General features: G+C 60.2%; 56 protein-coding genes and 2 tRNA genes (1 of these 58 running past the window's edge). 33 read left to right on the top strand and 25 right to left on the bottom strand.

Features of this window, described 5'->3' with window-relative positions; all coding sequences use genetic code 11:
- A protein-coding gene (locus GOB85_RS11090) for an aldose 1-epimerase family protein (RefSeq protein WP_173577513.1) crosses the window boundary here: on the top strand, positions 1-374 show its 3' end. 505 nt of this gene lie to the left of the window's left edge; the window shows 374 of its 879 coding nt (coding positions 506-879); its start codon lies off the left edge, out of view; it ends in the stop codon at positions 372-374.
- Positions 375-381: 7 nt separating this feature from the next.
- The gene (gene mltG / locus GOB85_RS11085) at positions 382-1,461 is read left to right on the top strand and encodes an endolytic transglycosylase MltG (RefSeq protein WP_173577514.1); all 1,080 of its coding nucleotides are present in this window, start codon (positions 382-384) and stop codon (positions 1,459-1,461) included.
- Between the two features lie 83 nt (positions 1,462-1,544).
- Here the strand turns inward: mltG and GOB85_RS11080 are convergent, their stop codons facing one another.
- Positions 1,545-2,426 (bottom strand): lipid-binding SYLF domain-containing protein, encoded by an 882-nt coding sequence (locus tag GOB85_RS11080; protein WP_173577515.1) that lies wholly within the window; start codon positions 2,424-2,426, stop codon positions 1,545-1,547.
- On the opposite strand from GOB85_RS11080, the gene GOB85_RS11075 reads away from it, so the two are divergent.
- Positions 2,412-2,642, top strand: a complete 231-nt coding sequence (locus GOB85_RS11075) for a hypothetical protein (RefSeq protein WP_173577516.1) — start codon at positions 2,412-2,414, stop codon at positions 2,640-2,642. The two genes, GOB85_RS11080 and GOB85_RS11075, sit on opposite strands and share 15 nt — an antisense overlap.
- Here GOB85_RS11075 and GOB85_RS11070 read toward each other — a convergent pair.
- Positions 2,614-3,564, bottom strand: coding sequence for a hypothetical protein (locus tag GOB85_RS11070; RefSeq protein ID WP_242011453.1), 951 nt, complete (start codon positions 3,562-3,564; stop codon positions 2,614-2,616). The genes GOB85_RS11075 and GOB85_RS11070 overlap by 29 nt on opposite strands.
- A gap of 113 nt (positions 3,565-3,677) precedes the next feature.
- On the opposite strand from GOB85_RS11070, the gene GOB85_RS11065 reads away from it, so the two are divergent.
- Positions 3,678-4,655 (top strand): bile acid:sodium symporter family protein, encoded by a 978-nt coding sequence (locus tag GOB85_RS11065; RefSeq protein ID WP_173577517.1) that lies wholly within the window; start codon positions 3,678-3,680, stop codon positions 4,653-4,655.
- Here the strand turns inward: GOB85_RS11065 and GOB85_RS11060 are convergent.
- The 3 genes from GOB85_RS11060 to GOB85_RS11050 all read right to left on the bottom strand — a co-directional run bounded on the left by GOB85_RS11060 (position 4,643) and on the right by GOB85_RS11050 (position 8,043).
- Positions 4,643-5,365 (bottom strand): DsbA family oxidoreductase, encoded by a 723-nt coding sequence (locus tag GOB85_RS11060; protein WP_173577518.1) that lies wholly within the window; start codon positions 5,363-5,365, stop codon positions 4,643-4,645. The two genes, GOB85_RS11065 and GOB85_RS11060, sit on opposite strands and share 13 nt — an antisense overlap.
- A 123-nt stretch (positions 5,366-5,488) precedes the next feature.
- Positions 5,489-6,553 (bottom strand): alpha-E domain-containing protein, encoded by a 1,065-nt coding sequence (locus GOB85_RS11055; protein WP_173577519.1) that lies wholly within the window; start codon positions 6,551-6,553, stop codon positions 5,489-5,491.
- Positions 6,535-8,043 carry a circularly permuted type 2 ATP-grasp protein gene (locus tag GOB85_RS11050; protein WP_173577520.1) on the bottom strand — a complete coding sequence of 503 codons (1,509 nt, stop codon included), beginning with the start codon at positions 8,041-8,043 and terminating at the stop codon, positions 6,535-6,537. Before GOB85_RS11050 ends, GOB85_RS11055 begins: the two co-directional genes overlap by 19 nt.
- Positions 8,044-8,266: 223 nt before the next feature.
- Here GOB85_RS11050 and GOB85_RS11045 point away from each other — a divergent pair, with 223 nt between their 5' ends.
- Together GOB85_RS11045 and GOB85_RS11040 are read left to right on the top strand one after the other, a co-directional pair.
- A complete protein-coding gene (locus GOB85_RS11045) occupies positions 8,267-9,115 on the top strand; it encodes a DUF1217 domain-containing protein (protein ID WP_173577521.1) in 849 nt (282 codons plus the stop codon).
- Positions 9,116-9,222: 107 nt separating this feature from the next.
- Positions 9,223-10,710 (top strand): pyridoxal phosphate-dependent decarboxylase family protein, encoded by a 1,488-nt coding sequence (locus GOB85_RS11040; protein WP_408737063.1) that lies wholly within the window; start codon positions 9,223-9,225, stop codon positions 10,708-10,710.
- A gap of 242 nt (positions 10,711-10,952) precedes the next feature.
- Here the strand turns inward: GOB85_RS11040 and cobT are convergent, their stop codons facing one another.
- From cobT to GOB85_RS11025, 3 genes are all read right to left on the bottom strand, one after another.
- Positions 10,953-12,848 carry a cobaltochelatase subunit CobT gene (gene cobT / locus GOB85_RS11035; protein WP_173577523.1) on the bottom strand — a complete coding sequence of 632 codons (1,896 nt, stop codon included), beginning with the start codon at positions 12,846-12,848 and terminating at the stop codon, positions 10,953-10,955.
- A 122-nt stretch (positions 12,849-12,970) separates the two neighbouring features.
- Positions 12,971-13,969, bottom strand: coding sequence for a cobaltochelatase subunit CobS (gene cobS, locus GOB85_RS11030; protein ID WP_173577524.1), 999 nt, complete (start codon positions 13,967-13,969; stop codon positions 12,971-12,973).
- A gap of 41 nt (positions 13,970-14,010) precedes the next feature.
- Complete coding sequence (locus GOB85_RS11025) at positions 14,011-14,616, bottom strand: J domain-containing protein (protein WP_173577525.1); 606 nt, start codon at positions 14,614-14,616, stop codon at positions 14,011-14,013.
- Between the two features lie 84 nt (positions 14,617-14,700).
- Here GOB85_RS11025 and GOB85_RS11020 point away from each other — a divergent pair, with 84 nt between their 5' ends.
- Together GOB85_RS11020 and GOB85_RS11015 are read left to right on the top strand one after the other, a co-directional pair.
- Complete coding sequence (locus tag GOB85_RS11020) at positions 14,701-15,012, top strand: BolA family protein (protein WP_173577526.1); 312 nt, start codon at positions 14,701-14,703, stop codon at positions 15,010-15,012.
- A complete protein-coding gene (locus GOB85_RS11015; protein ID WP_173577527.1) occupies positions 15,009-15,575 on the top strand; it encodes a LolA family protein in 567 nt (188 codons plus the stop codon). Before GOB85_RS11020 ends, GOB85_RS11015 begins: the two co-directional genes overlap by 4 nt.
- 58 nt (positions 15,576-15,633) lie before the next feature.
- Here the strand turns inward: GOB85_RS11015 and GOB85_RS11010 are convergent, their stop codons facing one another.
- The 4 genes from GOB85_RS11010 to GOB85_RS10995 all read right to left on the bottom strand — a co-directional run bounded on the left by GOB85_RS11010 (position 15,634) and on the right by GOB85_RS10995 (position 17,564).
- Positions 15,634-16,677 (bottom strand): class I SAM-dependent methyltransferase, encoded by a 1,044-nt coding sequence (locus tag GOB85_RS11010; protein WP_173577528.1) that lies wholly within the window; start codon positions 16,675-16,677, stop codon positions 15,634-15,636.
- A gap of 294 nt (positions 16,678-16,971) precedes the next feature.
- Positions 16,972-17,048: transfer RNA gene (locus tag GOB85_RS11005), tRNA-Arg, on the bottom strand.
- 88 nt (positions 17,049-17,136) lie between these two features.
- Positions 17,137-17,448: an ETC complex I subunit gene (locus tag GOB85_RS11000; protein WP_173577529.1), complete on the bottom strand. Its 312-nt coding sequence runs from the start codon at positions 17,446-17,448 to the stop codon at positions 17,137-17,139.
- Between the two features lie 39 nt (positions 17,449-17,487).
- Positions 17,488-17,564: transfer RNA gene (locus GOB85_RS10995), tRNA-Pro, on the bottom strand.
- A 95-nt stretch (positions 17,565-17,659) separates the two neighbouring features.
- Between GOB85_RS10995 and GOB85_RS10990 the strand changes: the two genes are divergently transcribed.
- Positions 17,660-18,019: a hypothetical protein gene (locus GOB85_RS10990; RefSeq protein ID WP_173577530.1), complete on the top strand. Its 360-nt coding sequence runs from the start codon at positions 17,660-17,662 to the stop codon at positions 18,017-18,019.
- 407 nt (positions 18,020-18,426) lie between these two features.
- On the opposite strand, the gene gpt is transcribed toward GOB85_RS10990, so the two are convergent.
- Positions 18,427-18,915, bottom strand: coding sequence for a xanthine phosphoribosyltransferase (gene gpt / locus GOB85_RS10985; RefSeq protein ID WP_173577531.1), 489 nt, complete (start codon positions 18,913-18,915; stop codon positions 18,427-18,429).
- Positions 18,916-19,094: 179 nt separating this feature from the next.
- Between gpt and GOB85_RS10980 the strand changes: the two genes are divergently transcribed.
- The 4 genes from GOB85_RS10980 to GOB85_RS10965 are packed head-to-tail and all read left to right on the top strand — an operon-like array spanning position 19,095 to position 22,533.
- A complete protein-coding gene (locus GOB85_RS10980) occupies positions 19,095-20,330 on the top strand; it encodes an MFS transporter (protein WP_173577532.1) in 1,236 nt (411 codons plus the stop codon).
- 6 nt (positions 20,331-20,336) lie between these two features.
- Entirely contained in the window at positions 20,337-20,777 is a 441-nt protein-coding gene (locus tag GOB85_RS10975; protein ID WP_173577533.1) for an NUDIX domain-containing protein, read from the top strand.
- Complete coding sequence (locus GOB85_RS10970; protein WP_338421713.1) at positions 20,770-21,768, top strand: ABC transporter permease; 999 nt, start codon at positions 20,770-20,772, stop codon at positions 21,766-21,768. Before GOB85_RS10975 ends, GOB85_RS10970 begins: the two co-directional genes overlap by 8 nt.
- Before the next feature lie 6 nt (positions 21,769-21,774).
- The gene (locus GOB85_RS10965; protein ID WP_173577534.1) at positions 21,775-22,533 is read left to right on the top strand and encodes an ABC transporter ATP-binding protein; all 759 of its coding nucleotides are present in this window, start codon (positions 21,775-21,777) and stop codon (positions 22,531-22,533) included.
- 30 nt (positions 22,534-22,563) lie between these two features.
- Here the strand turns inward: GOB85_RS10965 and GOB85_RS10960 are convergent, their stop codons facing one another.
- The gene (locus GOB85_RS10960; protein ID WP_242011452.1) at positions 22,564-23,130 is read right to left on the bottom strand and encodes a hypothetical protein; all 567 of its coding nucleotides are present in this window, start codon (positions 23,128-23,130) and stop codon (positions 22,564-22,566) included.
- Here GOB85_RS10960 and prmC point away from each other — a divergent pair.
- Positions 23,129-24,031 (top strand): peptide chain release factor N(5)-glutamine methyltransferase, encoded by a 903-nt coding sequence (gene prmC / locus GOB85_RS10955; RefSeq protein WP_242011451.1) that lies wholly within the window; start codon positions 23,129-23,131, stop codon positions 24,029-24,031. The two genes, GOB85_RS10960 and prmC, sit on opposite strands and share 2 nt — an antisense overlap.
- A 306-nt stretch (positions 24,032-24,337) precedes the next feature.
- On the top strand, positions 24,338-24,769 hold the full coding sequence (locus GOB85_RS10950) for a DUF4167 domain-containing protein (protein WP_242011450.1): 432 nt from the start codon (positions 24,338-24,340) through the stop codon (positions 24,767-24,769).
- 78 nt (positions 24,770-24,847) lie between these two features.
- Here GOB85_RS10950 and GOB85_RS10945 read toward each other — a convergent pair whose 3' ends face one another.
- Positions 24,848-25,927, bottom strand: a complete 1,080-nt coding sequence (locus GOB85_RS10945) for an alkene reductase (RefSeq protein ID WP_173577536.1) — start codon at positions 25,925-25,927, stop codon at positions 24,848-24,850.
- Between the two features lie 169 nt (positions 25,928-26,096).
- Here GOB85_RS10945 and GOB85_RS10940 point away from each other — a divergent pair, with 169 nt between their 5' ends.
- The 5 genes from GOB85_RS10940 (at position 26,097) to GOB85_RS10920 (ending at position 30,982) form a co-directional block, all read left to right on the top strand.
- A complete protein-coding gene (locus GOB85_RS10940) occupies positions 26,097-26,426 on the top strand; it encodes an ArsR/SmtB family transcription factor (protein WP_173577537.1) in 330 nt (109 codons plus the stop codon).
- A gap of 190 nt (positions 26,427-26,616) precedes the next feature.
- Positions 26,617-27,234, top strand: a complete 618-nt coding sequence (gene rpsD / locus GOB85_RS10935) for a 30S ribosomal protein S4 (protein ID WP_173577538.1) — start codon at positions 26,617-26,619, stop codon at positions 27,232-27,234.
- A 144-nt stretch (positions 27,235-27,378) separates the two neighbouring features.
- Positions 27,379-28,950, top strand: coding sequence for a peptide chain release factor 3 (locus tag GOB85_RS10930; protein ID WP_173577539.1), 1,572 nt, complete (start codon positions 27,379-27,381; stop codon positions 28,948-28,950).
- A gap of 252 nt (positions 28,951-29,202) precedes the next feature.
- A complete protein-coding gene (locus GOB85_RS10925) occupies positions 29,203-30,006 on the top strand; it encodes an IclR family transcriptional regulator domain-containing protein (RefSeq protein ID WP_173577540.1) in 804 nt (267 codons plus the stop codon).
- Positions 30,007-30,049: 43 nt separating this feature from the next.
- Complete coding sequence (locus tag GOB85_RS10920; RefSeq protein WP_173577541.1) at positions 30,050-30,982, top strand: DUF3108 domain-containing protein; 933 nt, start codon at positions 30,050-30,052, stop codon at positions 30,980-30,982.
- 3 nt (positions 30,983-30,985) lie between these two features.
- On the opposite strand, the gene GOB85_RS10915 is transcribed toward GOB85_RS10920, so the two are convergent.
- Positions 30,986-31,654 (bottom strand): HAD-IA family hydrolase, encoded by a 669-nt coding sequence (locus GOB85_RS10915; protein WP_173577542.1) that lies wholly within the window; start codon positions 31,652-31,654, stop codon positions 30,986-30,988.
- Between the two features lie 115 nt (positions 31,655-31,769).
- Between GOB85_RS10915 and glmU the strand changes: the two genes are divergently transcribed.
- Together glmU and glmS are read left to right on the top strand one after the other, a co-directional pair.
- On the top strand, positions 31,770-33,131 hold the full coding sequence (gene glmU, locus GOB85_RS10910) for a bifunctional UDP-N-acetylglucosamine diphosphorylase/glucosamine-1-phosphate N-acetyltransferase GlmU (protein WP_173577543.1): 1,362 nt from the start codon (positions 31,770-31,772) through the stop codon (positions 33,129-33,131).
- Entirely contained in the window at positions 33,131-34,954 is a 1,824-nt protein-coding gene (gene glmS / locus GOB85_RS10905) for a glutamine--fructose-6-phosphate transaminase (isomerizing) (RefSeq protein WP_173577544.1), read from the top strand. Before glmU ends, glmS begins: the two co-directional genes overlap by 1 nt.
- 47 nt (positions 34,955-35,001) lie before the next feature.
- Here the strand turns inward: glmS and GOB85_RS10900 are convergent, their stop codons facing one another.
- The gene (locus tag GOB85_RS10900) at positions 35,002-35,802 is read right to left on the bottom strand and encodes an IclR family transcriptional regulator domain-containing protein (protein WP_173577545.1); all 801 of its coding nucleotides are present in this window, start codon (positions 35,800-35,802) and stop codon (positions 35,002-35,004) included.
- A 219-nt stretch (positions 35,803-36,021) separates the two neighbouring features.
- Here GOB85_RS10900 and GOB85_RS10895 point away from each other — a divergent pair, with 219 nt between their 5' ends.
- From GOB85_RS10895 to GOB85_RS10870, 6 genes are all read left to right on the top strand, one after another.
- Positions 36,022-36,729, top strand: a complete 708-nt coding sequence (locus GOB85_RS10895) for a 3-oxoacid CoA-transferase subunit A (RefSeq protein WP_173577546.1) — start codon at positions 36,022-36,024, stop codon at positions 36,727-36,729.
- A 35-nt stretch (positions 36,730-36,764) separates the two neighbouring features.
- Positions 36,765-37,394 carry a 3-oxoacid CoA-transferase subunit B gene (locus GOB85_RS10890; protein WP_173577568.1) on the top strand — a complete coding sequence of 210 codons (630 nt, stop codon included), beginning with the start codon at positions 36,765-36,767 and terminating at the stop codon, positions 37,392-37,394.
- The gene (gene pcaF / locus GOB85_RS10885) at positions 37,387-38,589 is read left to right on the top strand and encodes a 3-oxoadipyl-CoA thiolase (RefSeq protein ID WP_173577547.1); all 1,203 of its coding nucleotides are present in this window, start codon (positions 37,387-37,389) and stop codon (positions 38,587-38,589) included. The genes GOB85_RS10890 and pcaF overlap by 8 nt, the downstream gene beginning before the upstream one ends.
- Before the next feature lie 107 nt (positions 38,590-38,696).
- Entirely contained in the window at positions 38,697-39,530 is an 834-nt protein-coding gene (locus GOB85_RS10880) for a BKACE family enzyme (protein WP_173577548.1), read from the top strand.
- A gap of 67 nt (positions 39,531-39,597) precedes the next feature.
- Positions 39,598-40,968, top strand: coding sequence for a TIGR00366 family protein (locus GOB85_RS10875; protein ID WP_173577549.1), 1,371 nt, complete (start codon positions 39,598-39,600; stop codon positions 40,966-40,968).
- 13 nt (positions 40,969-40,981) lie between these two features.
- Positions 40,982-41,767, top strand: a complete 786-nt coding sequence (locus GOB85_RS10870) for a 3-hydroxybutyrate dehydrogenase (RefSeq protein WP_173577550.1) — start codon at positions 40,982-40,984, stop codon at positions 41,765-41,767.
- Between the two features lie 98 nt (positions 41,768-41,865).
- Here GOB85_RS10870 and GOB85_RS10865 read toward each other — a convergent pair whose 3' ends face one another.
- Complete coding sequence (locus GOB85_RS10865) at positions 41,866-42,561, bottom strand: YfdX family protein (RefSeq protein WP_173577551.1); 696 nt, start codon at positions 42,559-42,561, stop codon at positions 41,866-41,868.
- Between the two features lie 140 nt (positions 42,562-42,701).
- Positions 42,702-43,490, bottom strand: coding sequence for an inositol monophosphatase family protein (locus GOB85_RS10860; protein ID WP_173577552.1), 789 nt, complete (start codon positions 43,488-43,490; stop codon positions 42,702-42,704).
- Positions 43,491-43,749: 259 nt separating this feature from the next.
- On the opposite strand from GOB85_RS10860, the gene sucC reads away from it, so the two are divergent.
- Positions 43,750-45,003, top strand: coding sequence for an ADP-forming succinate--CoA ligase subunit beta (sucC, locus tag GOB85_RS10855; protein WP_277875912.1), 1,254 nt, complete (start codon positions 43,750-43,752; stop codon positions 45,001-45,003).
- The gene (gene sucD, locus GOB85_RS10850) at positions 45,003-45,878 is read left to right on the top strand and encodes a succinate--CoA ligase subunit alpha (protein WP_173577554.1); all 876 of its coding nucleotides are present in this window, start codon (positions 45,003-45,005) and stop codon (positions 45,876-45,878) included. The genes sucC and sucD overlap by 1 nt, the downstream gene beginning before the upstream one ends.
- Before the next feature lie 357 nt (positions 45,879-46,235).
- Here the strand turns inward: sucD and GOB85_RS10845 are convergent, their stop codons facing one another.
- A complete protein-coding gene (locus GOB85_RS10845) occupies positions 46,236-46,889 on the bottom strand; it encodes a CatB-related O-acetyltransferase (RefSeq protein ID WP_173577555.1) in 654 nt (217 codons plus the stop codon).
- Between the two features lie 164 nt (positions 46,890-47,053).
- Between GOB85_RS10845 and GOB85_RS10840 the strand changes: the two genes are divergently transcribed.
- On the top strand, positions 47,054-48,010 hold the full coding sequence (locus GOB85_RS10840; RefSeq protein ID WP_173577556.1) for an aldo/keto reductase: 957 nt from the start codon (positions 47,054-47,056) through the stop codon (positions 48,008-48,010).
- A 27-nt stretch (positions 48,011-48,037) separates the two neighbouring features.
- On the opposite strand, the gene GOB85_RS10835 is transcribed toward GOB85_RS10840, so the two are convergent.
- From GOB85_RS10835 to GOB85_RS10820, 4 genes are all read right to left on the bottom strand, one after another.
- Positions 48,038-48,412 carry a hypothetical protein gene (locus GOB85_RS10835; RefSeq protein ID WP_173577557.1) on the bottom strand — a complete coding sequence of 125 codons (375 nt, stop codon included), beginning with the start codon at positions 48,410-48,412 and terminating at the stop codon, positions 48,038-48,040.
- Entirely contained in the window at positions 48,409-49,491 is a 1,083-nt protein-coding gene (locus GOB85_RS10830) for a glycosyltransferase family 4 protein (protein ID WP_173577558.1), read from the bottom strand. Before GOB85_RS10830 ends, GOB85_RS10835 begins: the two co-directional genes overlap by 4 nt.
- Positions 49,491-51,719, bottom strand: coding sequence for a GumC family protein (locus tag GOB85_RS10825; RefSeq protein WP_173577559.1), 2,229 nt, complete (start codon positions 51,717-51,719; stop codon positions 49,491-49,493). Before GOB85_RS10825 ends, GOB85_RS10830 begins: the two co-directional genes overlap by 1 nt.
- Before the next feature lie 89 nt (positions 51,720-51,808).
- Complete coding sequence (locus GOB85_RS10820) at positions 51,809-52,597, bottom strand: sugar transferase (protein WP_277875910.1); 789 nt, start codon at positions 52,595-52,597, stop codon at positions 51,809-51,811.
- Between the two features lie 358 nt (positions 52,598-52,955).
- On the opposite strand from GOB85_RS10820, the gene GOB85_RS10815 reads away from it, so the two are divergent.
- Both GOB85_RS10815 and GOB85_RS10810 read left to right on the top strand, forming a co-directional pair.
- On the top strand, positions 52,956-54,305 hold the full coding sequence (locus GOB85_RS10815; protein WP_242011449.1) for an outer membrane beta-barrel protein: 1,350 nt from the start codon (positions 52,956-52,958) through the stop codon (positions 54,303-54,305).
- A gap of 136 nt (positions 54,306-54,441) precedes the next feature.
- On the top strand, positions 54,442-55,029 hold the full coding sequence (locus GOB85_RS10810; protein WP_173577560.1) for a polysaccharide biosynthesis/export family protein: 588 nt from the start codon (positions 54,442-54,444) through the stop codon (positions 55,027-55,029).
- A gap of 228 nt (positions 55,030-55,257) precedes the next feature.
- Here the strand turns inward: GOB85_RS10810 and GOB85_RS10805 are convergent, their stop codons facing one another.
- Positions 55,258-55,431, bottom strand: coding sequence for a hypothetical protein (locus GOB85_RS10805; RefSeq protein ID WP_173577561.1), 174 nt, complete (start codon positions 55,429-55,431; stop codon positions 55,258-55,260).
- Positions 55,432-55,565 lie beyond the last annotated feature (134 nt).

Raw genomic sequence — 55,565 nt, 5'->3', positions numbered from 1 at the left:
AGCCGGAGCCTGTTCGCAGGGTTTCAGGGGGACTGCTGGCGGCGGCGGCTTATCCAACGCCGGTGCGGGGGCGCGAGCTGTTGCTGGATGACTCTCTCTTTGTTGATGATGCGGTGATTTTTGACCGGATCAGAAGTCGTTCTGTCGTTTTCGGACGGCCTGGAGCGAGTGGATTGCGTGTGTCCTGGCAGGGATTTCCGGAACTGGGCGTGTGGACGAAACCGGGCGCGCCTTTCCTGTGCATTGAACCCTGGCATGGTCTTGCGACACCGCAGGGATTCAGCGGCGAGTTTCGTGACAAGCCGGGTCTGGTTCATCTTCAGTCCGGGCAGGAATGGGAAGCGCACTGGTCAGTGAAGGTGGTTGACGTCTGAGGCCCCGGTGAAGAAAAAATCGCGACCAGCGAAGCAGCAGCCGGCGAAACAACGACTGGCAGAGAAGCCACGGCGCAGGCTGTGGCGGACCGTTATCGCGGGTGTTCTGGGCTGTGGTGTCCTGGCGGGCGCGGGCGCAGGGGCCGGGTACTGGCGTTATACGACTCCGGGACCATTGCCTGCGACGACGCCTCTGGTCATTCCGCCAGGCGGATATGCCAGCACGATCGCGGCGTTGCAGCGGGGCGGGGTATTGCGGGACAATCCTGTCGATGTCGACGTGTTTCGTGCTGCTATTCTGCTGACGCGGCATGACGGGCAGCTTCATGCGGCGGAATTGCAGTTTCCGGCGTTTGCGTCGATGCGGGACATTCTGAATGTGCTGCGACACGGGCAGCCGGTGCGGCATCCCATGACCATTCCCGAGGGGCTGACGGCGAAGCAGATTCTGGCGCTGGTGAATGAAGCGCCGCTGCTGACCGGACATGCCGGGTTGCCGGGAGAGGGCGAAACGCTGCCGCAGACCTACTACTATCTGCGTGGCATGGCGCGGGCGGCGCTGGTCGGACGGATGAAACTGGCGATGCAGCGGGAGGTCGAGCGGGTCTGGGAGGGGCGTGATCCGTCGTTGCCGTTGCGCGATCCGGAACAGCTCGTGATTCTGGCGTCGATTGTGGAAAAAGAGACCGGGCTGCCAGAAGAACGGCCGCATGTTGCGCGTGTGTTTCTGAACAGGCTGCGCCTCGGGATGAAGTTGCAGGCTGATCCGACGACGATTTATGCGTTAACGGATGGTGCGGGGCGGCTGGGGCGGCCTCTGACGCATGCGGATATGGCCACGCAGAGCCCTTACAATACGTATGTGACGATCGGGCTGCCGCCTGCGCCGATCTGTTCGCCGGGACTGGCTTCTCTGGAAGCGGTGGCGCATCCGGCGCAGGGCGATGATCTGTATTTTGTGGCGTCCGGCGACGGGGCGCATCGGTTCACGGCGTCGCTTGACGAGCACAACCACAATGTCGAGGCGTTGCGGAAGGTGCGGGGGAGTGCCGCCGGGGCGGCTCCAGCGCCGGGTGGAGGGCCGTAGCGGAGGCCGGCCGGGACGTGAAGTATCCCGGCGGCTTTGGGCTGCCGGAGACGCTGTCGTTTCAGGCAGCCGGAATGACGGTTTTAGTAATGCTTGCCTGAGGTAACGGGGGGGAGTGACTGGGACTGGATGGCACCTGAACCGGACGAGGCGGATGGTGTGAGTGTGGTCGGTCCGTCGACAGCGTCGGTGGTTGTGCCGTTGCCCGTGCCAGCAGAGGTGGTTGCCGCTGTTGCGGCGGCTGACGTGGCTGTGGCGCTGTAACGGGTCAGGATTTCGCGGAGCGGATCGGCGCTGGTGTTGTTGACGCGCATTGAGATGACGATCTCTGTCGGGCCGACGATCTGGTTGTAATAGGCGCGGTTGGCATCGCTGTCGACGGTCAGCTTGGTTCCGCCGAGAGAGGCGCCGGCGAAGAGGCCTTCCGACTTCTGGATGGCCATGATGTCGGTGTTGCTGCGGCCTGCTGTGCCGCTTTCGATGCCGCCGCCCATGGTCGCGAAGGAGGCGTTGGCGTTGGCTCCGAACTGGAACTGGCTGTCCAGCAGGGCTTGCAGGCCACGGTCGCTCATGACGAAGAAGATCATCTCGGAGGACTGCACGCCGAGCTGGAAGCCGACAGATGCCGTACTGAGTTTGTAAAAAGCCGGATCTGACCAGGAGCCGCGCGCGTCTCTGGACATCAGGACACAGCCGCCACCTGAGCCGCCGATGCCGATCGACATGCGGAAGACGGATGGGCAGACCATGATGGCGCGGGCTTTTCCGAGATAGCGATAGACGCGATCGGTGGGTTGGGCACCGATAAAAATGTCCTGCACGGCGAGCGTGGCTTTATCGACGAGTGTCTGCTGCGTTTCGGCGGCGGCGTGGCTCTGTGCTGGCAGGCCGAACAGACCCAGTGCAGCGGCAGCGAGGCCGGTTGCGGTATAAAGGGAAAGCCGGGAAGAGTGGCGAGCCCGCATGCGAAGGTCTCCTGTCACGAAGGCGAGGGCAATCGAATCGCCCGGATTTGTGGCCGCAGCATGGCCGAGGTTGTGGCCTGCTGCAATTTTGCCGCGGATGGGCGTTTTGTAATGGCGCGGATTACGCTGACGGGGCGTCCCGGCGAGGACGCGGGGCCTGGAGCCATGTCCTCGCCGGGGTGCTCTCTTATTTCAGCGGGAGAGGGACGCCATTGACGGTGAGGACACCGCCCGCCCATGTCGTATCCCAGGCGTTACCATCACTGGTGCTGTGGCTGACCATGCGGGCGATGATGAGAGCGGCTGCCACTTTCATCTGATTTTCCTGACGGGCGTGATCGATCAGGGCACTGATGTCATGGATTTCGAGATGGCCGCCGGCGGATGTACTGCCGGTTTCCCCTGTGAGAGTGGCGTGACCGTTTCCGGAGAGTTCGATGGTGTCGCGCCGGGCGGTCAGTGAATGGATTGTCACGTGAACGGCGGGCAGGCTGGTCGCTTTTCCGGCAGTCGCGGCCATGAGCGAAGCGAGTTCGCTTTGTGGCAGGGTGAAGCTGGCGTTGGCGCTGGACGGCATGAGGGTGGGGGCGGTGACGCCGCTGACGGTGACACCACTGAAGGACAGGGTGGCATTGGCGTCCGGGCTGCCGTTTTTAAGGGCGAGGTGTGCGGTGTCGATGCCGATATGGAGAGATTTGTGCTGGATGCTGGCGCCGCTCCAGCTCATGTCCAGGCTGTGACCGGAAGCGAGCGCGGCCTGAGCGGCTTTACCTTCGGTTTCGAGCCAGGCGGAGCAGGCGGCATTGTGATAGCCCGTGAAAGCGGCCAGCAGCAGCACTGAGGCGGCATCGGCGAGGTCCAGGCTGGCATCGGGGGCCGCGCCTGCGAAGGTCTGGCGGGTTGCTTTGAGCACGCCCCCACCTGAGCCTGCGGTGACCGTGATATGCTCAAGGACGGTTTGTCCCTGAGCGCTGCTCTGGTCGCTATGGGCGATCCGTGCGCAGGCGGCGGGAGCCGGGGCCGCGTGCAGGATGGATGGCGCGAGAGGCCCGGCGGCGCAGAGACCGAGGGACGCTATGGCTGACAGGCGGTAACGGTGTCGCGACGGCCTGCGGGGATGAATGGCGAAGTGTTTCATTTAACGCTAAACGTGGCGCAAATAGCGGTGGTTCGCAATCGTGCTGAAGGGCGTGATGCGTGATGATGTGCCTGCCCTGATAAAATCAGTTCTGATGAATTTGGAAAAAAATTATGCCGTTCAAGCCGGACCCGTTTCTGCTCAGTCTGATTGCGACGCTGATCATTGCTTCGGTTCTGCCCTGTCACGGGGCGGCGGTGCCGGTTTTTCAGTGGCTTGCGGTCATTGTGATCGCGATCATGTTTTTTCTTCAGGGCGCGCGTCTGTCGCGGGCGGCGGTGCTGAACGGGCTGACGGCCTGGCGTCTGCATATGACGATCCTTGCCTGCACTTTCGTTTTGTTTCCGCTGCTTGGTCTGGCGCTGCATGCGCTGGCGCCGGGTCTGTTGCTTGATGATGTGTGGATGGGCGTTCTGTTTCTCTGCTGCCTGCCTTCGACGGTGCAGTCCTCGATCGCATTTACCTCGATCGGGCGAGGCAATGTGCCGGCGGCGGTGTGTTCGGCGACGGCGTCGAACATTGCCGGGATTTTCATCACGCCGGTTCTGGTCGGGCTTGTTCTGGCGAAGCACGGCGCTCAGTCCGGCGGGATGATGAACATTGTTCTGCAACTGCTGCTGCCGTTTGTGGCGGGGCAGTTGTTGCAGCCCTGGATCGGGGGCTGGGCGCACCGGAACAAGAAGCTGCTTTCGATGACCGATCGCGGGTCGGTTCTTATTGTGGTTTATACGGCGTTCAGCGAGGCGATTGTGCAGGGGCTGTGGCATCGGCTGCCGCTGGAGCAGCTTGGCGTGATTGCGCTTGTGGATACGCTTCTGCTTGTGATTGTTCTGACGGTGACGACGATTGGCAGCCGGATGCTCGGATTTTCACGTGAGGACGAGGTGGCGATCGTTTTTTGCGGATCGAAGAAAACACTGGCTTCGGGCGTGCCGATGGCGAACGTGCTGTTTCCGGCTGCGAGTGTCGGGTTCGTGGTGTTGCCGCTGATGCTTTATCATCAGATTCAGCTTTTCGTCTGTGCCTGGATGGCGCGGCGTTTTGCGCGGCAGGCCGAGACCTCAGAAGCGACCGAAAGTCAGACGGCCTGACACGACGAGACCTGATCGGGGCTGACGCTCCAGGTTTCGCCGGGGTCTGTGCCGGCTGGCAGAGCCGCTGTAAGAGCGGTGTCGAGAAGTCTGTTGAGCACCCGGGCATCGTGCACGCCGGTCATGGCCAGTCCGTCGATAATGAGGGACGGCACGCCGTTGATTCCGGCTTTCTGCGCGCTGAGCTGGTCGGATGTGACGGTTCCGATCATCGTTTTGCCGGCGAGGAAATCCAGGGCGAGGTCGGGATCGAAGCCGTGCTGTTCCGCGATATAGGCAAGTGTGACCGGGTTGCCGATATCGGCGCCGTTTCTGAAATAGGCATCGAAGATGCCGAGCACGAGGCTGGTGCAGTCTCCCCGCGATGAGGCCCAGGCGATAAGGCGGTGGGCATCCATTGTCGGGGGAACACGGGCGATACGATCGAAATGCAGGCTGCGGCCGAGGCTGCGTCCCTGAATTTCGATGAGGTGCATGAGGCGTTGCGCGCGGTCATCGCTGCCGTGTCTGCCACGCAGCCAGGTTGTGAGATCGGCGCCTCCGGGCGGCAGCCCCGGATTCAGGATGAAGGGCCGCCAGCGGAAGGTGACATCGACATCGGTTCTGCCACGGAAAGCGGAAACGGCGGTCTCGATTCCCAGGCAGCACCAGGGGCAGACGAAGTCGAAAACGACTTCGACGCCGATCCGGATGCGGACAGGGACGAGCATGTTCATGACATTATAATAGGAAAAGTGTGTGCGGGTTGCCCACCCGAATTGTCAGGCTTTTCGTTTATTTTGTCTGAACGTGATCAGGCCGTGATCTTTTCGGTGGGTCGCGGAGGGCTCTGCTCAGGATTGTGACTGGCTCTGGCTGCTGGCCGGAAAGAGTTCCGGCGTTTCGGGAGCGAGGACGGCTGCTCCGGGCGCGGGCCAGAATGCGTTTGCGATTTCTCTCTGGATGTCCTGCAACTCGTTTTGAATCCAGTCATTGAATTCATGGAGCCCCCTGACGATGATTTCCGTTGCTGTCTGCTGATCGAGGATATTGCGCAGGTGTTCGACGCGGCCGACGATGTGGGATGCGCCGCGAAGGTGATAATCCCGGCGCAGTTGCGTGATGTTGCTGTGCAGATGCCGCAGATTGGTTGAGAGGGAGCGTGGGAAGGCTTCGCTTTTGAGCAGAAAGCCGACGATGCTGGATGGACGGATATCGGCGCTCATGACGCGGCGATAGGCGTGATAGCCGGCGGCGGAGCGCAGCACGGCGGACCACTGGCTGATATCGACTTCGGAGCCGACGCCGGCCTCGGATGGCAGCAGCGTGTGATATTTGATGTCGATCAGGCGGGTGATCTGGTCGGCGCGTTCGAGGTGCCGGCCTGCATTGTAAAAGATACTGGCCTGATCACGGTAGAACGTGCCTTCGGTGATTCCGGTATGGGTCTGGCAATCCTGCTTGATGCGGGTGCAGAGCTGCGAGATTTCGCTTGGACGGATATCGTCCCTGCCCAGGCTGCGAACGAACTTTGTGAAGATGTTGAGCTGAGCCCACATTTCGGTGGAGATGACGGGGCGCAGCGAGCGGGCGTTTTCGCGCGCGGCATGGGCGAGGGAGACGATGGATGTCGGGTTTTCTGTATCGATCGTGTAGAACGTGATCACGCTTCGGGCTGTGGTTGCGTCATGCGTGGCGAAGAAGCGTTCTTCATCGGCATTGATCTGCACGATGGCGCGCCAGCCGTCGGAGGCGCCGGAACGGACGAAGGTTTCGGTGACGTCGATGATACGGGCGAGGTTTTCGATCCGCTCCATATAGCGCGCCAGCCACATGGTACATTCGGCATAGCGGGAGAGGAGCGGCATCGGGACGGTGGCGATCGGATCGACGGTCGTGGTCATTGCGCGAGTACCCATGTGTCCTTGGAGCCGCCGCCCTGCGACGAGTTGACGACGAGCGAGCCGCGGCGAAGGGCGACGCGCGACAGGCCTCCGGGGAGCACCCAGGTGGATTTTCCGGTGACGGCGAAGGGGCGCAGATCGACGTGCCGGGGTTCGAGTCCGTTTTCACAGAGCGTGGGGGAGACGGAGAGGTTGATGACGGGCTGGCTGATATAGTTTGCCGGGTCGGCTTCCAGCTTGGTTCTGAATTCCGCGAGTTCGTCCTGTGTTGCGTGCGGACCGATGATCAGGCCGTAGCCGCCGGATTCGCCGACGGGCTTGACGACGAGATTTTTGAGGTTGGCGAGGGTGTATGCCAGCCCTTCCGGTTCGGCGCAGATATGGGTTTCGACGTTGGAGAGGATGGGCTCTTCCGAGAGGTAGTAACGGATGATCCTGGGCATGTAGGCATAGACGGCTTTGTCATCAGCGACGCCGGTGCCGATGGCGTTGGCGATGGTGATGTTGCCTTTGCGGTAGGCCTGGACGAGGCCGGGGACGCCGAGCATGCTGGTGGGGTCGAAGGCTTCCGGGTCGAGGAAGTCATCATTGAGACGTCGATAGATGGAGTGGACGGGGCGGAGGCCCGCGGTGGTGCGCATGTAGACGCGGTCGTTTTCGGTGACGAGGTCGCGGCCTTCGACGAGGGGGACGCCCATTTCGCGGGCGAGGAAGACGTGTTCAAAATAGGCTGAGTTGTAGATGCCGGGAGACAGCAGCACGACCTGTGGGTTGTCGACGCCTTCGGGGGCGAGTTCGGCGAGGGCATTTTGCAGGCGCATGCCGTATTCATCGACGGGCATGAGGTCGATGCCGGCGGCGATGTCGGGCATGACGCGCAGCGTGGTGTGGCGGTTTTCGATGACGTAGGACACGCCTGAGGGTGTGCGGGCGTTGTCTTCGAGCACGAGAAAGCGCCCGGCATCGTCGCGCACCAGGTCGGTGCCGTTGATGTGGACATATGTTCCGCCGGGGACGTCGAGACCGATCATGGCGGGGCAGAAATTGGCGTTTCCGACCACGAGGTCGCGCGGAATGATGCCGTCACGCAGGACATTCTGGTCGTGATAGATGTCCCACAGGAACATGTTCAGCGCCTGGACGCGCTGTTTCACTCCGGCCTCGATATGCTGCCATTCTTTCCGGGCGAGAATGCGGGGCACGAGATCGAAGGGCAGGATGCGGTCGATGGCGTCACGTTCTGAGTAGACGGTGAAGGTGATGCCCAGATTGTAGAGTTCCTGCTCCGCCTGTTTTGCGCGTGAGCGGAGATCGTCGAGGGGCAGAGCGTTGAGACGGTCCCGGATCAGTTCGACCTGCGGATCTGTGTGACCGCCGCTGTTTGTCAGTTCGCAGAAGAAATGACTGTTTTGGTAATGCGAGAAGAGGCCCGTATCGGCCAGTGCTTCGGGAGCCCCGTGTGAGGATGGTTTCGGTCCCGGTTGCCCGTTGGTTTTATCGGCCATTCGTGCTCCTGCCCGTTTTCTCCGGAACGCTTGCTGTGCCGGCGAGTTCGTTACACTCAAGCAAGAAATCGGGGGGACGCCAAGACGGAAATGGAATGTCTCGGGTCGGTGCAGCGCATGGCGCGGGGCGAAAGGCCATTAACTCATTGTTAAGACAAATCTTCCACTGTTCCGGGACCTGTTCATTGAGGCCGCAAAATGTGGCCGATCCGGAGGGACGTCCATGTCTGGCAGCATTTCGGGGCTTTCGCCCGTAGCGACTTATCTCGCTGAGGAAAAAGATGAGGCGAAGTCTGCCGCGAACTATGCCAAAACAAACGCGACGGTGAGCAATGACGTTGCGTCTTTTGAAAAAGACGCGCCCACCATCACCTCGGCCACGGCACTGATGAAGAATTACAAAGCGCTGTCTGTCGTGCTTGGCGCGTACGGACTGGGCTCGATTCAGGGAGAGACGGCGCTGGTGAAGGATCTGCTGACGCAGGATCCGACCTCATCGACCTCTGTGGCGGCGAAATCCGGCAATGCAACATGGCTCGCCTTCGCCAAAGCGTTCTCGGCATGGAACGAAGCATCGTCGTCATCGACATCCACCACGTCGCCCTTCGCTGATCCGACCACACTCGAATCGGTTGTGACGCAGTATGAGCAGGGGCAGTACGAAACGTCTCTCAATAACTCCACTTCAACGCCGGGAGTGGGGAGTGCGCTGTATTTCACCCGCACCATGACGAGCAGCATGACGCTGAATGATATCATGGCCGATTCGAAACTTCTTACCGTTGTTGAGACGGTAAGCGGCTTTAATCCGACCCAGTTCGGTGCTCTGGATTTTGATGAGCAGCAGCGTCTGCTGTCGAAGACTGTCAATCTGTCGGATTTTTCCACGCCCGCGAAGATTCAGAAATATGCGGAGCAGTATCTGGCGACGCTGCAGATCAGCCCGCAGCCGGTGACTCAACCGGCATCGCTGCTGTCTCTTTATGGTTCGGATGGCAGCACGAATACGACACTGAGCCTGTTTGGTGTGACGTCGAGCGGCAGTTCGCTTGTTTCCTCGCTTTTCGGGTAAGCTGTAGCAGCCCCAGAGTGTCCGGCGCTGCTGTGTCTGTCCTTTCATGTCAGAAGCGGATTGCTTGTCTCAGAGCGGGCGCAAACTGTGGCATGGAACAGACCTGCATGGCTGAGCACGATTTTCCTTCTGAGTCACTTGATCCGTCCGGAGAAGGATGGGAGCAGCTACGTGCCGAAGGGCACCGGATGCTTGATGAGATGATTGATAATCTTGCCACCTTACGGGAACGGCCGGTCTGGCAGCCTGTTCCGGCTGAGGTTCGGGAGACATTTCGCAGGGCTGCGATGCCTGAGGAAAGCGGCGGGCTTCGGGACTTTTTCAGCGCTTTTTCACGGGATGTCCTGCCGTACTCAGTGGGGAACCGGCATCCGGGGTTTATGGGCTGGGTGCATGGTGGCGGAACACCGGTCGGGATGCTGGCGGAGATGCTGGCGGCGGGACTGAACGCCAATCTGGGTGGTCGGGATCATGCGCCTGTCGAGGTCGAGCGGATGGTCATTCGCTGGGCAGCGACGATGATGGGGATGCCTGAGACAGCATCCGGTCTGCTGGTGACAGGTTCGTCCATGGCGAATTTCATTGCAGTGATTGTCGCGTCACGCGCGCGGCCGGACGGCGTGGCGATGAGGACGACCGGGCTGCAGGGGCGGAAGCTGACCGGTTATGCGGCTCAGACCGTGCATGGTTGTGTGAGTCGGGCGTTCGATCTGGGGGGGCTGGGCACGGACGCGCTGCGGCTGGTGCCTGTGGATGCGGCGTTCCGGATGGATATGCCGGTGTTACGGCGGATGATTGCGGCGGATCGTGCGGCGGGTTTCGAGCCATTTCTGGTTGTTGGCACAGCGGGCACTGTGGATACGGGGGCGATTGATCCGCTGGACGAGATTGCGGCGATTGCGGAGGCGGAGGGGCTCTGGTTCCATGTCGATGGTGCATTCGGGGCGCTGGCGACGTTATCGGAACGGTTCCGGCCCGCCCTGGCGGCTATCGGCAAGGCAGATAGTCTGGCCTTTGATTTTCATAAATGGGCCCAGGTTCCGTATGATGCCGGGTGTGTGATCGTGCGTGATCCGGTGCGTCATGCGGCGGCTTTTGCGCAGACCTTGTCTTATCTCTCACGGGAGGATCGGGGGACAGCGGCGGGGGCGCCGTGGTTCTGCGATCTCGGGCCGGATCTGTCGCGTGGGTTTCGGGCGCTGAAAGTCTGGGCGACGCTGTCTGTTTACGGGACGCGGCGGCTGGGGCTGATGGTGGATCAGTGCTGTGATGTGGCGCGGTATCTCGCTGCGCGGGTGGAACGTGAGGCCGGGCTTGAGCTGATGGCGCCGGTGACGCTGAATATTGTCTGTTTCCGGGTACGGGCGACAGGTGAGGATGATGTCGCGCTGGATAATTTCAATGCCGAGCTGGTCAAGGATGTGCAGGAGAGCGGGATTGCCGTGCCTTCGACAACACGGATTGGGGGGCGGCTGGTGATCCGGGCGGCGATTGTGAATCACCGGACGGTGCGGGCGGATGTGGACCGGATGGTGGATGCTGTGCTGGAGGGCGCGGCGCGGCGGAGGGATTGCGGTGTGAGAGTGCCGGGATGATGCCTGTGTCCGGCGGCGGGGACTGCTCGGGTCCCTGAGTGGCGCTCTCATTCAGCAGTAAGGCTCATGAAACAGGCTCCCAGGCCCAGCCACACAAGACGCCCTCATAAAGAAGCCAGGGCTCTGCCCGGACCCGGAAGGGAGTGTGGCTCCCATCACCCTGGTCTGTTGACTGACAACCTGGATTGCAGAGGGCTATGCCTCCGGCAGGGTGCGGGATCTGGTCCCGGGATAACGCAGATTCAGGCCGCGCGCGGTCTGCTGTTTTCATCGAACAGTTCGGAAAGCTTCTTCATCATTGTTCCGCCGAGTTCTTCCGCATCGGTGATCGTGACGGCCCGGCGATAGTAGCGGGTGACGTCATGGCCGATGCCGATGGCGATGAGTTCGATTTCGCCGCGGCTTTCGATGGAAGCGATGACTTCCCGCAGATGGTCTTCCAGGTACGAGCCGGGATTGACTGAGAGGGTGCTGTCATCGACCGGGGCGCCGTCTGAGATGACCATGAGGATGCGACGCTGCTCGGGACGGGAGCGGAGACGGCGGGAGGCCCAGAGCAGGGCTTCGCCATCGATGTTTTCCTTGAGCAGGCCCTCGCGCAGCATCAGCCCCAGGTTACGGCGGGCGCGGCGCAGCGGCGTGTCGGCGGCTTTGTAGATGATGTGGCGGAGGTCATTGAGACGTCCGGGATTGGGTGGTTTTCCGGCGGCGGTCCATTTTTCACGACTTTGCCCGCCTTTCCAGGCGCGGGTTGTGAAGCCGAGGATCTCCACTTTCACGCCGCAGCGTTCCAGCGTCCGGGCGAGAATGTCACCACACATGGCGGCAACCGAAATCGGTCTGCCGCGCATGGACCCGGAATTGTCGATCAGCAGCGTGACGACGGTGTCGCGGAATTCGGTTTCCCGTTCCCGCTTATAGGTCAGGGAGAGCATCGGGTTGACGACGATGCGGGAGAGTCGTCCGGCGTCGAGAATGCCTTCTTCCAGATCGAACTCCCAGGCGCGGGTCTGCTGGGCCATCAGCTTGCGCTGGAGGCGGTTGGCCAGTCTGGAGATGACGCCCGTGAGGCTGGCGAGCTGGAGGTCGAGCTGCTGGCGCAGGCGACCGAGTTCGTCTTCGTCGCAGAGGTTTTCCGCTGTCGTTTCCTCGTCGAACTGCGTCGTGTAGGCGTGGTAGCCGCGCGCGGTGTCGCCAGGGGTCGCCTGGCGGCCATCATTGGGGCCGGAGGGGTCGCCGGTACCTTCCCCTTCGCCGCCTTCTGCTTCGGCTGTTTCCTCAGGGTCGCCGGCCTCGCCTGACTGCTCCATGATCTGAGGCTCGGGGCCACCATCCTGTTCTTCCGTGTCGTCGGAAGGTGGCTGGTCCTGCGTCTCGGGCGGCGGTTCGTCTTCGGCGTCTTCCTGAGAGGACGTATCGGTGTCGCCCTCTTCGTCGTTCTCCAGAGAATCGGCATCCATTTCGGCGAGCGAGCAGGCGGCCAGCAGGTGCCGGGCGGCGCGGGAATAGGAGTCCTGGTCGTCCTGTGTTGCGGCGAGTTCGCTAAGAGCGGTCTGTGCTTCCGGGGGAAGCTCCCGGCTCCAGGCGTCGAGCAGAGGGCGGACGGAGGCGGGGGCCGGGCGGCCGCTGAGTTTTTCGCGGGCGAGCAGGCCGAGGGCGAGCGCGGTGGGAAGCTGCTCCTTGCTGCTCATGTGCGGGACGCCGGCGTCCTGACATTCCTGCGCCATGCGGCGGTCGAGATTGGCTGCGACGCCCTGCATGTAACGGGAGCCGACGGCTTCGACGCGGGCCTGTTCGAGCGCGTCATAGACACCGCGCGCGGTGCTGTCTTCCGGCTGCCGGAAACGGTGGAGAGCGGCGTCGTGATGCCTCAGGCGTAGCGCCGCGGCGTCGGCGGCGCCCCGGATGCGGCTGGCTTCGTCTTCCGTGGCGTGACGGGAGGGCAGGGGAAGGCGGATCGGGCCTTCCTGGTCCAGCGCTCCGGGAGGCATGTTGCCGGCGTGGAACGTGACTTCCGTGTCGGCACGACCTCCGATGGCGCGCAGGACGCCGACGGTGGTGCGGCGGAACGCTTCGGCCTTATCGGCGGCCGCGTCCTGCGAGGGCGGGGCGTTCGGGGCGCGGGGGCGTTCGGCCATGTCCGGTGGTCTCCTGCGGGGTCAGAACATCTGAGGCCGGATCAGCCCGGTCGTCTGCGTTCCGGCCCCTTGTTTTGCCGGCCTTGTGAGGCGGGCGGCTTTGATACGATCAGTTCTGGCAATCAGCTCTGGCGCTTCGGTTTTGCCAGCGGGTCCACGTTGAAGCAGCGCTGATAGTATTCCGCGACCATGGCGCGTTCGGCTTCGTCGCACTTGTTCAGGAATGTCACGCGGAAGGCGAAGGCGAGATCGTGGAAGATGCGCTCGTTTTCGGCCCAGGCGATGACGGTGCGCGGGGACATGACTGTGGAGATGTCACCGGCCATGAAGCCGGAGCGCGTGAGACCGGCGAGGGCGACCATGTTGTCTATGGTCTGTTTTGCCTTTTTGTCATCCGGGGCGATGCCGAGTCTGGACAGGACGATCGCGACTTCCTGCTGGTGGGGCAGGTAGTTCAGCGATGTCACGATATTCCAGCGATCCATCTGGCCCTGATTGATCTGCTGGGTTCCGTGATAGAGGCCGGTTGTGTCGCCCAGGCCGACAGTGTTGGCCGTGGCGAAGAGGCGGAAGAACGGGTTGGGGCGGATGACGCGGTTCTGATCGAGCAGGGTGAGGTTGCCGTCCACTTCGAGCACGCGCTGGATGACGAACATCACATCCGGGCGGCCGGCATCGTATTCGTCGAACACGAGGGCGCAGGGATGCTGGAGGCACCAGGGTAGCAGTCCTTCGCGGAATTCGGTGACCTGCTGGCCGTCTTTCAGGACGATGGCGTCCTTGCCGATGAGGTCGATGCGCGAGACGTGGCTATCGAGGTTGATGCGCACGCAGGGCCAGTTCAGGCGGGCGGCGATCTGTTCGATATGCGAGGATTTTCCGGTGCCGTGGAAGCCCTGGACCATGACGCGGCGGTTGAAGGTGAAGCCGGCGAGGATGGCGAGTGTGGTGTCATGATCGAACACGTAGGACGTGTCGATTTCAGGCACATGTTCGGTGCGGACTGAAAAGGCCGGGACTTTCAGGTCGGTGTCGATGCCGAAAACGTCACGGGCGGAGACTTTGAGATCCGGGACCGAGATTGCGGATGTTGGGATCAGTTCGTCGCTCGCTTCGCTCATGATGTGTCCGTTTCATTATGGTGTGGCAGACTCTGCCACGATCAGGCTGACTTTTCGAGACCGTCGTCGCTGTTGGAAGCGAAATGGGCGCGCAGGGCAGAGTAGGCCACGTTGATGACCTTCAGTTTTTCTTCCGCGTCCCGGTCACCATGGTTGATATCGGGATGGTGTTTTCTGGCGAGGTTTTTGTAGCGTATTTTCACTTCCTCGAAAGAGACAGGCCAGTTCAGCCCCATTGTGCTGAGCGGTTCGCGCAGCGGTTCGGGCGTCCGGGGCTCACGGGCCTTGCGATGACGCCGCGCACGATCAGCCCGGGACGCGTTGAGTATATCCAGCGGGTCGAGCACGTCTTCCTCGCTGAAAGGCTGACGGCCGACATGGCCAGCCTTCCAGGAGGGGCGATCCCAGGAGACATCGGAGCGTAGCTGGGCCTCGATCTGTGCCGCGCTCATCCCTTTGTAATAATCCCAGCGGGCGTTGTACTCGCGGACGTGTTCGAGGCAGAACCAGAAATAGTCGTTCAGTGTCGTACGTGAGCGGGGTGCGCGGTAGCCCGCCTCCTCATCGCAGCCGGGTGCGTCGCAGCACTGCCGCGGCGCGTCCGGATCGGGATCGAAGGCCCGGTGGCGTGTGTTTCGTCTCCTCATGTGACCTGTTATGTGTGCCGCTGAGGGGACTGCGCAAGAGGCATTTCGGCGTGAATGACCCGATGATCTGAGAGGACCGCTTGTATGGCTGCAGAGGCAACGGGACCACGTGCGCAACGTGTGAAGGCGCTGCTTGAGGAGAAACTGTCTCCGGTGGTGCTTGAGATTATGGATGAGAGTGACCGTCATGCGGGGCATATCGGGCGTCCTCGCGGGCCGCAGGAAGGGGTTGCGGAGACGCATTTCCGGCTGACGGTTGTGAGCGACGCGTTTGACGGGATCTCCCGTGTGGCGCGGTCGCGCATGGTGCATAGCCTGCTTGATCCGGAATTTGCTGACGGGCTGCATGCGCTGGCTTTGTCGTTGCGGACGCCTGCGGAAGCGGCCGCCCGATGACACGGGTGTTGTCACGCCGGGCCGCGTTGCTGGCTGGCCTGGCTCTGGCGGCCTGTGCCCGGTCGGGGACGGGCCTGCTCTCCGGTGAGGATCAGCGTGATGTGGCGCGGGTTGAGGCGTATTTTAACGGGCTGACGTCATTGCGGCTCCTGTTTGAGCAGGCCTTTATTGATGGCGGGCACGGTTCCGGCGTGATGAGTTATGCGCCGGGACGGTTCCGGCTGGACTACACGGTGCCGCGCGGGATGACCCTGGTGGCGGGTGACGGGCATCTGGTGCTGACCAACCCGCAGAACGGGGCGGTGACGCGGATGGGGCTGTCGCACACGCCGCTGGGGCTGTTGCTGGCCCGACCGGTCCGGCTCAGCGGGGGCGTGACGGTGACGTCGGTGAAACGCGGTCCGGGCATGTTGCAGATGTCTCTGGCGAAGACGGACCGGATGTCGGACGGGCTGCTGACGCTTCAGTTCGGGGATGCGGGCGGCGTGCTGACTTTGTCGGGAATTGTGCTGGTGGATGACCGGCAGCATGTCACGACGTTGCGAATTGAGGACGTTGCGTGAGGGTGAAAAATGGCCCTGTCCGCGGGCTGGCGGCGGACAGAGATATCATTTTTTAAAATCACCTGATATTCCGAAGAAGTTTTTTGATATCACGTAGCGGCTTGCTGACTCTCCACGATGTTGACTGGTACATCGAGGCCAGGGTGTTTGTCTTGTCCTGAAGGGCTGCTTTGAGACGGGCATTTTCGAGAAGATAGTTTGCCGCGGACGATCTGACCGGCGTTTCTTCGAGAACATAGACGGCCGCTCTGCCGCATTGCGCGAAGGGGTAATGGGTTGCGGACCAGCCTGTAATTCCGGCTATTTTCATGAAATAATCGTGGGTAAATCCCAGTTCCATCCATCCGAACCGCCGCATGCAAAAAACGGAGAGAGCATCAAGGCGTGGTCCCCAGGCGAAAGGGATGCCGGGTGTTGTGTGTGGCACGATTGGCTCGCCGCACAGGATGATGCGTCCGCCGGGGTTCAGGCGATCATGCAGGCGGATCAGAAGATCATCGAAATTGAACGCGTGATGAAAGGCCTCATAAAATATGATGCGGTCGAATTTCTGTCCCTCAAAGCCTTCTCCGAATTCCGCGCATTCGACATCGACTGACAGATTGAGATGGGACGACTGTGCGTTTATGCCGTCTATGGCCATTTTCCCGATATCGACGCCGAATGCTTTGTATCCCATTCGTGCGAGCATAAGGATCATTTGCCCGCTGCCGGGGCCATATTCGAGAACGGAGCCTCCGGGTTCGAGATCCAGATGGGCAAAGATGTGGCCCCATGAGTAGAGATGTTCGGATACGAGCCGGGCGTCTCTGAATCCCCATGGGGCTAATCCGGACCAGATGTTTTCCGGCAGAACATGGGGTGTCGCTTCGTCACGGTCCGGCTGATATCCCTGATCCTGTCGTCCGCGCAGCAGAAGGTATAGCTCCATCGCGGCTTCTTTGTAGTCTGGCAAAAATGGATTCATGCCGGTCAGAGCACTTGATTCCGGAACTTCAAGTATCATTTCCGACATTTTTGTATACTGGACACTGTCAGGGACACCCTCTCCGATTTCCTGAAGAATATCGTCGAATTCAGACTTTGAACAAATACTGGTCATTATTTCCAAATTCCGAAGATTTCCGGGGCAGGACCTGAATGATAGTAAAATCTGATCTTTCGGACGTAGTAAACAGTGCAAAACTACAGCAGAAAATTATCCTCCTGTCGACGGCACAGGATTACTGACGAAGTCGCACGTAACGGTATGAGGGGGTCACAGGAGGCAGACGCGATCCGCTGTTGACCATGTCCTGTGTGTTTAGACTGTGCTTATTTGGAAAAGCTGTTGCTTACGACAATTAGCCCTGACCAGTCGTCAAAGATGGGCTTTTCGTTGATTTATAAGTGATTTTGGCGCGCCCTACTGGATTCGAACCAGTGACCCACAGCTTAGAAGGCTGTTGCTCTATCCAACTGAGCTAAGGGCGCGCAGCGGGGCCTTTCGGCCCGTGCGGGGCTTTTATCGGGGGTTCCGACCGGAAAGACAAGAGGTCTTATACGGGCCGGCAATCGCGGATCAGTGCGTCCAGTTCTCGACGCGGTTCACGGCGAAATTGTCGGCATAGACCTTTGGCTTGCGAACATGCGGAGCCGGAGGCTGTTCGAGGTCATATGGGATAGCGTGTTTTCTGGCGTAAGCCACGGCGTCATCGCTGCTGTCAAAACGCAAACGAACCTGCGACTGCGTATCGCGACTGCTTCCGGTCCAGCCCATCAGAGGATCCGGGTTCCGCTGAGCGGACTGCCCGTAATCAAGGATCCAGGTATGGGTTCCGTGAAAGCCTGACTGACCGGCGGCCTTAGGCTGTCTGTAGATCCGTGCCGTCATGCTCGCTGTCTCCGCTGCAGTCACGTCATCGTATCGAAATGGTCGGGGCGACAGGATTCGAACTTGCGACATCCTGCTCCCAAAGCAGGCGCTCTACCAGGCTGAGCTACGCCCCGACACAGGTGCGGTGTTTAAGTAGCTCATGCCTCGCTGGCAAGTCCCAATTCGTTGATGCGGTGCAAAAATTGCTGTTTGGACAGGAAAGGGCTGTTTGCGCTGCATCCCTGTATGTTTCGCATGCGCTCAGGCCGGTGGATTTGTCGTGGGTCAGGGCGGTTACGGTACGATTCGGGTGACTGGCTCGCAGGGAGAGGCCAGATCCGGGAAGGGTGCGGCGGGCTTGATGCCGGTGCTGATGAAAACCGGGAACATGCGGGATTTCCGGTATGCTGGCGATATCGATGATCAGGGGGAGTCCGGGGCGCCATCGTTGGGGGTGCCGGCGTTGTCTGTGACAGTGCAGGGCGTGCGATCCGCTGGCGGTGACGTCGGGAAGGACATTGTCCGGACCGAAGATGGGATCACGCATGGGGCGGTGTTTTCGTCGTCAGGGTATTTTTCACGGTGCTGAGCAGGGCGCAGGGCTCCTGCTAACAGTCGGGTGGCCGGGCAGGATGCAGTGGTTTTGGGGTTAGTGCTGCACTGACTCTGCCGGTGTCGGCTCAGGGGAGACGGTTGCCTGGTTACGGAGCCGGGATCGCGCAGATCTGACTACTTCGAACCGTGCCTGCCAAAGGCTCTGTTGTCATTAAGTGTTGGCTCCTTCCCAGGGCTTTGCCCTGGAACCCACCAAAGGTCGCAGACCTTTGGAAACCTGCTTATTGATCAACAGATTGGGGTGAAGGGGTCCGCGACCCCTTCCGGGTTCGGGCAGAGCCCGAAATTCTTCCAGTCATTTGAAAAATAACAGATAAATACGCAACGACAAGAGAGCCTTGCCCGCGGAAGGCAGAGGGTGACCGCGCCGGCTTTTGATTTTTATTCCGTCGGGAGAGTGGATTTTCGGGCGAGGGGAGGCACGAAGAGCGGGGCCGTATCCCATGGGAACAGCACCCAGGTGTCCTGCGGGACCTCGACAACGAAGAGATCGGCGAAAGGCTTGCCGCTGGGTTTGGCGTAAAGGCAGGCGAAGAGGGCCTTTGGCAGGCGCTTGCGGACGACCTGCGCAGTGATACCGGAATCGACCAGATCATCGATGATGAGAAAGCCTGTGCCGTCTCCGGCGGCTTCGGCGTCTTTGATGATCGTCGGTTCGCTCTTTTCTTCCTCATTATGATAGGTGACGACGGAGATGCTTTCGATCAGACGGCAGTCCAGTTCGCGGGCGATGATGGCGGCGGGGATGAGGCCACCGCGGGTGACGGCGACGATTCCCTTAAACGGACCGCGTGGCATGAGGCTCTCGGCGAGGAGGCGGGCATCGCGGTGGAGCTGGTCCCATGTCACTGTTGCGTAATTGGTCGCCATAACTTTTGCCGAAGCCTTTCCGTTGGTCTCTGAAGCGCGGCTCAGGGCCGTTCATGCGGGGATAATAAAGGGTCGTATTGCCCTTCCGGTGGTTCATTTGCAACGCGGATCATGATTGGTGTTGCCTTTGATCCGTCTCCCCCGTGTCAGGAAGCCTGTGGCCTGCTAGAGACGGCGGCATGTCTCAGCAAACGATCACTGAAACGGCCCTGCTTCGCCAGCCGGGCCTTCTGGCCTGTCTTGTAGGCCGGAATGTGGCGGCGTTTTCCTCGCAGGTTCAGGCCGTGGCCGTGGGCTGGCAGATTTATGCACTGACACATAGCGCGGCGGCTCTCGGTTTTGTCGGGCTGATGCAGTTTCTGCCGATGGTGGCGCTGATTTTTCCGGCGGGCCATGTTGCGGATCACTTTAACCGGCGTCGTATTGTGATGACCTGCCAGCTGATCGAGACATGTTCGGCTGCCGTGATGGCGGTGGCCTCTTTCGAGCATGTTCTCGGTCCGTGGGGCATTTATGCTATGGTGATGGTGTTTGGGGCCTGCCGCGCGTTCGAGATGCCTGCGCAGCAGACCTTTCTTCCGTCGCTGGTGCCGGCGGCGCTGTTTCCGAAAGCGGCGGCGCTGTCGTCTTCACTGTTTCAGGTGGCGTCCATTGCCGGGCCGTCTCTGGGCGGTGTGTTATACGGGCTCGGCGCGGATATCTGTTACGCGCTCTGTGCGGTGGCGTTCGGGACTTCGGCTGTGGCGACCGGGCTGATGCAGTTGCGATTCACGGCGCGGCCAAAGCAGCCGGTGACGCTGCAATCCGTTTTTGGTGGCATTGCGTTCCTGCGGCGCAAGCCGGCGATGCTGGGAGCGATTTCGCTCGATCTGTTTGCGGTTCTGCTGGGTGGGGCGACGGCATTGCTGCCGCTTTATGCGGACACGGTTTTGCATGCGGGCTCCATCGGACTTGGCCTGCTGCGGGCTGGACCGGCGATCGGGGCGGTGCTGATGGCGGCGATCCTGACGCGGTGGCCGCTCAATCGCCGTGCGGGCCGGGTGATGTTTCTGAGCGTGGCGATTTTTGGTGTGGCGACGATCGTATTCGGTCTGTCACACTCGGTTCCACTGTCGGTGTTCGCATTGATGGTGCTCGGGGCGGCGGATGTGGTGAGTGTGATGGTCCGGGGCGCGCTGGTGCAGCTTGGGACGCCGGATGAGATGCGGGGCCGCGTTTCGGCGGTGAATATGCTGTTTATCGGATCGTCCAATCAGCTTGGCGAATTTGAGAGCGGCATGCTGGCCAGTGCCATAGGCGCGGTGCCGGCTGTTGTTCTGGGAGGGGTCGGCACGCTGATCGTAACGGTGCTGTGGATGCGTCTGTTTCCGGGACTGCGTGATCTGGACAGACTGGACGAAATTGAGAGTGACTGAGGTGATATGAGTATTTCAGGCCCGCGCGGGGGCGTTCTTGCTGTATTGAAGCGGGAAAGTGACGGAGCCTTTCTGCTGGTTCGTCGCGCCAATCCGCCGGATGCGGGGTTGTGGGGTTTTCCGGGTGGAAAGATTGAACCGGGCGAGGAGATGCTGGCGGCGGCGGCGCGGGAGCTTGCGGAGGAGACCGGGATCGAGGCCCGGGGCGATGATGTGCTCTCGGTTTTTGACTCTATCCATCGCGACGGGGACGGGGTTCTGCGGTTTCACTATCTGATCGTTGCGGTGCGGTGCCACGTGGCTGATCCGGCGGCTTTGCCGCCGCCGCTTGCGGCCGATGACGCGCTTGAGGCGGACTGGTTTGGCATCGCGGCGATCAGGGCGCTGGGCGAGCGGGCCAGTCCGGCATTGCTTTCGCTGGCACTGCTGGCGGAGGAGCGTGCCTGATGGGGCGGCGCTTGCGATTCCTGGTCGGCTTGTCTATCGCGCTGGCATGAACAGGAACGAACGACCGGAGATCGGGGCAGCTGAAAACGAGGGTCTGGCGGGAGCCGGAGCGTCTGCGTCGGCTGTCATGGACGAGCCGGAACTGCGGGCTGCGCTCGCGGCGCAGGGGCCGGAGCCTGTTCTTGAGCTGCGGCCTGAGAAAGGGCTTGCTCATATCATTCATGCCATGCGGGACTTCCGGCAGGGTCTGGGGCTGTTCAGGCTGGGCTGGATGCTGGGCTGGCTGGATATCAAACTGCGCTATCGCGGGTCGATGCTTGGTCCGTTCTGGATGACGATTTCGACGGCGATTCTGGTCGGGTCGATGGGCGTGCTCTATGCAACGCTGTTTCATATCGAACTACGGATTTATCTGCCGTTTTTGTCTTTTTCTCTGATTCTGTGGGCGTATCTGAACAGCACGGTCTCTGAGGGATGTGCGGCGTTTACCAGATCGGCGGGGCTGATCCATGCGGTACGGATGCCGTTCAGCGTGCATGTGCTGCGGGTCACGGTGCGGAATTTTCTGACGTTTCTGCACAGTGTTGGCGTGATTGCGCTTGTGTTCGTGATTTTTCGTATTGAACCGACGCTGAACTGGCAGATTCCGGCCGGTCTCGGACTGTGGGCGGCCGATCTCTATGCGATCACTCTGCTGATGGGGGTTCTGGGGGCCCGGTTTCGCGACATACCGCCGGTGATGGGGAGTGTGATGCAGATTCTGTTCTTCATCACGCCGGTTCTGTGGAAGCCCGACCTGATTTACACCGGGCGCCAGTATCTGCTGTTCGACCCGTGTTATCCGATGATCGAGATTGTCCGGGGTCCGTTCATGGGAACACCTGTGCGGCCTTCGATCTGGCTGGTGGCGGTTCTGTACAGCATTGTGCTGTGGGTTGTATCATTTCTGCTGTTTGCGCGGATGCGCGCGCGGCTGGCTTATTGGGTGTAAGCGGCGATGGCAGGCGTTGATGTTTCAGATCTGACAATCTCTTTTCCGCTTTATCACGGTGATGCGCGCAGTCTGAAGAAGACGCTGGGCGGAGTGATGGGGCGCCAGCTTTCAGGTCGGTTTGCACAGGACAACCGAAACCGGGTGACGGTTCAGGCGCTGAAGAATGTCAGTTTTTCGCTGCAGCCCGGAGAGCGGCTGGGGCTGATAGGCCGCAACGGGGCGGGCAAAACGACGCTGCTTCGGGCTCTGGCCGGGATTTATGAGCCTGTTGGAGGCTGTGTTCTGGTGCGGGGCCGGATTGGCACGTTGCTGGATACGTCGCTTGGGATGAATCCGGAGCTGTCGGGACGCGAGAATATCCGGCTGAGGGGGCTTTTCTTCGGGCTTTCCGGGAAAGCCCTTGCCGAGGTGGAACAGGATGTTGAGACGTTCGCCGATCTGGGCTCTTTCATGGATCTGCCACTGAAGACTTACAGTTCCGGCATGGGCGTGCGGCTTTCCTTTGGGCTGGCGACGGCGATCATGCCGCAGATTCTGATCATGGACGAGTGGTTCATGGCCGGAGATGCCTCCTTCATGCAGCGTGCGGAGCAGCGGATTGCCGGGCTGGTCGAAGGGGCTGAAATTCTTGTCGTGTCCTCTCACATGCCCGAGGTCGTTGCGAAGTGGTGTACGCGGCTGCTGTGGATGGAGCAGGGCCGGGTGGTCATGGACGGGCCGACGGATGAGGTTCTGCCGGCTTATCTGGAGGCGGCGGGCTGAGGCTTTTTTTTGCAGTCCGGTGCGGCGGCTTCAGCTCGTTGCGACGACGCAGGCTTCGCCGTGACCGGGGTGATGCCGGGCCACATCCGGGTCGTTCGGATCGATCAGATAAAAATCGGTGAAATTCGCTGAGCCCAGAGCCTGAAAGACGTGACCGTCCGGATTATGCAGGACGCCGGCGCTGCTGACATTGTGTGTTTCGGTTTTGCCTTCCGGAGTACGGATGACGATTTCTCCGCACAGGGCGTAGGTGTGTTCGACACGACCTGCCACGGTCTGGATGGTTTCCGCCTTTCGCGTGGTGTCGCTGTCGAGAATGAAGGTGGCGGCGAGTTCGCCATCCACATAAAGGCGCGATACCTCGGAAATTTCCTGCGGCGCTTTTTCGTCAACGACAACGAATTGCCCGGCCAGGGCGGGCGTGGCGCAGGCTGTTCCGAGCGGGAGGAGGATTGCTGAGAGCGCGGCGAGGCGGCGTCCGGCAACACTGTACGTCTTGATCATAGGATGATTATAACCTGTTGCGTGTCTGGCCAGAACCGGAAACCGCACCCTTGCGGCCATGTTGCTGACAATACTGAGCGTTGACAGGAGCATGATGACTCCGTTTCTGCTGCTGGCCATGATCAGTGAGTCTTTTATAGCGCGCCCGCCATCGTCCGGCACAGTTGCCGGTTTTATTGCGTGGGGTACCGGAGAGCTTGCGGCTTCGGGGATCGAGGGCGCGCGTCGGGAAGCGCGTCTGCTTCTTGAGATTGCGTATGGCATGACGACCGGGTGGCAACTGGGCCATGGCGATGCTGCGATTGAAGATGCGGGGGCGTTTTCAGAGCTTGTGGCCCGACGCGCGCGGGGTGAGCCGGTGGCGCATCTGGCGGGCAGGACCGGATTCTGGACGCTGGATCTGGCGGTTTCGGTTGACACGCTCATTCCGCGCGCGGACAGCGAAACGCTGATCGAAGCTCTTCTGGCGCAGCGTCCTGATCGGGGAAGCGTGCGGTCCGTTCTTGATCTGGGGACGGGAACGGGCTGCCTGCTTCTTGCGGCGCTGAGCGAATACACGCTTGCGACTGGTCTTGGTGTGGACCGTGTTCCGCAGGCGGTCGCTCTCGCTGCTGCGAATGCCCGCGCGAACGGTCTGTCGGATCGGTGTTCTTTTGTGGCCGGACGATGGGATAATGCGATTTCAGCCAGGTTTGATGTGGTTTTATCCAACCCGCCTTATATTCCCAGCGGGGATATTCCTGGTCTCATGCGGGATGTTGCTGATTATGAGCCGGTGAGTGCGCTGGATGGCGGTGCGGACGGGCTTGATGATTATCGTATTCTGGTTCCGGCATTGCGCCGGTTGCTGGCCCCGGGCGGAGTGGGGATTTTCGAGATCGGAATCGGGCAGGACGAGACGGTTCCGGCGCTTGGCCGGGCGGCAGGATTGCGGGTGGAGGATGTGCGTTGCGATGCTGGCGGGCATCCGCGGGCAGTGGTCTTTGTCATGTAATGGCATCTGCTTCGCCAGTTCATCATAACAGAAAGCATATCTGTGCTTGCGCTGGTGGCCAGCCTGTGCTCCAAAGACTCCCGGAACGCCTGACGTTTCTGCCGGCGGATCGGGTTGTAAGCAGCCTGATAGCAACTGCCCCAGACATCAGTGGCGACCAGAAAGGCCTGTGTCAGCGATTTGCTTTTGTGATCGCGCCGAGCCTGAACTCTGAAAAACACAGGTTTCGAGATATCAGCCAGCAAAACAGTTCAAGCGTATGCTGGCTGCGTACAGACAGGAAAGTGTCGTGGCAACACCATGAATATGAAACGCACACGCAGCCGTAATCACAGGCCTGGGGGCAATGGGAGCAGCGGCAGCAGCGGAGGCGGGACACGCCATCACAATGGTCAGATTCCGCTGAACCGGAACCATGTGTTCGACAGTAACGGCCCCGAGGTTCGTATTCGCGGCACGTCGCAGCAACTATTTGAAAAGTATCTCCAGCTGGGACGGGACGCGACCTCAGGTGGCGATCGTGTGACGGCTGAGGCTTACTTCCAGCATGCGGAACATTACTTCCGTATTCTGAACGCCATGAATCAGGCGGCGCAGCAGGCGCAGGCTGAGAGGCAGGAACGGGTTGCGCGATCACGGCCGGTCTATCAGCCTCAGCATAACGAATCCGGACCTGGTGAAGAGCAGGGCGAGGGGTATGGCGAGGAATCGACCGAATCCGAGGCTGTCGCGTCCTGATTCAGGCGCGTCCTGATCCGGGGCTGATCTGACGTCTTGTCAGGGGGAAGGACTGTTAAAGTCCTTCCTTTTTTTATATCAGCCGGCGTCGGCAGGGTAATCCACGTAGCCTTCGCTTCCCTGAGAATACCAGAACTTCATGCTCTTCGATTCTGTGAGCGGGAGACCTTCCCTGATGCGATAAGGCAGGTCCGGGTTGGTGATGAACGGGCGTCCGAAGCTGATGGCGTCGGCGAGGCCTGACGTGACGGCTTTTTCCGCGGCTTCAGGTGTGTAATCCGAATTCAGGATCAGAACCCGGTCGAACACCTCGCGAATTTGCGGCGACAGTTTCGGGACATCGGTTGACCCGAAGGTTCCGGCGGGTCCTGGTTCGCGCAGGCCCAGGGACGCGATTCCGAGTTCGGACAACATTCTGGCGGCGGGGATGAAGACGGCGGCGGGATCGCTGTCATCGGCGCCCTGTGAATCACCATTGGGGGAGAGGCGGACGCTCGTGCGATCCGCGCCGATGGTGGCGATGACCTTTTCGGTGACTTCACGCAGAAGCCGGATGCGGTTTTCGGGTGATCCACCGTAGGTATCGTCGCGGTGGTTGACGCCGTTGCGCAGGAACTGATCGATCAGATAGCCGTTCGCCGCGTGGATCTGCACGCCGTCGAAGCCGGCTGCCATCGCGTTGCGGGCTGCGCGTTCATAGTCTTCCAGCAGGCCAGGGATTTCATCGAGGCGGAGGGCGCGGGCTTCCTCATAGGGGCGTTTGCCGTCGTAGGTATGGACTTCGCCCGGGGCGGTGCCGGGAGAGGAGGAGACGGGCTGTTGCCCGGTGACGGAAGAGTGGACGAGACGACCCATGTGCCAGAGCTGGGCGACGATGCGACCGCCTTTTTCGTGGACGGCCTGCGTGACTGGCTTCCACGCTTCGGTCTGTTCGTCTGACCAGAGGCCGGGGGCGTAGGGCCAGCCGAGACCCTGCCGGCTGATGCCGGTTGCCTCGGAGATGATCAGTCCGGCACTGGCGCGCTGGCCGTAATACTCCGCCATGATCGGAGTTGGGATATGGGTGCGGGTGGCGCGGCCCCGGGTCAGGGGTGCCATGACGATGCGGTTTGGCGCAGTGATGGCGCCTATGCGGATGGGATCAAAAAGAGAGGTCATGCAATGCAGCCCTTTCGTGAGTGTCGATACGCCGGGTTTTATAGTTCGTATTTTGTCGAACTTCAAATCTGTGCGTCGCAACAGGGCATGATGGTCTCGCCGCGACGGGCCTCTTTCGTCATACTCTGATGGTCATGGCGAGAGGCGCCCCGATAAAGAGGCGGAGGTTATGGAACGTTATACACATCCGGCCATCGACGCCGTGGAGAGTTGTGCGGTGTTTCATGCGCTTTCGGATCCGATCCGGCTGGATATTGTCCGCATGCTGGCACGGAAGGGGCCACTGAACTGCGCGGCTCTGAGCGCGGACCGGCCCCGTTCGACGATGTCTCATCATTTTCGGGTGCTGCGCGGAGCCGGACTGGTACGGACGACCACGCAGGGGACGGAGCACATCAATGTTCTCCGGCATGATGATCTGGAGGGCCGTTTTCCGGGGCTGATCGCTCTGGTTCTCGGGAATGAGGTGGCTCCGGAATTGACAGAAAAGACATCCTGACTTATAGGCGCGGCCCATTGCCGGGAAAGTGGACGGACCGGCCGGCCCAGCGGGTATCATGCTCCCCGGGGCCGGTAATACGGAACGCGCCCGCTCTGAACCATTCTGGTCAGGGACTACCGGTGCCACTGCGTGTGAGCGGGGACGATGTCCGCGCTGCGTCGCAAAAGATGAAAGCAGAGCGCGCACTATGAGCAAGCGCCTTGAGAGCAAATACAAGATTAACCGTCGTCTTGGCGTCAACCTGTGGGGCCGTGCGAAGTCCCCGGTCAACCGTCGTGACTATGGTCCTGGTCAGCATGGCCAGCGCCGCAAGGGCAAGCCTTCGGACTTCTCCGTCCAGCTGATGGCGAAGCAGAAGCTGAAGGGCTATTACGGCAATATCAGCGAGAAGCAGTTCCGCAAGTATTATGAGGAAGCGGTGCGTCGCAAGGGCGATACCTCCGAGAACCTCATCAACCTGCTGGAGCGTCGTCTGGACGCGGTTGTGTATCGCCTGAAATTCGCGATCACGCCGTTCGCTTCCCGCCAGTTCATCAACCACGGCCATATCCTTGTGAACGGCAAGAAGGTGAACATTCCTTCTTACCTCGTTCGCGAAGGTGACGTGATTGAAGTCCGCGAGAAGTCCAAGCAGCTTGCTGCCGTTCTGGATGCTGCTCAGTCCAGCGAGCGTGACGTTCCGGAATATATGGAAGTCGATCATCGCCAGATGAAAGGCTCGTTCCTGCGTGGTCCTGGTCTGTCCGATGTGCCGTATCCGGTGCAGATGGAACCGAACCTCGTGGTCGAGTTCTACTCGCGCTAAATCCTGCGAGACTGCCCGGCTGTTTACCAGCCGGGTCCGTTCTGGCGCCGGGCGGAGAGTCTCTCTCTGTCCGGCGTTCTCGTTTTCAGGGCGTGAGTTTCGTGCCTTTGCCCATCGCCCGTCCATCGCAGGATGAATACCGCCATGACAGACACTCAGACCGCATCCGCATCGGTTGAGACCCCGGGCGAGATCCGCAAGGCGATTGCACGTCGTCGCACATTTGCGATCATCTCCCATCCGGATGCCGGCAAGACGACGCTGACAGAGCGTATTCTGCGCGCGGGCGGGGCTATTCAGCTTGCGGGGAATGTGCGTGCGAAGGGCGAGCGACGGCGCACACGGTCTGACTGGATGGGGATTGAGCGGGATCGCGGAATTTCGGTCGTGACCTCCGTCATGACGTTTGAATATGGCGGCTGCGTTTTCAATCTTCTCGATACGCCGGGCCACGAGGACTTCTCGGAAGACACTTATCGCACGCTGACGGCCGTTGATTCCGCTGTGATGGTGATTGACGCGGCGAAGGGCATTGAGGACCGGACGCGCAAGCTGTTCGAGATCTGCCGGATGCGGGACATTCCGATTGTGACGTTCATCAACAAGATGGATCGTGAGTCGCAGGACCCGTTTGCGCTGCTGGACGAGATTTCGTCGTCTCTGGCGCTGGATACGACGCCGGCGACATGGCCTGTCGGACGGGCCGCGACTTTTGTCGGCACTTATGATCTGCGGACCCGCGAACTGCATACGACGAAGCCGCTTGAGCAGTCTGACCCGCGCATGGTTCAGCTTGGCGAGGATCTGGAGCTGATCGACGCGGCGCTGCCGGAATTTGACCGGGAGTCCTTTGACGCGGGTCATCTGACGCCCGTGTTCTTCGGCAGTGCGATGAAGGAGATCGGCGTGACCGATCTTCTGGACGCGCTGGTGGCGTTTGGTCCGTCGCCGCGTGACCAGGCGACGGAGACGCGCATGGTTCATGCTGACGAACCCGGCATGACGGCGCTGGTGTTCAAGATTCAGGCCAATATGGACCCGAATCATCGGGATCGCATTGCGTTTGCGCGTGTGTGCTCGGGCCGGTTGTCACGCGGGATGCGCCTGCATCATACGCGCACGGGCAAGGGATTTGCGTTGCACACGCCTCAGTTCTTTTTTGCGCGGGACCGGCAGATCGCCGAGGAAGCGTTTGCGGGCGACGTGGTTGGGATTCCGAACCACGGCACGCTGCGGATTGGCGATACGCTGACGGAAGGCGAGGATATTCGCTTCACGGGTGTGCCGCACTTTGCGCCGGAGATTTTGCGGCGTGTTCGTCTGGACGATGCGATGAAAGCCAAGAAGCTGCGTCAGGCGCTGACGGAACTGGCTGAGGAAGGCGTGGTGCAGCTTTTCCGGCCGCAGGATGGCGCGCAGCCGATTGTGGGCGTGGTTGGAACGCTTCAGCTTGATGTGCTCCAGGCCCGGCTGAAGGGCGAGTATGGCGTTGGCATCGGCTTTGATTCCACACCGTTTTCACTGGCGCGCTGGGTGACGGGAAATCGGGACAGGCTGGATATGTTCGCGCAGACGAACCGGTCATCGATGGCCGATGATCTGGATGGAGATCCGGTGTTTCTCGCCAGTTCCGCGTTTATGATGCGGCGGACCGAGGAGATGAATCCCGAGCTTAAGTTCCATGACATCAAGCAGATCGGGCTTGCCGCCGGCTGAAGGGCGGGGGCCGGTATCATCATTTCATGAAAGGGCGGGAAAGAGCGTCTGCGCCGGAATTTGCTGATCGTTTCTCTGAACGAGGCGAACCGGGAGTATGTCTGATTATCCTGGCAGACCGGAGGAGATCAGGGCCTCTTTATGAGGAAACAACGAGACCGTGTTCAGTTTCTTATTGTTCATTATATTGAACACGATCCCGTATCTCGGATATAGGCGATTCTCGCGGGCTGCGTCAAGGACGAACATCTGGTGACAACGACGAAAGACAACGAATCCGTTCCGGCGCTGCGGCGTGCGGTGAAAATCCTTGATCTTGTCGGATTGCAGCAGACGCCTCCCAATGCCGCGGAGATCGCGCGCCTGCTTGCGTTACCGCGTAGCTCGACGCACGGGCTGATCGGCGTGATGACGGAACTCGGTCTGCTGGAGCACGCGGCGGGGCACGCTTCCGGCTACCGGCTCGGGCCGCGTCTGCTGGACTGGGCGGCGCATGTCAGCTCCCGTCAGGATCTGATCGGCGCGTTTCATCATGTGGTGGGAGCCCATCCGGAACTGGCGCCTTACACGGTCAGTCTGAGCACCCTGGATGGTGATGAGGTTGTCTATCTTGCCAGCCGGGCAAGCGAGCGGGGGCTTGGCGTGCATTACAGCGTCGGGCTGCATCTCCCGGCGGTTTATACAGCGACCGGCAAGGCGCAGCTCAGCGCGATGAACCGGGCGGCGTTTCGGGAGTGGCTGACGCTTTACCCTCTGGCGACCTGGCCTCCTGTATCGACGCCGCACAGCACGATCACGCCGGGAGAGATCATGGAGGAAATCCGGGTGGCGCAGAATGAGGGCTACGCCATGGATGACGGGCAGATTCATCTCGGCGTCTGGTGTTTTGCGGCGGCTGTGCATGATTCGAGCGGTCATACGGCGGGGGGGCTTGGCATCAGTCAGCCAAAGCCGGCGAATGCCGGTGAGGTGCGTGACCTCATGGCGCGGCTTGTGGTTTCGATCGCCGCGGAACTGTCAGGGCGGCTCGGGTATCGGGGCGACCGGCAGGCCTGACCTGCCTTGCCGTGTTCCACGTTGCTGTGCTGAAATCCGGTGGATGACAAAGGTCAACACCCGGACGGCAGGCACGACCGGCCTGCGCGATCGTCGGGCGGAGCAGGCGCCTCGCCCGTTCCGCCGGTTTCTTCTCTTACTATCCTGTTCCGTGCTGACCGGTTCCGTGCTGACTGGCGCGTTCCGGATGGCTTCGGCTCAGGCGCAGGCTGTCGCGCAAAGCGATGCGGGGGGTAGTGCGGGCGTTGCTGGTGGATTACCCGCCGGAAAGACGCATCTGTCTTACACGCTTTATTCGCACTGGTTCGCGGTGCTGGATATCGGCACGGATTATCTGCTGGATTCGACTCATTACGAGGCCAGCATGAGTGCTCATGCCGGCGGCCTGATCAGCCTGTTCATGCGGATGAATATCCATACCCTGGCGCAGGGAAGTGTGCAGAACGGTGTCGTGCATCCGCGGCTTTATGACAGCACGGGCTGGAGCCGGCACGCGATACGGCATGTGATCATGGAGTATCCGGCGTCGGGTCCGAAGGTTGTGTTGCAGGACCCGCCGGAGACGGATCGCGAGCCGGTTTCGGAAGAACAGCGTCACGCGGCTGTCGATATTCTCGGGACGATGATGAAGGTGCTGGCGCAGGTGCGTCAGACGGGGCGCTGCGACGGGACCGTCGATATTTTCGATGGTATCCGGCTCACACGTATGACTCTGCATAGTGCCGGCATGGAATCGCCGCCGGATGTTCGGAAGGAATGGAGCGCACCGGCGCTGCGTTGTGATTTCATGGGTAGCCAGATCGCCGGATTCATCAAAGGCCACACGACATCCACGCTGCGTGAGAAGCATGGCGGGTCGATCTGGTTTGAGACGATTCCCGGCTTTGGCCCGGTCGCGGTGCGGGTGGAGATGGAGCATCCGAAGATTGGCAAGGCGACGGCGCTGCTGACGAAGGACCCGACGCTGGTTCCGTAGAGATTAAGAGGTTTCGGGCAGGAGATGTGCCGCGAGGTCCGGTACGTCACTGATCCGGGTGGCGGTGGCTGTGGCGCCATCGGCACAGGTGGCGGTTCCATAGCCCCAGCCGGCGAAGATCGAGCGGGTTCCGGCGCTTGTGGCAGCGTGGATGTCATTGGCGTGATCGCCGATCATGACGGTGCGCCCCGGGTCACCACCGGCGAGGCTGATGGTGCCAAGCAGGGGAGCGGGATCGGGCTTGCGCGTGGCAAAGGAATCGCCGCCGCTCACGGCTGAGAGCAGGTCCGTCAGGCCAAAACTGTCGAGGATAGCGCGGGCGGCTGTGACGGGTTTGTTGGTGCAGACGGCCAGCGTCCATCCCTGATCGCGCATGAGGGTGAGAGCGGTGCCGGTGCCGGGAAACAGGCGCGAGTGTTCGGTGGCGCGCGGGCCATAGATGTCCATGAAGCGGGAGGTTGCTTCGGTCCTGTCGATTTCCGGGGCGGGCATACCGGATCGTAAGAGAGCGCGTTCCACGAGAGCTGCCACGCCGTCACCGATCATGCCGCGAACGGCTTCGGCATCCTGCTTCGGAAGTCCGTAACCCTGGAGCAGGATGTTGACGCTGTCGGCCAGATCGGTGAGGGAGTCGACGAGGGTTCCGTCGAGATCGAAGACGGCCAGTCGCATGGTCTTTATTCCTCTCTGGTCACAGGCCCGGAAAATCATCGTAACGCGAAGTGAAAGCCTGGGGCAGCCCTGAGGTTTGACAGGGTTCCGGCGCTGGCTTACCGCAGAAAATACCATGATAAATTCGCAGGTTCCCTGTTCGTCCACTGCTGTCCTCCTTGCCGCGGGTCTTGGCACCCGGATGCGGTCCGCGTTGCCGAAAGCGATGCAGCCGCTTGCTGGTCAGCCCATGCTCTCACATCTGATCGCCAGCGCGGCCCGTGTCTTCGACCGGGTGGTCGTGGTGATCGGGCCGGACATGGAGGATGTCGTGACACTCGCGGCGCCGCATGTGACGGTGGTTCAGCATGACCGGCTGGGTACGGCTCATGCCGCGCTTCAGGCCGAAGCCCTGTTCGGTGATGGCGATGTTGCCGTGCTTTATGCGGATAATCCTCTGATTACGCCGGAGACGCTGTCGCGGCTTCTGGCCACGCGCCGGGCCGGTATAGGCGCGGAGCGGACGGATCTTGCATTGCTGGCCATGCGCCCTGCTGATCCGGGGCGTTATGGCCGGGTGATCGCCGGTTCTGACGGCATTGTGGAGAAAATCGTCGAGTGGGCGGATGCGACGGAAGCGGAGCGGGACGTTGATCTCTGCAATGCCGGCGTTCTCTGCGCGGAAGCCGGGCATTTCCGGAAATGGCTGCACAGGGTCGGGAATGCCAATGCGAAGGGCGAGTATTATCTGACCGATGTTGTGGCGATTGCCCGCAACGACGGTGCTGTTGTCCGGGCTGTCGAGGCACCTGAGAGCGAATTGCGCGGGATCAACTCGCGGGTGGAACTGGCTGAGGCCGAGACGATCGTGCAGCGGCGTTTGCGGAATGAGGCGATGCTGGCTGGCGTGACGCTGACGGCGCCGGAAACGGTGTTCCTGTCATTCGATACGCTTCTTGAACCGGATGTTGTGGTTCAGCCGCATGTCGTGTTCGGGCCTGGTGTGACGGTTCGGAGCGGGGCGGAGATCCGGGCGTTCAGTCATCTGGAGGGGTGTGAGGTCGGGCCGCGCGCGCTGGTGGGGCCGTATGCGCGGTTACGGCCGGGGAGCACGCTGGGCGAGGGCTCCCATGTCGGGAATTTTGTCGAACTGAAGGGGACGACGCTTGGCGCTGGCGCGAAAGCGAATCACCTGACTTATCTTGGCGATTCCAGCATTGGCGCGGGAAGTAATATCGGCGCCGGAACGATTACCTGCAATTATGATGGCGTGTTCAAGCATCGCACGACGATTGGCGAGAACACCTTTATCGGGTCGGATTCTATTCTGGTGGCGCCTGTGACGATTGGTGACGGCGCGCTGATCGCCGCCGGGAGTGTCATCACGCAGGACGTCGCGCCTGACGCGCTTGCTGTTGCGCGTGGCATGCAGGTGAACAAGCCGGGGTGGGCGGCACGGTTCCGCACGGCGCTCCGGGCGAAGAAGGAACAGGGCTGATGTGTGGCATCTGCGGTGTCGTCGGGCATCGTCCTGCAACGCCTGTTGTTTTCGAGGGACTGCGGCGGCTCGAATATCGCGGCTATGACTCAGCGGGAATTGCAACGCTGAACGAGGGACGCATCGAGCGGCGGCGGGCGGCGGGCAAGCTCGACAATCTCGCGGCGGTTCTGGAAACGCAGCCGCTTTATGGCACGACCGGGATTGGTCACACGCGCTGGGCAACGCATGGCGCGCCGACCGAGAACAATGCGCATCCGCATGGCACGAGCCGGGTTGCGATTGTTCATAATGGCATCATCGAGAATTTCGAGGCGCTGCGCTCTGAGCTTGAAGCGGCCGGTCAGGTTTTCGAGACGGAGACGGACAGCGAGACCATTGCGCAGATGGTCGATTTCTATCTGGCGGCGGGGCAGTCGCCACGCGCGGCGGCCTTTGCGACGCTGCGTCGTCTGGAAGGCGCTTATGCTGTTGCGATGATTTTTGCCGGTTATGAGGGGCTGATGATCGGGGCGCGTCATGGTGCGCCGCTGGCGGCTGGTTTTGGTGATGGCGAGATGTTTCTCGGATCGGACAGTCTTGCGCTGGCGCCGCTGACCCGTCGGATTGCTTACCTTGATGATGGCGACTGCGTTGTGATCACGCCTGAGAAGGCGGAGTTCTTTGACCGGAACGGCGAACCTGTTGAGCGGGCCATTCAGACGACGGCTCTGATTGCGGGTGCTGTCGGAAAAGATGGTTACCGGCACTACATGGAAAAAGAGCTGCACGAGCATCCGCTGGTGATCGGGCAGACGTTGCAGCGGATGATCGATCCGGCGACGCGCAAAGTGGTCTTGCCGGACATGCCGTGCGATCTGGCGACGATTCCGCGTGGTGTGATCACGGCCTGTGGCTCGGCATATTTTGCCGGCATGGTGGGGCGCTACTGGCTGGAAGAAATCGCGCGGCTCCCGATTGATATTGATGTGGCCAGTGAGCTTCGTTATCGCAATCCGCCTCTGACGCCGGGATCTCTGGGGATGCTGATTTCCCAGTCCGGCGAGACAGCGGACACGCTTGCAGCTCTGCGGGCGCTGAAGGGGATCGGGCTTCCGGTGCTTTCGGTGCTGAACGCGGAGCACAGCACGATGGCGCGCGAGAGTGACGTTGTGCTCGGCACGGTGGCGGGTCCGGAAATTTCCGTGGCCTCGACAAAGGCTTTCACGGCGCAGCTTACGGTTATGGCGTGTCTGACGATCGCGATTGCACGGGCGCGGGGAACGATCGACGCGGCGCGTGAGGATGAACTGGTGACGGCGCTTCTGGATCTTCCCGGCCGGGCTGAGGAAGTTTTCTCACGCCAGGCGGATATCCGGAAAATGGCTGAGGTGGTCGCTGAGGCACGGGATGTGCTCTATCTGGGTCGCGGGAGCGTGTATCCGGTGGCGATGGAAGGGGCTCTGAAGCTGAAGGAAATTTCCTATATTCACGCTGAAGCCTATGCCGCCGGCGAGATGAAGCACGGGCCGATCTCGCTGATCGACCGGACGGTGCCGATTGTCGCGACCATTCCTTCGGGGGCATTGTTTGAAAAAACGCTGTCCAACCTTCAGGAAGCGAAGGCGCGGGGTGGGCGGCTGCTGGCCTTCACGGATGAGGCGGGGGCGGGCCGGCTTTCAGCGATTGCTGAGCAGACCATCGCCCTGCCGAAGGTTCATCCGTTTGTGACGCCGATCATCCAGACGATTGGCGTGCAGATTCTGGCCTATGAGACAGCGTTGCTGAAGGGCACGGATGTCGATCAGCCGCGCAATCTGGCAAAATCGGTTACGGTGGAGTGAGAGACGCGCGGGGACGGCACAACAGCCGTCCGCCTGCTGTTATGGCATCAGGAGCGGCGCTGTAATCTGACGGCTTCCGTCAGTGTCGCCGCTGCTCTGACGACGGCCGGGACGATGACACGCCGCACGTCCCGGAGTGACGTTCTGGCGGCCTGAGTGCCGACATTCAGGGCGGCGACGACACGGCCTTCGCCATCGCGGACAGGAGCCGCCACGGAGCGGAGCCCCGTCTCCAGTTCCTGCTCAAGGATGCAATAGCCTGCGGTCGCGATGTCATCGAGCGTGGCACTGAGTCTGGCGTGATCGGTAATGGTTTTTGGTGTACGGGCCGGCAGGATCGTGGGAATATGCGACTGGCGTTCGCCTGGCGGCAGGGCGGCAAGCAGAATGCGGCCCATTGAGGTGCACCAGGCTGGCAGGCGTGATCCGACCGACAGATCCACCGACAGAATACGGCGCGTTTCCGACCGTCCGATATAGAGAATGTCCGGCCCGTCCAGCGTTGCCAGCGAAGCGCTTTCATCGAGCGTCCGGCTGAGTTCATCAAGAACGGGCTGGGCGAGGCGGGGCAGCGTCATGTCAGCAACGCGGGCGGAGAGCCCCAGCACGCGCGGAGTCGGCTGAAACAGCCGACCGCTGCGGGTGACGTACCCTGTTGCGACGAGGGTCAGAAGCGAGCGGCGGACGGCGGCACGGGGAAGATCGACGACGCGGGCGACGTCTGAGAGCGTGAGGCCTTCCGGGGATGCCGCGCAGACGCGCAGGACATCCAGGCCGCGCGCAAGACCCGTGACGAAATCGCGGCTCTCAATGGACTCATCCTGCGGGGCGGGATCTGCTCGGCTCATAAGGCTGTTGTGCCTCAGAGGCATGTCCGGCGGCAAGCAGGGCCGCGCGCTTCTTACGCCACATCATAATTTATGATCGTTTCGGAAAATATCGGCTTCGGCCAGAAATTCACAACATCGGGAGCATGAAGTTCCGCCTTGCCTGCTTCTGTCCGAAAGTGCTCAATAAAATTCGCTATACGCCCATACGTGCGATATGCGCACACTAGTGGAGGGGTCATGATCAACAAGCAGGTCGGGACAACAGCAGAGGCACTCAGCGGCATTGCCGACGGGTCCGTTGTCATGATCGGTGGGTTCGGGTCGGTCGGGCAGCCGGACGCTCTTATTGAGGCGCTGATCGAACAGGGCGCGCGTGATCTCACGGTTGTTGCCAACAATGCCGGAGCAGGACGGGTCGGGCTGGCGAAACTGCTGGACGCCGGGCGGGTACGACGGATTATCTGCTCCTATCCCCGATCATCAGGCTCTGTCGTCTTTGAGGATCTGTTTCGGGCAGGACTTCTGGAACTTGAAATCGTGCCTCAGGGAACGCTGGCGGAGCGCATTCGCGCGGCCGGAGCGGGGATCGCGGGCTTCTATACCCCCACGACGGTTGGCACCATTCTCGCGAAAGGCAAGGAAACGCGGGAGTTCAGTGGACGTCTTTATGTTCTGGAACAGGCGCTCGGCGCGGATGTGGCGCTGATCCAGGCCTGGCGGACCGACCGGATCGGCAACTGCGTCTATCGTGAAACCGGGCGGAATTTTAATGCCGTGATGGCGACGGCTGCCCGCACCACCATCGTGCAGACATGCGGCATGACAGAGGTGGGCGGGCTTGACCCGGAAGCAATCGTGACGCCGGGGATCTTCGTTCACCGCGTCGTGCATATTCCCGATGGTGAGGCCGCAGCGCCTGCTCATCTGAAAAAAGAGGAGGTCTGACCGTGGCGGATTATAAACCTCTGTCCCGCAAGGCGATGGCCGAACGGATTGCGCGCGATATTCCGGAAGGGTGGTATGTCAATCTCGGGATCGGCATCCCGACACTGGTGGCCGACGCCATCCCGACTGAGAAAGAGATCTTTCTTCACAGCGAAAATGGTGTGCTGGGGTTCGGTCCCGCGCCTGATCCGGAGCATATTGATCCGTGGCTGATCAATGCCGGAAAACAGCATGTCACCCTGCGCCCCGGCGGAAGTTTCTTTCACCATGCGGACAGTTTCGCCATGATCCGCGGGGGACATCTCGATCTTTGCATTCTTGGCGCGTTTGAGGTTTCAGCGGGCGGGGATATCGCGAACTGGGCGACGTCCGCGCAGGACAGCGCGCCCGCTGTTGGCGGGGCGATGGACCTCGCGGCCGGGGCGCGCCGCGTCTGGGTGGCGACAGAACACACCACTCGTGAAGGCGCGCCGAAGCTGGTTGAAACCTGCTCCTATCCGCTGACCGCGCCGGCTGTCGTAAGCCGGATTTACACCAATCTCGCCGTTCTGGACGTGGAGGATAATCGCTTCGTCGTGCGCGAGATGGTGCCTGGCCTGTCGCGGGACGCATTGCAGGCGATGACCGCAGCGCCGGTCTTCTTCGAGGAAAAAGAATATGCGTGACGCCTATATCTGCGATTTCACGCGCACGCCGATCGGGCGTTACGCCGGAGCGCTCCGTCATGTTCGCGCCGATGACCTTGCGGCGCACCCTCTGCGTGTTCTGCGCGAGAGAAATGCGACCGTTGACTGGGATGCACTCGACGACTGTTTCATGGGGTGTGCGAACCAGGCGGGCGAGGATAACCGCAATGTTGCGAGAATGGCTGTGCTTCTCGCCGGATTTCCGGTCGGGACACCGGGCACGACCATAAACCGTCTCTGTGGCTCCGGTCTGGACGCTGTTGGAGAGGCGGCCCGCGCCATCCGGGCCGGCGACGCGGATCTGGTTCTGGCGGGTGGTGTGGAGAGCATGACCCGCGCTCCCTTCGTGACAGGCAAGGCGACCGAAGCCTTCTCCCGCAACGCGGAGCTGTATGACACGACGATTGGCTGGCGCTTTGTCAATCCGGCGATGCGTGAGGCATGGGGGTGTGATTCCATGCCTGAGACGGGAGAAAATGTCGCCGACCGTTACGATATTTCCCGCGAGGATCAGGATCTTTTCGCGTTCAGATCACAGCGGAAAACGGAACAGGCGCGAGTGGCGGGATATTTTGCGCGTGAAATCACGCCGGTGACGGTGAAAACCCGCAAAGCAGAAACCGTCGTGTCCGAAGATGAACATCCGAGACCGGAAACAACGCTGGAAGGTCTGGCGAAACTCAAAGCGCCATTTCGCACGGGCGGGACGGTAACCGCGGGCAACGCGTCCGGCGTCAACGATGGCGCGGCCGCTCTTCTTCTGGCCAGCGAGGTGGGTGTGCGCCGTCATAACCTCGCGCCCCGTGGACGGATCGTGGCCATGGCCGCCGCCGGGGTCGAGCCTTCGGTGATGGGGATCGGTCCGGTTCCCGCCGTGCAGAAGCTGCTGGCCCGGACCGGCTTTACGCTCGATGACATGGATCTGATCGAACTGAACGAAGCGTTCGCCAGCCAGTCTCTGGCGGTCATGCGGCGTCTTGGGCTTGATGATGCCTGTGAGCGCGTCAATCCCCATGGTGGTGCGATCGCCCTCGGACACCCTCTGGGAATGTCCGGCGCGCGGCTGGCGCTGACGGCGATCAGCGGGCTGGAGGCTCGTGGAGGCCGGCGTGCCCTGGTGACCATGTGCATAGGCGTAGGGCAGGGGATCGCCGCGATCGTGGAGCGGCTTTGAAGAGTGGCTCCGTTTTTTCTGCCCTGCCCTCCGTCATCCGGCCTACCTGAAACGTTTTCTGAGTGCACCAGTCCCCGGAGAGGGATGTTACAAGAAGGAAAATCCCCATGCGCCCAGCCGTTATCGCCGTGGCCATTACCGGTTCCGTGCCGCGTAAATCCGACAACCCGACGCTGCCTGTCACGCCGTCGGAACAGATCGAGTCCACGCATCAGGCTTATGAGGCGGGCGCGTCGCTGGTTCATATCCATGTTCGCAACGCCGATGAGAGCCCGTCTTCCGATCCCGATCTGTTCCACGCCGTTCAGGAAGGCGTGACGCGGCATTGTCCGGGCATGATCATTCAGTTCTCGACTGGCGGACGCGGACGTGATGCGGGCGCGCGCGGCAGCGCCCTGCCGCTGTGCCCGGATATGGCATCGCTTTCGACCGGGTCGGTAAATTTCCCGACAATCGTTTATGAGAACAGTGAAGCGCTGGTCACGACGCTCGCATCGTCCATGAAAACATATGATGTGGCGCCGGAAATCGAGATTTTCGACCTGTCGCATCTTCACGGCGCGAAACGCCTGATTGAAGCGGGCCTGATGGGGCCACGCCCGCATGTTCAGTTTGTGCTTGGTGTCAGAAACGCCATGCCCGCCGAAGAGCATCTTCTCGACATCCTGCTTGCGGAAAAACAGCGTGTGCTGCCGGACGCGACATGGACGGCGGCCGGGATCGGGAAGTTTCAGACGCAGGTGATGGACTGGGTGCTCGCACGCGGTGGCGACGGGGTACGGACGGGTCTGGAGGATAATGTTCGCGTCAGCCGCGACAGACTTGCTGACGGGAATGTGGAACTGGTGCGTATCGCGGCTGACCGTCTGGCCGCCCATAATCGCCGGCCGGCAACGCCATCGGAAGCACGGCAGATGCTCGGGCTCCGTGCCGCGGGCTGACTGTCACGTCGTTAGCCGGAATGCGCCACTCTGAGTCAGAGCGTGCGCTGCTGAAAGATCTTTTCCGATGTCAGAAAAATCCACTGTTATCGTGACACAGGGTTCATTTCAGAAAACACTGGTCAGTTTCTTTGTCATATTCTTTGAACGTTATATGCCCGATCCGTTTGTGATCGCGCTGCTGCTGACATTTGTGACAGCCGTTCTGGCGATGATACTGGCGCCTCACGGCTCACCGGGCGCCATTCTGGATGCCTGGTATGGTGGTGCGTTCAAAATCGTCGCGTTCGCTTTCCAGATGATGCTGATTCTGGTGACGGGCCATGCCGTGGCCGGGGCGGCTCCGGTGAGGCGGATACTGAGCCGCCTTGTGGCCTGGGTCAGCACGCCGGGGCAGGCCGTTCTGATGATGTTCGTGCTGGTGGTGCCCGCGACCTGGTTCAACTGGGGCCTTGGGCTCGTCGTCGGAGCCTTCGTGGCCCGCGAAATCGCCCGGCATATCCGGGTCGATTATGGCTGGCTGGTCGCCTGTGGTTATACGGCCTGGTGGATCTGCAACAGTGGTCTGTCGAGTTCGATTGCCCTGTCACAGGCGACTCACGGCAATCCCATGAACATTGTTGAACAGATGACAGGCCAGATGGTCCCGCTGCGCGCGACGCTTTTCTCGGCTTTCACCGTGGTGCCGACTGTTCTGACCGTTATCGTGTCAGCACTGGTTTTTCCGTTTTTCTGTCCGGCACCGCAGCAATCCGTCTATCTGGAGGCGCATGACGACGGGATCACGGCACCGATCCGGCGATCAGGCCCCCGGTCACCGCGCAGTGCGACGGAACAGTCCGTCATCCTGTCTTTTGCCATCGCGCTGTTTGCTTTCGCTGCGCTGATCCTGCGCTGGCGGGAGCATGGCTTCGGGTTCGATATTGACAGCCTTATCCTGAGCTTTCTGATCCTCGGGCTGATGCTGCAGAAAACACCGATTGCGTATGTCGGCGCCGTCCGTGAGGCCATTTCACAAACCGGGCCGATCCTGCTGCAGTTTCCGTTCTATGGCGGGATCATGGGAATCATGACAGCAACCGGTCTGGCGGGCGTGATTTCGGAATTCTTTGTGCATGTGGCTTCGGCGCAGACATTGCCTTTCTGGAGTTTTGTCAGTTCCCTGATCATCACATTTCTGGTCCCGAGCGCGGGCGGTCACTGGGCGGTGCAGGGGCCTTTCGTCGTGCCCGCGGCCATGAGCCTTCATGCGTCGATCCCGCATGTGATCATGGGTGTGGCCATCGCCGAGAATGTCGCGAACATGCTCCAGCCTTTCTGGGCCGTTCCGATTGTGGCCATTGCCGGAATCGGTATTCAGCGTGTGATGGCCTTTACCTCGATCACATTCCTGATCTCGCTTGTAATCTGCTGTGTCTCCGTTTTCCTGCTTGGCTGAGAGGAGAAAATTCATGTTTCTCAAAGGGCGGATCGCGCTCGTCACGGGCTCCACCTCAGGCATCGGCCTGGCCTGTGCAAGAGCGCTTGCCGGAGAAGGGGCCGCACTTGTTCTCACCGGATTCGGTGATCCGGAAGCGATTGAAAAAGAACGCCGCGCACTCTCGGACTTATCGGGGGCAGAGGCGCTGTTTTTTCCGGCGGATCTCAGTCGGCCGGAAGACAATACGGCGCTGATCGACACAATACGCGAAAGATACGGCAGTCCGGATATTCTCATTGCCAATGCCGGTATTCAGCATGTCGAACCGATCGCGACATTTCCGGCAGAGAAATGGGATCAGATTCTCGCACTCAACCTGAGTTCGCCCTTCCACCTGATGCAGGCCGTTCTGCCTCATATGACGGCAAAAGGATGGGGGCGGATCATCACGACGGCATCCATTCACTCCGTCGTCGCGTCGGCCTTCAAATGCGCTTATGTGGCTGCGAAACACGGTCTGGTCGGGCTGGTGAAAACCGCTGCTCTGGAGGCGGCCGGGTCTGGCGTGACCGTCAATGCGATTTCGCCCGGTTATGTGTGGACGCCGCTCGTGGAAAATCAGATTCCCGACACGATGAAGGCGAGAGGACTGACCCGTGAGCAGGTGTTGCGCGACGTCATCCTTGCTGCCCAGCCGACGGGACAGTTTGTGACGGTGGAACAGATCGCCGCCCTTGCGCTGTTTCTGTGTCGTGAGGAAGCCGCTCAGATGACCGGATCGAATTACATGATGGATGGTGGCTATACGGCGCGATAAACGCAGGACACGAAAAAACCGTGGCCCTTACGGACCACGGTTCGCGCAGACGTTTTCTCACAGATGCGACGGGAACGTCCCGCCGCGCCCTTACGGGATCAGTTTTTCTTCGCCGGAGCCGGAGCAGCCGCTCCGTTTCCCTGAGCCTGCGAATCGATGAAGTCGTCGGAGACGAACACGATTCCGCCAAGCGCCTGGTTCAGCGCATCGACAGCCGATTTCGCGTCACCACCTTCGGTGAAGACCGTGGCGCGATTCACCGCACCCTGGGTCGGCGTCAGCGGCGCGAGAGCCACGATAAAGTCAACATCTTCATCGACAACCTGCATCGTGTCAGCCGCCTGCTGCGTGGTGCCGGTCTTCAGCTGACCATTTGCCGTGCCGACAGCCGCTTTCTTTTCAGGAGCAAGAGTCTCGCTGGCGATCCACTCGCCACCAACCGGAACCCAGGCATCCGGTGTTGTCGATGGCACGTGACCCGGCTGCGCCGGATGCTGCGAAGCGGGCATCAGCGCGCTCTCGGCAGCCATAAACTTCGTGTCGTCTTTTGAGGCTGACTGAAGACGCTTTGTTGCGTCATAAAGCGCCGGAATGGCCTGCTCGGTCTTGCCGGCCGACAGCAGATCACGGGCCTGAAGAATATCAACAAGGGCACGCTGGCCATCGGCTGACAGGTGCTTCATTGCCCGGCCGGCCTTATATTTTTCCCAGTGGGTGTGAAGAGCGCCGGCATGGGCAAAAGTCGGCACGGCAGCGAGACTGGCGGCGAGAACCAGTGCTGAAAGACGTTTCATAAACTCGGTATCCTGACACTTAATTGTAACATTCTGTTTCGGGTCTATTTTATCTTATTACACATCGCGTTCAATGTGCCGCCCGCGAGGCGAATATCAGCCATTCATCAGATTCAGATACTGGCTCGAAAACCGCGAAATCATATGAGCGGAATGCTGACAGCCTGTGAGAGTGCATCAGCAATTCCCGGAGCGGCGGCAAGGATTGTCCCGGGGCCGGCAAGTCCGCCGTCACGGAGAAACGGTGACACGCGCGCGCCGGCCTCCGACAGGATGACCAGTGCGGCGGCAACGTCCCACAGATTGATGACAATCTCGATATAGCCATCCAGCCGGCCGCAGGCGACGTCGGTGAGGGCCAGAGCGCCGGAGCCACCGGAACGTGGCATAGCGCCCAGGTCGAGGATTGCGCCGGTTTTCTCCATGAACACCGGTTTTGGCACCCGGTTGCTCCAGCCCATTTCGATCATGGCGCTACGCGGATCGGTGACAGTGGAAGCGCTGATCTTCCCGCCGTTGAGATATGCGCCGTGTCCCGCGAGGGCGGTGTAGGTTTCACGCAGGGCAGGGGCTGCGATGACGCCGGCGACCGGCTCGTCACCGTCGAGAAGACCGAGGGAGACGCACCAGCGGTTTCGTCCGCGTGCGTAATTCGACGTGCCGTCGATCGGATCGACGACCCAGCGGAGGCTGCCTTCGCGGGCGCGTCCGCCTTCCTCGCCCTGAAAGCCGTCTTCGGGGAAAAGGGCCTGCATCCGCTGTGAGATGAACATCTCGACGGCGCCGTCCGTTTCGGTCAGCCAGTCCTGCGCTGATTTCTGGATGGCGACAGGGCCACCTGATGGCGGGCGCATCGTGAGGGCCATGCGGGCGGCGTCGTCCACGATGGCGCGGGCGGCTTCAAAACGACGTTCAAGGGCGGCTGACATGCTGTTTTTCCGGCGCATAGCCGGCCTCTGCTGTGAAGACGCGCGGGGGCGTTTTCCGTCATGAACTGTGTGTCTGATAGGCGCCAGGGGCGTGAGAAGTCGAGCCCTGGCGACGGCGGGTGGCGCGAGGGACGAGCACGGGATTTTGTTTTGTCGGGCGCAGGTCGGCTGCCTACCGTGGGGACAGCTCATCCCGGCTCCGGATAAAGAGAACAAAAAAAGAGGCGGGGCATTCGGAGCGGACAGGGTGCCCGACGGCATGGGTGGCCGGTCAGTATCCGGGATCTGGACCAACCGGCTTCAGGACAGAAGAATGAATATTCATGAATATCAGGCCAAGGCACTTCTGAAGTCCTATGGCGTGCCCGTTCCGCACGGCATTGTCGTTCAGTCTCCGAACGAGGCCCGGGATGCGGCGAAGTCGCTTTCGGGCGATCTGTTTGTGGTCAAGGCGCAGATTCACGCGGGCGGGCGGGGTGCCGGTCATTTTGTGGGCGAGCCGGCATGCAGCGGGGTCCGGCTTGTGAAAACGCCGGACGAGGCAAAGAAAGCGGCTTATGAGATGCTGGACCGAACGCTTGTCACGCGACAGACGGGACCGCAGGGCCGTATTGTCCGCAAGCTTTATGTTGAAGCCGGGTGCGCGATTGAGCGCGAACTCTATTTTTCGATGCTGATTGACCGGTCCGAGCGCTGCATTGTCATTGTGGCGTCCGAGGCCGGCGGTATGAGCATTGAAGACGTTGCGGAGAAAATGCCTGAGAAAATTCGTAAGGTTGCGATCGATCCGTCTCTCGGACTTGCGGATCATCAGTCCCGGGAACTGGCGACGCGGCTGGGTCTGCATGGCCCGCAGATTCATCAGTTCGCGGAGATCGTGCGGTCTGCTTACACGGCCTTTACGGCGCTTGATGCTTCTCTGATCGAGACGAATCCGCTGGTGGTCACCAAGGATGGTTCGCTGCTGGCGCTCGATGCCAAGATGGGTTTCGACGACAACGGGCTGTTCCGGCACAAGGCGATTCAGGAACTGCGTGATCCGAACGAGGAAGATCCGCGCGAGCAGGAGGCGGCGCGGTTCGGTCTGTCTTATGTCGGGCTGGATGGCACGATTGGCTGCATGGTCAATGGCGCCGGGCTCGCCATGGCGACAATGGATATTATTCACGAGGAAGGAGAGTCGCCGGCCAACTTCCTGGATGTCGGCGGTGGCGCCTCGAAAGAAAAAGTGAGCGCGGCGTTTCGTATTCTGCTGGGCGATGCCCGGATCGAGGGGGTTCTGGTCAATATCTTCGGTGGGATCATGCGTTGTGACATCATTGCCGAGGCTGTTATCTCGTCCTGCCGTGAGGTGGGGCTGCATGTGCCGCTTGTCGTTCGTCTCGCCGGAACGCGTGTCGAGGAGGGGATGGCCCTGATCTCGAAATCCGGTCTTGATGTGATTGTCGCTACGGATCTTGGAGATGCGGCCCGCAAGATTGTGGCTGCCGTTCGTGCCCGGAGGGCTGCCTGATGTCCATTCTTGTTGATCATGACACCAGATTACTTGTTCAGGGATTTACCGGCGCACAGGGAACGTTTCACTCTCAGGAATCGCTTGCTTACGGCACGAAGATTGTCGGTGGCGTAACGCCGGGGCGCGGCGGGCAGACCCATCTCGGGTTGCCGGTTTTCGACACGGCCGAGCAGGCGCAGAAAGAGCTGAAGGCTGATGCGACGGTTATCTTCGTTCCGCCGCCTGGCGCCGCGGATGCGATTCTTGAAGCGATTTCCAATGAAATTCGCCTGATTGTCTGCATCACCGAGGGTATCCCGGCACAGGATATGCTGCGTGTCCGCACGGAACTGGATCGCTCATCGAGTATTCTCGTCGGTCCGAACTGTCCGGGGGTGATTACGCCGGATGCGTGCAAGATCGGGATCATGCCGGGGCCGATTCACCGGCGCGGGCATGTGGGGATCGTGTCCCGTTCGGGAACGCTGACTTATGAGGCGGTGGCGCAGACGACGGCTCTGGGCATGGGGCAGAGCACGAGCGTCGGGATTGGTGGTGATCCGATCAAGGGACTCGATTTCGTTGATGTCTTCGAGATGTTTCTTGCTGATCCGGAGACGGAATCAATCATCATGATCGGAGAGATTGGCGGCACATCGGAGAACGATGCCGCGCGGTTGTTGCGGGACAGTCGGGTGAAGAAGCCGGTTGTGGCGCTTGTCGCGGGGCTTACAGCGCCGCCCGGTCGTCGTATGGGGCATGCCGGGGCAGTTATTTCCGGGGGTGACGACACGGCCAAGGCGAAGATCGAGGTGTTGCGTGGCGCGGGTGTTCATATCGCGCCGACGCCGGCGGAGCTTGGCACCACGTTGCAGGCGGTTTTGCGCGGGTAGTGTTGCAGCCCGAAGCGCCTGGATTGACCGTCGTAAAAAAAGCCCGGGCGCTGCCCGAATCCGGAAGAGGTCACGGTCCTCTTTCACCCTGGTCTGTTGATCTGCAAGCCGGTTTCCAAAGGCTCCGTTGTCATTAAGTGCTGGCTCCTTCTCAGGGCTTTGCCCTGGAACCCACCAAAGGTCACAGACCTTTGGAAACCATTTTATCATAAATAAATTGGGGTGCAGGGGCCTGCGGTCCCTGCCGGGTCCGGGCAGAGCCCGGATTCTGCCAACCCTTTGAAAAATCACAGATCAACACGTAACGACAACAGAGCCTTTCCAGGGCTCTTCGGCCTCTCTTCCTGTGTCTCAGCCTCAATCCGGAGTTGTATTGACTGACTGCTCCAGGACCGCGTTTGTCCCGGTCTGGTCAGGTTCCGATGTCTCGTCCAGGCTTTCGGCGAGTTCGAGGAAGGCTTCGATATTGGTGCTCATGAGTTTGGGCAGATGCTCCCTGAGCAGATCTTCCGGCCAGTTCCACCAGGCGACGGCGAGGAGTCGGGCGACGATATCGGAGCTGAAGCGGTGCCGGATGGTCCGGCCGGGGTTGCCGCCCACGATCGCATAGGGTTCGACTGTGCCGCGCACGAGCGCATCCGCTGCGATGATGGCCCCGTCTCCGATGGTTGTACCGGACAGGATTGTGCTGCCGGCGCCGAACCAGACATCGTTACCGATGGTGATGTTGCCGTTGGTCACGTGGTCGTCCTCTCCTTTTTCAGCCGCGGGCCAGAAATGGGAGAGGGTTTTGAACGGGTAGGTTGTGACGAGATCGGCGCGGTGGTTGCCAAGAATCATCGTCACATTCGGTCCGATCGAGCAGAACCGGCCGATTTCGAGATCGGCATATTCGGCTTCGAGGATGGTGGGAGTGCCGTATGTATGATCGCCGATGTTCCAGCCCTTGTCGGCGATCATCCAGGACAGCGTGTGCCGGGTGAGCATGGAAAAGGAATTCGTGCCGAACATGGAGGGTTCTCCGTTTTTTAACGTGACGCGAAGTGGCATCAGATCGGGCGAGGGATGCTGTCGGCATGCGGGGATCGGTTTGAATGATGGTTTCAGGTTGACGGGAACGCTCTGGTCTTCATGGTCGTTATCACAGGAATAATGACATGCAAGGAAGCCAGACTATGAAAAAGCGTGCGCTCGGGAAAACGGGATTTGATATTTCACCCATCGTTTTTGGCGGGAATGTTCTGGGCTGGACGATTGACGAGAAGGCAGGATTTGAGGTGCTTGATGCCTTTGTCGATCATGGTTTCGATGCCATCGATACGGCCGATGTTTATTCTGTGTGGGTGCCTGGCAATAAAGGCGGCGAATCCGAGACGATCATCGGACGGTGGCTGAAGGCGCGGCCAGGCATGCGGAATCGGGTGAAGATTTTCACAAAAACAGGAATGGACATGAAGCAGCCCGGAAAGAACGGGCTGTCGGAAAAACGGATCATGCAGGCCGTCGACGAGTCTCTTGGCAGGCTCGGGATCGACCGGATCGATCTGTATTTCTCTCATTGCTTCGATCCGGATGTGCCGCAGGCGGAAACGCTGGGCGCTTATGACAGGCTGCTGAAAGCAGGCAAAATCAGGTCGATCGGTGCGTCTAATTTTGACGCGGCCCAACTGGAACAGGCGCTGGACGTGTCACGTGAGCATGGCCTTCCGGCATATCAGGTGCTGCAACCGGAATATAACCTTTACGACCGTGCATCTTATGATGGCGCGTTACGCGATTTCTGTCTTCGGGAAGGTCTGGGGGTCGTCACCTATTATTCGCTGGCTTCGGGGTTTCTGTCGGGAAAGTATCGCAGCGAGGCGGATGTTGGAGACAGCAAACGTAAAGGCAGGGTTGAGACGTATCTCAATCCGCGTGGAACAAAAATTCTTGACGCGCTGGATAAGGTTGCGAAACGCCACGACGCGAAGGATGCGGAGGTCGCTCTTGCCTGGCTGATCGAACGCGCGGGCGTGACGGCGCCGATTGCGAGCGCGACGAAGCTGTCGCAGGTCAGGAGCTTTGCGAAAGCTGCGAGTCTGTCACTTTCTGCGGATGACATGGACGTTCTGGAGCGTGCAGGCGCTCTGTGACCGGGCAATTTGCAGAGAAAGTGTCGTTCAGAAAATTCCCGGATCCCGGATGACCAGGGCTTGTTTGGAAGCGTTGGTCACGAGTGCGCCGCGAGCGGATTCTGACGCGGCGGCGGTTTTGAAGGCATGGCAGTGGGACGCGCTCATGATGAGATGAGTGCCGAAACGGGCATTCACTGTCTGGGCGAAGTGACCACTGAGGGAGCCGACAACCATCGGTGAGGTACTGTGCAGGCGTCTCGGGGCGCTCAGATATAGCTCGCCGCGTTCTCCGTTTACAGCAGCGCACCAGGCGGTGATCCCGGGTTGCTGCCCGGGAGTGCCCGGAAAATCCTGAGCGGATGCTGCGCCATGCGAGAACAGCAGAAACAGAACGGCCAGACAGCCTGAGCGAATGATCATCGTGGTGATCCGGATTGTGTCAGAGCAAGGAGAGCCTGCGCGGCTTTATCCCACGTGTAGAACGTGGCGCGGGTGCGTCCGTGTTCGCGAAGCTGCATGGCGAGTGAGGGGTCATCGAGAATCTGCAGCACACGGGCGCGGATTGCGTTCTGATCTTCAGGGTCTGCATAGAGGGCCGCGTCGGCGCAGATTTCCTGCAAAGGGGGAATTGACGAGGCGACGACGGGGCAGCCACAGGCCATGGCTTCCACTGCGGGCAGGCCGAATCCTTCATAAAGCGACGGAAAGACAAAACAGGATGCGGCCTGATAGAGGGCGTGAAGCTGAGCGTCGGTGACTCTTCCGACATAGAGCGCTGGCCGGGGAAGTTCCGCGCCGGCACCGAATACGGAGGGGTTGGCACTCCCGCTGATCACGAGCGGGATGCCACGTTCATGCAGTGTGGCAGCCAGTGCGGACAGGGCACGGAGGTTCTTATGCGGGGCCAGGTTTCCGACGGCGAGCACGAACTGGCGGTTCGTCAGGTCATACTGGTTGAGAATCGTCGGGTCAGGAGGGGTCAGTCTGATATGTTCGCCACCTTCAGGAATGACGCTGATCCGGCTGACGCTGACGTTGAGATATCGGGCCAGTTCGCGCTGTGAAAAATCTGAAACCGTTACGAGGCGTGCATTCGTGCGGCAAAGCATCGTTTGCAGAAACTTGTACCAGAGACGAAATTTCCATGAATATCCGTCTGGCTGCGCGAATACGGCCGCGTCGTGCAGAACGACGATCTGGCGGCGGGCCAGCAGGGGCGCGGTGTTTCCAAGGTTGATCAGGGTTCGTGAACCGGCCTGCCACGGGAGATCGATCTGTTCCCAGAGCTGACCTTTCAGGTGGCCGGCCTGGTCCACCGGGAGACCGAATCCCGCATCATCTGCGATTCGCCCATGGGGCGCGAGGAGGTGAGGGAGCGTGGACGTTTCCGGCCAGATACGGGCAATGGCCCGGGTGATTTCGCCGGCGAAGCGTTGCACGCCGCTGAGCGACTGGGTGGCGAAACGTCCGTTGATAACGAGGTTCGGTGTTGTCTGCATCAGGAAGCGAGCAATCCGTAGTGCTGATAGATCTGAATCGGGTTGCTGGACACGCCGTCCGGTCCACGCATGGGAGCCTGCGTGAGCACGCCACCCAGAACCCGCGCGTCGTAAGTCTGCATCTGCCGCATGGCATCTTTCATGGAAGCGGGGGTCGTGACGCCCCATTTTGCGATGATCACCACGCCATCCGTTTCATGGGACAGAACGGCGGCATCCGGGAATGCGAGAATGGGCGGAGTATCAAGCACGATCATATCATAATGCGGGCTGAGTTCTGTCAGGATGAGCTGGATCACCGATGGCGAGACCATCCGGTCGCTGGGCGATTTCCATCCGGCAATCGTGAGCACATCGACGCCGGGAAGGACATCCCGGGCAAGTTCCTGATCGCTGACGACGGAAGTGGACTTGACCGCCGGAAGTCTGCTGTTCGCGGGAGTGCGACGACGGACCTGACCGAGCACCTCCATAGCGGAAGGGCCACGGGTGTCACAGTCGATCACGAGTGCGCGTTTGCCCGAGCGACCGGTATTTCCCGCGAGAGAGAGCGCGAAGGTGGTTTTGCCTTCATCAGGTCCGGGTGAGGTGACGACGATCGTTTTTGCCCGGAAGCGACTCTGGCCGAACGAGAGAATCGTGCGGATCGATTCGACCATTTCGACATACACCGAGGCGCCAGGCATCCGGTAAAGCGTCAGCAGGCCGCCCGTGAAGGTTGGCAGGAGACCAAGCGTAAACAGTCCGGGCACGGAGTCCATTTCAGCGGGACCGCGCATTCCCTGCCTGGCTCGGTCAAGCGCGAGAGCGGTTCCTACACTGGCAAGCGCTGCGAACAATACGGCGATGGCCATGTACTGGGTGCGGGGAGGGCCGGAAACACCGAGCGGCGTTTCTGCTTTCGAGATGAGTTCAGCCTCGGGTTCCTGGAGGGTGGCTTCAGTGGAGGTCTGCGCGAAGCGACCGAGATAATCCTGATAAACCGCCCGGGCAGCGTTCGCTTCACTTTCGAGCTGCTTCAGGGTGACGTTGGCCTGATTCTCGCGTGCAACGCGATTTTCAAGCTTTGCGACTTCGTTTCTGAGTGCATCGACACGGGATTGGGCGCTCTGGAGGTCTTTGCCGCTGCTGCCGGAGATCCGGCCGATTGCGAGGCCGATCTGCTGATGGATATGCGCGGCTCCGGCGCGGGCTGCGATGAGGGCCGGGTTAGCGTCTCCAGCCGTGCTGGCAAGGCTCGCTGCCTGGGCGTTCAGTTGCGCTTCCTGTGCCTGGAGCTGCTGGACGATCGGAGAGGAAAGCGCCTCGGTCGTGCTTGCGGCACCCCCGTTCTCCCGCATCTGGCTGGCACGGGCACGCTTCTGATCGAGATCGGCCTGAGCCCGGATCAGTTCGGCATTGGTTTCCACGAGTTGCTGGTCCGCGACCGTGATGCTGCCCCCCTGCGCGTTCGGGCTGCCGGAATGCTCTATCTGCGCCGAGATCAGACCGTTTTGCTCACGGTATTCTTCGGCCGCCTGTTCGGCTTTGCGGAGTCTTTCACGAAGCGGGACGATCTGTTCATCGAGAAGGCCGTTCGCGCGCCATGTCGCGGCGATTTTCATATGCCGCTTGAAGTCCAGAAAGACGTCGGCATAGGTGTTGGCAATGGCCTGGCTGAGGTCCGGCCGGTTTGTCCGGGCCGTGATCGTAATAATGTAGGACCGTCCATCGTTGAGGATGGTGACGTGATTCGACAGAATATCGCGGGCGACCTGCAGGCGTTCAGCCGGAGTGAGAGGCTTTTTAACTGGCGGACTGCTAAATTTTGTCTGGACCCAGTCCATGACACGCGCCTTGAGTGGGACAGCGTCAGTCAGTTTCCGAAAATACGGATCATCAACCAGCTTCAGGCGCTCCGCGACGGTAATCGCGGTAGCCGGGCTTTTCAGAATTCCGACTTCGGTGTTGATCGCGACGGTATCAACGTCAAGCGAGGTCTGCGTGGCCTGCAGATCCCGGAACTGGGCCTGATGGGTGCCGACGATCAGCGATGCTGACGAGTCATAATATGGCGTCATCATAGCGATGCCGATGCAGGCGGGCAGGCCGATGACGAGGAAGACGGCCATCACCGCCAGCCAGTGTCGGCGCACGACGCCAAAAACTTTCCATGGCGAAACGTGCGACGGATCATGACTCTCCGGCTGCGGAGGACCATTGAACGCTGGCAAATGAACGGCATTCATCGCGGAATTTCCATACGACAGGCGGTGATGACGGAAATCAGATTTTCAGATGTCGCATCGGGATGACAGAATAAAGAACCGCAGGTGCGTTATTTCGCACCTTTCTGAAGAAGAACGGCAGGCAATGTCTGTGCAAGAATAACAAGGTCACGCCGGAAGCTCCACTCACGGACATATCGCGTGTCGAGAGCCACCCGCTCTTCATAACTTGTATCGCTGCGACCGCTGATTTGCCAGAGACCGGTGATTCCGGGACGAACTGCCTGATAATAGCCTGCGTTCGGACCATAATATCTGAGTTCATCTTCAACCACGGGACGAGGCCCGACAAGACTCATATCTGTACGCAGAACGTTCAGAAGCTGGGGAATTTCGTCAAGACTGGTACGCCTGAGGAATCTGCCTATCGGTGTGATACGCGGATCGTTTTCCAGTTTCCTGGTCGCTGACCACTCGATGGCGGCCGCCGGATTCGATGCCAGATGGTCGGCCAGAGCCTGATCTGAGTTCACAGTCATGGTACGAAACTTAAGACAGTGAAACGGTACACCATGTTTCCCGATTCGGAGGTGCCCGTAGAAACCTGGACCTCCATCCCATCGGACAAGTAGCCAGATTATGGCGAAAACCGGCAATGCAGCAAGAAACAGGATTGCCGCCATCAGGACGTCAAACGCGACTTTCACGGGCCGCATGGCAGCCCGGGGCAGCGTCAGCTCCGGAGTTTCAGTCGTAGCGCTCGTGGAACGGGGCGTGGATGGTATATGGGTCTCTGAGGTGACATGTCGGATTTCAGGCGTCGCTGCATTATTGCTCTGGAGCCAGGATTCGTCACCAGATCGTCCTTTTCTCATCGCGCCTGAGATAGATGCACGCATTGTTAACCTCCACATGCAAAACTCTGGGTTCTGATCGGGATTGATAATGGGTCGAAAGATATGGCTCCATCCTGCAAAACTATATGCAGGAATATTGCCATGAGGAAAAATTATTCATGCGTCTCGCACATAAGGCAGGCGTCTCAATAACAAAAGCAAGAGCTAAACGTGTATCACGACGATGTGAATATGCATAATTAACGGCTTAACCTGCAGCTTCATGTGAAATAAGCGTTAAGTCTGCCGGGCTCTGTTTTTGTGATAGACTTTCCATAATGAGTAAGGCTAACACCGCTATCTGTTGCATCACCTGAGAATGGTCTCAGTGAGCGGTAATGAAATAGTCCGGATGAAAGGCATGAACACTAGCATGTCGCTATTTTATCGGGCTTTTGGACTTACTTTATTATTGTTGCCCGTTTGTGGCTATGCGCAGGTGGTGGATCAGTATTTCCCGGCAATGGGTACCGGCGCCGGAGAACTGAGTGAAGAGCCCGCACAGATTCGGGCAACGCAGGCTTATCAGCCCCTCGGAGCACGATGGGGTCCGCTTTCTGTGCACGCTGATGGCGCCGAGGGAATTGGTTATTCCAGCAACGTCGATCTTCTGCCGCAGACGATACATCGTAGTGCGTCAATCGATACCCAGGGACATGTGGGTGTTGTTGCCATGTTTGAACATGATAACCAGGCTCATGCTGATATCAGCGTAGATGATACGCGCTATCCGTCCCGTTCCTTACAGAACAGAACGACCTGGAACGCATCCGTTGGCGCAACACACCATTTCGGTCGTGACGAACTCGGTGTTTCATTTACGCACCTGTCACTTGTTCAGATGCCCACTGAGTCCGGTGCGCTTATTCTTGTGGGGCCTGTGCCTTACAACCTCGATGACGGGCGGATCAGTTATCTGATCCAGACCCATGGCCGGATCAGTTTTATTCCGGAAATCAATGTCCAGCACTATTATTTTGGCACGCCGTCAATTGTTAATAATCCGTTGACGTATGTGAATCAGTCTTATCGTGACCGTGTTATCGTCAACGAGGGTTTTACGGCTCGTTACGAAATTCTGAAGAACAGTCATCTGCTGTTTCTCGCGAGAGGTACGCAGATCAGCTATGGCTCTGCGCAGATCAGTTCCAGTTCTTCCGATCAGGGTTTTCCGACAAGAAATTCCAACGGCTTCTCTGTTCTGGGTGGTTATGATTCCAATGAAGCCGGACCGATCAGGTTCAGGGCTGTTGTAGGCTACCAGCTCAGAGCCTATTCTGCAGCGCTTTACGAGCGTGTGACGTCTCCGATTGCTGAAGCTTCATTGCGTTGGGAACCGACCCGCCTGACTTCTGCTGTGGTAAGTGTTACACACGGCATTGAGGATTCCGCTTTTGAATCAGTGCTTGGTTATACCAACACCCAGGCTCAGCTTACAGTTACGCACGCATTTGCGCGTAATATTGTATTCGGGTTTCACAGCGAAGTCAGGCAGGCATCTTACCCCTCGACATCGTCGAAACTCGCCGGAACGCCTATTTACCAGCAGGCGCATAATCAGAACATGTACGGGTTCGGGATTAATGGTACCTTTTATCTTAATCGCCACATATCCCTGAGCCTTTCTTACGATTATTCCAGTCAAAGCGCCTATCTTGGGCCAATGTTTCCTGTTCATGTTGTCCAGGGAGTGGTTCATTTTGCGCTTTGAGGTCAGCCTGACAGCATTACGGCAGATTGCCGCAGCGGCAGGACTGGTGTTTCCGTTTCCACCCGCTACCGAGAGACCGGATGACGGATCTGTGGTGGACAAATCGTTGTTAACGCTGAGAGATAGGATTTCGAACATGGTGTCGTTGGGTTCCAGTTTCCGCCGACTCAAGCGATCCGTGGTGCCGATGGGCTGCGTCGCACTCTCTCTTGCGGCGTGCGCCGACGGGTCAGGGCTTCGTCCTGTGCCGCCTTATGATCCTGGTCAGTACAAACTGGGTATTGATGATCAGATCCGGGTGATGACCTATGGCCAGGATCAGCTTACGTCCGATTTCCGTGTCGACAGTAATGGAAAGGTCGCTTTTCCGCTGACTGATGGTCTTCAGGCTGCGGGACTGACGACGGGCCAGTTTGCGGATGAGGTGCGGGACGCACTTGAAAAATCGCGTATGCTTCGTGATCCGAAGGTATCTGTCGAGGTGACGGCTTATCGGATGATTTCTGTGCTCGGCGAAGTCGCGCGGCCAGGGCAGTATCCTTATCAGCCTGGTATGACGATGCTGACGGCGATTGCAGCCGCTGGCGGATTTACATACCGGTCACTGGAAAGTCGCACTTATGTGGTTCGTCAGGAAGATGACCACACCGTTGTCGGAAAACTCAGGCCGCAGGATTACGTCAAGCCTGGTGACGTCCTGAAGGTTTATGAGCGCCATTTCTAAAAACGCCGGAAGGGCCGGAGACGCAACGGGTTTTCCGGCCTTTACAGTCTGCAGCGGCACAGCTTGTCAGAAACGGCCCATGCCTGAGCAACAATAGAAAAATTCCGCCCATATCGAATGGGCGGAAAACATCAGGACTATTTTATTTTTGGACTGGACGGACTGGTTTCGTGTCGGATGTAAAGAACTTTTACCTTCAATAACCGGGTCAGACGCTTTCGCAGAAAGTTAACGGAAAGCAGCGATGCCTGCTGCGACCAGAGGACTCCAGGCTGCAAGACCGAGGGCCACGGCAAGAACAATGCCCCGGGCAGGCCCGGTGCGCTCATTCGGCCCGGAAGAAGATGCTGTGTCGCGCAGGTTTTGTGCCGACTGGATAGCTTGCGAGGTTAAAGCGGTCATTGATCTGATGACTTCCCTGCTGGTTGAGGTGGTCCCGTCCGTTCGGACAGTTTTGCGGGCTTGATAAGCTATACCCGGTTGTTGTTATGCCGCCCTTCTGACGGCGTTGCTGTTGGCCATCTGGTCCGGGGTTA

The organism is Acetobacter fallax, from assembly GCF_011516735.1.
Classification (GTDB): Bacteria; Pseudomonadota; Alphaproteobacteria; order Acetobacterales; family Acetobacteraceae; genus Acetobacter; species Acetobacter fallax.
This window is presented reverse-complemented; position numbering and strand designations above follow the sequence as displayed.

Bases quoted from the DNA above. Each gene is read 5' to 3' on its own strand.
- GOB85_RS11080 (WP_173577515.1), bottom strand. From the start codon at position 2,426: ATGCGGGCTCGCCACTCTTCCCGGCTTTCCCTTTATACCGCAACCGGC.
- GOB85_RS11070 (WP_242011453.1), bottom strand. From the start codon at position 3,564: ATGAAACACTTCGCCATTCATCCCCGCAGGCCGTCGCGACACCGTTAC.
- GOB85_RS11065 (WP_173577517.1), top strand. From the start codon at position 3,678: ATGCCGTTCAAGCCGGACCCGTTTCTGCTCAGTCTGATTGCGACGCTG.
- GOB85_RS11060 (WP_173577518.1), bottom strand. From the start codon at position 5,365: ATGCTCGTCCCTGTCCGCATCCGGATCGGCGTCGAAGTCGTTTTCGAC.
- GOB85_RS11055 (WP_173577519.1), bottom strand. From the start codon at position 6,553: ATGGGTACTCGCGCAATGACCACGACCGTCGATCCGATCGCCACCGTC.
- GOB85_RS11050 (WP_173577520.1), bottom strand. From the start codon at position 8,043: ATGGCCGATAAAACCAACGGGCAACCGGGACCGAAACCATCCTCACAC.
- GOB85_RS11045 (WP_173577521.1), top strand. From the start codon at position 8,267: ATGTCTGGCAGCATTTCGGGGCTTTCGCCCGTAGCGACTTATCTCGCT.
- GOB85_RS11040 (WP_408737063.1), top strand. From the start codon at position 9,223: ATGGCTGAGCACGATTTTCCTTCTGAGTCACTTGATCCGTCCGGAGAA.
- cobT (WP_173577523.1), bottom strand. From the start codon at position 12,848: ATGGCCGAACGCCCCCGCGCCCCGAACGCCCCGCCCTCGCAGGACGCG.
- cobS (WP_173577524.1), bottom strand. From the start codon at position 13,969: ATGAGCGAAGCGAGCGACGAACTGATCCCAACATCCGCAATCTCGGTC.
- GOB85_RS11025 (WP_173577525.1), bottom strand. From the start codon at position 14,616: ATGAGGAGACGAAACACACGCCACCGGGCCTTCGATCCCGATCCGGAC.
- GOB85_RS11020 (WP_173577526.1), top strand. From the start codon at position 14,701: ATGGCTGCAGAGGCAACGGGACCACGTGCGCAACGTGTGAAGGCGCTG.
- GOB85_RS11015 (WP_173577527.1), top strand. From the start codon at position 15,009: ATGACACGGGTGTTGTCACGCCGGGCCGCGTTGCTGGCTGGCCTGGCT.
- GOB85_RS11010 (WP_173577528.1), bottom strand. From the start codon at position 16,677: ATGACCAGTATTTGTTCAAAGTCTGAATTCGACGATATTCTTCAGGAA.
- GOB85_RS11000 (WP_173577529.1), bottom strand. From the start codon at position 17,448: ATGACGGCACGGATCTACAGACAGCCTAAGGCCGCCGGTCAGTCAGGC.
- gpt (WP_173577531.1), bottom strand. From the start codon at position 18,915: ATGGCGACCAATTACGCAACAGTGACATGGGACCAGCTCCACCGCGAT.
- GOB85_RS10980 (WP_173577532.1), top strand. From the start codon at position 19,095: ATGTCTCAGCAAACGATCACTGAAACGGCCCTGCTTCGCCAGCCGGGC.
- GOB85_RS10975 (WP_173577533.1), top strand. From the start codon at position 20,337: ATGAGTATTTCAGGCCCGCGCGGGGGCGTTCTTGCTGTATTGAAGCGG.
- GOB85_RS10965 (WP_173577534.1), top strand. From the start codon at position 21,775: ATGGCAGGCGTTGATGTTTCAGATCTGACAATCTCTTTTCCGCTTTAT.
- prmC (WP_242011451.1), top strand. From the start codon at position 23,129: ATGATGACTCCGTTTCTGCTGCTGGCCATGATCAGTGAGTCTTTTATA.
- GOB85_RS10960 (WP_242011452.1), bottom strand. From the start codon at position 23,130: ATGCTCCTGTCAACGCTCAGTATTGTCAGCAACATGGCCGCAAGGGTG.
- GOB85_RS10950 (WP_242011450.1), top strand. From the start codon at position 24,338: ATGAAACGCACACGCAGCCGTAATCACAGGCCTGGGGGCAATGGGAGC.
- GOB85_RS10945 (WP_173577536.1), bottom strand. From the start codon at position 25,927: ATGACCTCTCTTTTTGATCCCATCCGCATAGGCGCCATCACTGCGCCA.
- GOB85_RS10940 (WP_173577537.1), top strand. From the start codon at position 26,097: ATGGAACGTTATACACATCCGGCCATCGACGCCGTGGAGAGTTGTGCG.
- rpsD (WP_173577538.1), top strand. From the start codon at position 26,617: ATGAGCAAGCGCCTTGAGAGCAAATACAAGATTAACCGTCGTCTTGGC.
- GOB85_RS10930 (WP_173577539.1), top strand. From the start codon at position 27,379: ATGACAGACACTCAGACCGCATCCGCATCGGTTGAGACCCCGGGCGAG.
- GOB85_RS10920 (WP_173577541.1), top strand. From the start codon at position 30,050: ATGACAAAGGTCAACACCCGGACGGCAGGCACGACCGGCCTGCGCGAT.
- GOB85_RS10915 (WP_173577542.1), bottom strand. From the start codon at position 31,654: ATGCGACTGGCCGTCTTCGATCTCGACGGAACCCTCGTCGACTCCCTC.
- glmU (WP_173577543.1), top strand. From the start codon at position 31,770: ATGATAAATTCGCAGGTTCCCTGTTCGTCCACTGCTGTCCTCCTTGCC.
- glmS (WP_173577544.1), top strand. From the start codon at position 33,131: ATGTGTGGCATCTGCGGTGTCGTCGGGCATCGTCCTGCAACGCCTGTT.
- GOB85_RS10900 (WP_173577545.1), bottom strand. From the start codon at position 35,802: ATGAGCCGAGCAGATCCCGCCCCGCAGGATGAGTCCATTGAGAGCCGC.
- GOB85_RS10895 (WP_173577546.1), top strand. From the start codon at position 36,022: ATGATCAACAAGCAGGTCGGGACAACAGCAGAGGCACTCAGCGGCATT.
- GOB85_RS10890 (WP_173577568.1), top strand. From the start codon at position 36,765: ATGGCCGAACGGATTGCGCGCGATATTCCGGAAGGGTGGTATGTCAAT.
- pcaF (WP_173577547.1), top strand. From the start codon at position 37,387: ATGCGTGACGCCTATATCTGCGATTTCACGCGCACGCCGATCGGGCGT.
- GOB85_RS10880 (WP_173577548.1), top strand. From the start codon at position 38,697: ATGCGCCCAGCCGTTATCGCCGTGGCCATTACCGGTTCCGTGCCGCGT.
- GOB85_RS10875 (WP_173577549.1), top strand. From the start codon at position 39,598: ATGTCAGAAAAATCCACTGTTATCGTGACACAGGGTTCATTTCAGAAA.
- GOB85_RS10870 (WP_173577550.1), top strand. From the start codon at position 40,982: ATGTTTCTCAAAGGGCGGATCGCGCTCGTCACGGGCTCCACCTCAGGC.
- GOB85_RS10865 (WP_173577551.1), bottom strand. From the start codon at position 42,561: ATGAAACGTCTTTCAGCACTGGTTCTCGCCGCCAGTCTCGCTGCCGTG.
- GOB85_RS10860 (WP_173577552.1), bottom strand. From the start codon at position 43,490: ATGTCAGCCGCCCTTGAACGTCGTTTTGAAGCCGCCCGCGCCATCGTG.
- sucC (WP_277875912.1), top strand. From the start codon at position 43,750: ATGGGTGGCCGGTCAGTATCCGGGATCTGGACCAACCGGCTTCAGGAC.
- sucD (WP_173577554.1), top strand. From the start codon at position 45,003: ATGTCCATTCTTGTTGATCATGACACCAGATTACTTGTTCAGGGATTT.
- GOB85_RS10845 (WP_173577555.1), bottom strand. From the start codon at position 46,889: ATGTTCGGCACGAATTCCTTTTCCATGCTCACCCGGCACACGCTGTCC.
- GOB85_RS10840 (WP_173577556.1), top strand. From the start codon at position 47,054: ATGAAAAAGCGTGCGCTCGGGAAAACGGGATTTGATATTTCACCCATC.
- GOB85_RS10835 (WP_173577557.1), bottom strand. From the start codon at position 48,412: ATGATCATTCGCTCAGGCTGTCTGGCCGTTCTGTTTCTGCTGTTCTCG.
- GOB85_RS10830 (WP_173577558.1), bottom strand. From the start codon at position 49,491: ATGCAGACAACACCGAACCTCGTTATCAACGGACGTTTCGCCACCCAG.
- GOB85_RS10825 (WP_173577559.1), bottom strand. From the start codon at position 51,719: ATGAATGCCGTTCATTTGCCAGCGTTCAATGGTCCTCCGCAGCCGGAG.
- GOB85_RS10820 (WP_277875910.1), bottom strand. From the start codon at position 52,597: ATGCGTGCATCTATCTCAGGCGCGATGAGAAAAGGACGATCTGGTGAC.
- GOB85_RS10815 (WP_242011449.1), top strand. From the start codon at position 52,956: ATGAACACTAGCATGTCGCTATTTTATCGGGCTTTTGGACTTACTTTA.
- GOB85_RS10810 (WP_173577560.1), top strand. From the start codon at position 54,442: ATGGTGTCGTTGGGTTCCAGTTTCCGCCGACTCAAGCGATCCGTGGTG.
- GOB85_RS10805 (WP_173577561.1), bottom strand. From the start codon at position 55,431: ATGACCGCTTTAACCTCGCAAGCTATCCAGTCGGCACAAAACCTGCGC.